Annotated in this window: 47 protein-coding genes, 1 other RNA gene, 1 pseudogene and 1 riboswitch (1 of these 50 running past the window's edge); of the genes and pseudogenes, 23 read left to right on the top strand and 26 right to left on the bottom strand. The window is 72.7% G+C overall.

Annotated features, from left to right (window positions below):
* From M8I34_RS33645 to M8I34_RS33630, 4 genes are all read right to left on the bottom strand, one after another.
* On the bottom strand, positions 1–678 hold the 5' portion of the coding sequence (locus M8I34_RS33645; RefSeq protein ID WP_250056129.1) for a CbiQ family ECF transporter T component. Its footprint begins 507 nt before the window's first position; the window shows 678 of its 1,185 coding nt (coding positions 1–678); its start codon is at positions 676–678; its stop codon lies beyond the left edge, outside the window.
* Positions 675–1,349, bottom strand: coding sequence for an SCO2322 family protein (locus M8I34_RS33640; RefSeq protein ID WP_250056127.1), 675 nt, complete (start codon positions 1,347–1,349; stop codon positions 675–677). Before M8I34_RS33640 ends, M8I34_RS33645 begins: the two co-directional genes overlap by 4 nt.
* Positions 1,349–2,689, bottom strand: a complete 1,341-nt coding sequence (locus M8I34_RS33635) for a prenyltransferase/squalene oxidase repeat-containing protein (protein ID WP_250056125.1) — start codon at positions 2,687–2,689, stop codon at positions 1,349–1,351. Before M8I34_RS33635 ends, M8I34_RS33640 begins: the two co-directional genes overlap by 1 nt.
* Before the next feature lie 189 nt (positions 2,690–2,878).
* Positions 2,879–2,980: riboswitch (cobalamin riboswitch) on the bottom strand.
* A gap of 135 nt (positions 2,981–3,115) precedes the next feature.
* Positions 3,116–4,210 (bottom strand): MBL fold metallo-hydrolase, encoded by a 1,095-nt coding sequence (locus tag M8I34_RS33630; protein ID WP_250056123.1) that lies wholly within the window; start codon positions 4,208–4,210, stop codon positions 3,116–3,118.
* A 275-nt stretch (positions 4,211–4,485) separates the two neighbouring features.
* Between M8I34_RS33630 and M8I34_RS33625 the strand changes: the two genes are divergently transcribed.
* Complete coding sequence (locus M8I34_RS33625) at positions 4,486–5,937, top strand: aldehyde dehydrogenase (RefSeq protein WP_250056121.1); 1,452 nt, start codon at positions 4,486–4,488, stop codon at positions 5,935–5,937.
* Positions 5,937–6,170, top strand: a complete 234-nt coding sequence (locus tag M8I34_RS33620; RefSeq protein WP_244415016.1) for a ferredoxin — start codon at positions 5,937–5,939, stop codon at positions 6,168–6,170. The genes M8I34_RS33625 and M8I34_RS33620 overlap by 1 nt, the downstream gene beginning before the upstream one ends.
* A gap of 234 nt (positions 6,171–6,404) precedes the next feature.
* On the opposite strand, the gene M8I34_RS33615 is transcribed toward M8I34_RS33620, so the two are convergent.
* Positions 6,405–7,079 (bottom strand): TetR family transcriptional regulator, encoded by a 675-nt coding sequence (locus M8I34_RS33615; RefSeq protein ID WP_250056119.1) that lies wholly within the window; start codon positions 7,077–7,079, stop codon positions 6,405–6,407.
* 239 nt (positions 7,080–7,318) lie between these two features.
* On the opposite strand from M8I34_RS33615, the gene M8I34_RS33610 reads away from it, so the two are divergent.
* The 4 genes and pseudogenes from M8I34_RS33610 to M8I34_RS33595 all read left to right on the top strand — a co-directional run bounded on the left by M8I34_RS33610 (position 7,319) and on the right by M8I34_RS33595 (position 11,730).
* On the top strand, positions 7,319–8,731 hold the full coding sequence (locus tag M8I34_RS33610; protein WP_250056116.1) for a glycosyltransferase family 4 protein: 1,413 nt from the start codon (positions 7,319–7,321) through the stop codon (positions 8,729–8,731).
* A gap of 71 nt (positions 8,732–8,802) precedes the next feature.
* Positions 8,803–9,531, top strand: a pseudogene (locus tag M8I34_RS33605) (methyltransferase domain-containing protein); the annotation flags it as partial.
* 248 nt (positions 9,532–9,779) lie between these two features.
* Positions 9,780–10,850 carry a prenyltransferase/squalene oxidase repeat-containing protein gene (locus M8I34_RS33600; protein ID WP_250056114.1) on the top strand — a complete coding sequence of 357 codons (1,071 nt, stop codon included), beginning with the start codon at positions 9,780–9,782 and terminating at the stop codon, positions 10,848–10,850.
* 76 nt (positions 10,851–10,926) lie between these two features.
* On the top strand, positions 10,927–11,730 hold the full coding sequence (locus tag M8I34_RS33595) for a maleylpyruvate isomerase family mycothiol-dependent enzyme (RefSeq protein ID WP_250056111.1): 804 nt from the start codon (positions 10,927–10,929) through the stop codon (positions 11,728–11,730).
* A gap of 18 nt (positions 11,731–11,748) precedes the next feature.
* Here M8I34_RS33595 and M8I34_RS33590 read toward each other — a convergent pair whose 3' ends face one another.
* The 4 genes from M8I34_RS33590 to M8I34_RS33575 all read right to left on the bottom strand — a co-directional run bounded on the left by M8I34_RS33590 (position 11,749) and on the right by M8I34_RS33575 (position 15,746).
* Entirely contained in the window at positions 11,749–12,759 is a 1,011-nt protein-coding gene (locus M8I34_RS33590; RefSeq protein ID WP_250056109.1) for an LLM class F420-dependent oxidoreductase, read from the bottom strand.
* A 263-nt stretch (positions 12,760–13,022) separates the two neighbouring features.
* Positions 13,023–13,895 (bottom strand): DUF5336 domain-containing protein, encoded by an 873-nt coding sequence (locus M8I34_RS33585; protein ID WP_250056108.1) that lies wholly within the window; start codon positions 13,893–13,895, stop codon positions 13,023–13,025.
* Positions 13,896–14,095: 200 nt separating this feature from the next.
* Entirely contained in the window at positions 14,096–15,061 is a 966-nt protein-coding gene (locus tag M8I34_RS33580; protein ID WP_250056106.1) for an N-acetylmuramoyl-L-alanine amidase, read from the bottom strand.
* A gap of 19 nt (positions 15,062–15,080) precedes the next feature.
* A complete protein-coding gene (locus M8I34_RS33575) occupies positions 15,081–15,746 on the bottom strand; it encodes a class I SAM-dependent methyltransferase (protein WP_250056096.1) in 666 nt (221 codons plus the stop codon).
* A 637-nt stretch (positions 15,747–16,383) separates the two neighbouring features.
* Between M8I34_RS33575 and M8I34_RS33570 the strand changes: the two genes are divergently transcribed.
* From M8I34_RS33570 to M8I34_RS33560, 3 genes are all read left to right on the top strand, one after another.
* Positions 16,384–18,570: an acyl-CoA dehydrogenase gene (locus M8I34_RS33570; RefSeq protein ID WP_250056094.1), complete on the top strand. Its 2,187-nt coding sequence runs from the start codon at positions 16,384–16,386 to the stop codon at positions 18,568–18,570.
* 124 nt (positions 18,571–18,694) lie between these two features.
* Entirely contained in the window at positions 18,695–19,888 is a 1,194-nt protein-coding gene (locus M8I34_RS33565) for a lipid-transfer protein (RefSeq protein ID WP_250056092.1), read from the top strand.
* A 434-nt stretch (positions 19,889–20,322) separates the two neighbouring features.
* Positions 20,323–21,768 (top strand): MFS transporter, encoded by a 1,446-nt coding sequence (locus M8I34_RS33560; protein WP_250056090.1) that lies wholly within the window; start codon positions 20,323–20,325, stop codon positions 21,766–21,768.
* Between the two features lie 57 nt (positions 21,769–21,825).
* Here M8I34_RS33560 and M8I34_RS33555 read toward each other — a convergent pair whose 3' ends face one another.
* The 4 genes from M8I34_RS33555 to M8I34_RS33540 all read right to left on the bottom strand — a co-directional run bounded on the left by M8I34_RS33555 (position 21,826) and on the right by M8I34_RS33540 (position 25,672).
* Complete coding sequence (locus tag M8I34_RS33555; protein WP_030991076.1) at positions 21,826–22,431, bottom strand: response regulator transcription factor; 606 nt, start codon at positions 22,429–22,431, stop codon at positions 21,826–21,828.
* Positions 22,428–23,783, bottom strand: coding sequence for a histidine kinase (locus tag M8I34_RS33550; RefSeq protein ID WP_250056152.1), 1,356 nt, complete (start codon positions 23,781–23,783; stop codon positions 22,428–22,430). Before M8I34_RS33550 ends, M8I34_RS33555 begins: the two co-directional genes overlap by 4 nt.
* A 174-nt stretch (positions 23,784–23,957) precedes the next feature.
* Positions 23,958–24,686 carry an ABC transporter permease gene (locus M8I34_RS33545; RefSeq protein WP_244415029.1) on the bottom strand — a complete coding sequence of 243 codons (729 nt, stop codon included), beginning with the start codon at positions 24,684–24,686 and terminating at the stop codon, positions 23,958–23,960.
* Positions 24,686–25,672, bottom strand: coding sequence for an ABC transporter ATP-binding protein (locus tag M8I34_RS33540; protein WP_250056081.1), 987 nt, complete (start codon positions 25,670–25,672; stop codon positions 24,686–24,688). Before M8I34_RS33540 ends, M8I34_RS33545 begins: the two co-directional genes overlap by 1 nt.
* Positions 25,673–26,043: 371 nt before the next feature.
* Here M8I34_RS33540 and M8I34_RS33535 point away from each other — a divergent pair, with 371 nt between their 5' ends.
* The 3 genes from M8I34_RS33535 to M8I34_RS33525 all read left to right on the top strand — a co-directional run bounded on the left by M8I34_RS33535 (position 26,044) and on the right by M8I34_RS33525 (position 29,139).
* Positions 26,044–26,919, top strand: coding sequence for a MaoC/PaaZ C-terminal domain-containing protein (locus M8I34_RS33535; protein ID WP_250056079.1), 876 nt, complete (start codon positions 26,044–26,046; stop codon positions 26,917–26,919).
* Positions 26,920–27,072: 153 nt separating this feature from the next.
* A complete protein-coding gene (locus M8I34_RS33530) occupies positions 27,073–28,149 on the top strand; it encodes a Zn-dependent alcohol dehydrogenase (RefSeq protein WP_244415032.1) in 1,077 nt (358 codons plus the stop codon).
* A gap of 30 nt (positions 28,150–28,179) precedes the next feature.
* Complete coding sequence (locus M8I34_RS33525; RefSeq protein ID WP_250056077.1) at positions 28,180–29,139, top strand: 3-oxoacyl-ACP reductase; 960 nt, start codon at positions 28,180–28,182, stop codon at positions 29,137–29,139.
* 112 nt (positions 29,140–29,251) lie between these two features.
* Here the strand turns inward: M8I34_RS33525 and M8I34_RS33520 are convergent, their stop codons facing one another.
* The gene (locus tag M8I34_RS33520; protein WP_167352554.1) at positions 29,252–29,419 is read right to left on the bottom strand and encodes a hypothetical protein; all 168 of its coding nucleotides are present in this window, start codon (positions 29,417–29,419) and stop codon (positions 29,252–29,254) included.
* Between the two features lie 160 nt (positions 29,420–29,579).
* Positions 29,580–31,043, bottom strand: a complete 1,464-nt coding sequence (locus M8I34_RS33515) for a hypothetical protein (protein ID WP_250056076.1) — start codon at positions 31,041–31,043, stop codon at positions 29,580–29,582.
* Positions 31,044–31,272: 229 nt separating this feature from the next.
* On the opposite strand from M8I34_RS33515, the gene M8I34_RS33510 reads away from it, so the two are divergent.
* Genes M8I34_RS33510 through M8I34_RS33500 form a run of 3 tightly spaced genes read left to right on the top strand, consistent with a single transcriptional unit; the run spans position 31,273 to position 34,082 of the window.
* On the top strand, positions 31,273–32,148 hold the full coding sequence (locus tag M8I34_RS33510; RefSeq protein ID WP_250056074.1) for a Nif3-like dinuclear metal center hexameric protein: 876 nt from the start codon (positions 31,273–31,275) through the stop codon (positions 32,146–32,148).
* Entirely contained in the window at positions 32,145–32,888 is a 744-nt protein-coding gene (locus M8I34_RS33505) for a zinc ribbon domain-containing protein (protein ID WP_250056150.1), read from the top strand. Before M8I34_RS33510 ends, M8I34_RS33505 begins: the two co-directional genes overlap by 4 nt.
* 3 nt (positions 32,889–32,891) lie before the next feature.
* Positions 32,892–34,082: a bifunctional RNase H/acid phosphatase gene (locus M8I34_RS33500; protein WP_250056066.1), complete on the top strand. Its 1,191-nt coding sequence runs from the start codon at positions 32,892–32,894 to the stop codon at positions 34,080–34,082.
* Between the two features lie 180 nt (positions 34,083–34,262).
* Here the strand turns inward: M8I34_RS33500 and eda are convergent, their stop codons facing one another.
* Positions 34,263–35,006 (bottom strand): bifunctional 4-hydroxy-2-oxoglutarate aldolase/2-dehydro-3-deoxy-phosphogluconate aldolase, encoded by a 744-nt coding sequence (gene eda / locus M8I34_RS33495; protein ID WP_284051101.1) that lies wholly within the window; start codon positions 35,004–35,006, stop codon positions 34,263–34,265.
* A 70-nt stretch (positions 35,007–35,076) separates the two neighbouring features.
* Entirely contained in the window at positions 35,077–35,874 is a 798-nt protein-coding gene (gene yaaA, locus M8I34_RS33490; protein WP_250056064.1) for a peroxide stress protein YaaA, read from the bottom strand.
* A 158-nt stretch (positions 35,875–36,032) separates the two neighbouring features.
* Here yaaA and M8I34_RS33485 point away from each other — a divergent pair, with 158 nt between their 5' ends.
* Complete coding sequence (locus tag M8I34_RS33485; protein ID WP_250056062.1) at positions 36,033–37,517, top strand: RNB domain-containing ribonuclease; 1,485 nt, start codon at positions 36,033–36,035, stop codon at positions 37,515–37,517.
* Here M8I34_RS33485 and M8I34_RS33480 read toward each other — a convergent pair.
* Positions 37,504–38,166, bottom strand: a complete 663-nt coding sequence (locus M8I34_RS33480) for a hypothetical protein (RefSeq protein ID WP_250056060.1) — start codon at positions 38,164–38,166, stop codon at positions 37,504–37,506. The genes M8I34_RS33485 and M8I34_RS33480 overlap by 14 nt on opposite strands.
* Positions 38,163–38,975, bottom strand: a complete 813-nt coding sequence (locus M8I34_RS33475; RefSeq protein ID WP_250056058.1) for a MerR family transcriptional regulator — start codon at positions 38,973–38,975, stop codon at positions 38,163–38,165. The genes M8I34_RS33480 and M8I34_RS33475 overlap by 4 nt, the downstream gene beginning before the upstream one ends.
* Before the next feature lie 154 nt (positions 38,976–39,129).
* Here M8I34_RS33475 and rnpB point away from each other — a divergent pair.
* Both rnpB and M8I34_RS33465 read left to right on the top strand, forming a co-directional pair.
* Positions 39,130–39,530: RNase P RNA component class A (gene rnpB / locus M8I34_RS33470), an RNA gene on the top strand.
* 599 nt (positions 39,531–40,129) lie between these two features.
* Positions 40,130–40,861, top strand: coding sequence for a helix-turn-helix transcriptional regulator (locus M8I34_RS33465; RefSeq protein ID WP_250056056.1), 732 nt, complete (start codon positions 40,130–40,132; stop codon positions 40,859–40,861).
* Positions 40,862–40,939: 78 nt separating this feature from the next.
* Here M8I34_RS33465 and M8I34_RS33460 read toward each other — a convergent pair whose 3' ends face one another.
* From M8I34_RS33460 to M8I34_RS33445, 4 genes are all read right to left on the bottom strand, one after another.
* The gene (locus M8I34_RS33460; protein WP_250056054.1) at positions 40,940–41,860 is read right to left on the bottom strand and encodes a squalene/phytoene synthase family protein; all 921 of its coding nucleotides are present in this window, start codon (positions 41,858–41,860) and stop codon (positions 40,940–40,942) included.
* 107 nt (positions 41,861–41,967) lie between these two features.
* Positions 41,968–43,296: a hypothetical protein gene (locus M8I34_RS33455; RefSeq protein WP_250056052.1), complete on the bottom strand. Its 1,329-nt coding sequence runs from the start codon at positions 43,294–43,296 to the stop codon at positions 41,968–41,970.
* A gap of 150 nt (positions 43,297–43,446) precedes the next feature.
* A complete protein-coding gene (locus M8I34_RS33450; protein WP_250056050.1) occupies positions 43,447–44,733 on the bottom strand; it encodes an MAB_1171c family putative transporter in 1,287 nt (428 codons plus the stop codon).
* Positions 44,726–45,343 (bottom strand): hypothetical protein, encoded by a 618-nt coding sequence (locus M8I34_RS33445; protein WP_250056048.1) that lies wholly within the window; start codon positions 45,341–45,343, stop codon positions 44,726–44,728. The genes M8I34_RS33450 and M8I34_RS33445 overlap by 8 nt, the downstream gene beginning before the upstream one ends.
* A 712-nt stretch (positions 45,344–46,055) precedes the next feature.
* Between M8I34_RS33445 and M8I34_RS33440 the strand changes: the two genes are divergently transcribed.
* Positions 46,056–47,780 carry a CocE/NonD family hydrolase gene (locus tag M8I34_RS33440; protein ID WP_250056046.1) on the top strand — a complete coding sequence of 575 codons (1,725 nt, stop codon included), beginning with the start codon at positions 46,056–46,058 and terminating at the stop codon, positions 47,778–47,780.
* 54 nt (positions 47,781–47,834) lie between these two features.
* Here M8I34_RS33440 and M8I34_RS33435 read toward each other — a convergent pair whose 3' ends face one another.
* The 3 genes from M8I34_RS33435 to M8I34_RS33425 form a co-directional block, all read right to left on the bottom strand.
* Positions 47,835–48,875: a peptidase gene (locus M8I34_RS33435; protein WP_250056044.1), complete on the bottom strand. Its 1,041-nt coding sequence runs from the start codon at positions 48,873–48,875 to the stop codon at positions 47,835–47,837.
* Between the two features lie 220 nt (positions 48,876–49,095).
* Positions 49,096–49,986, bottom strand: coding sequence for an SDR family oxidoreductase (locus M8I34_RS33430; protein ID WP_250056146.1), 891 nt, complete (start codon positions 49,984–49,986; stop codon positions 49,096–49,098).
* A 94-nt stretch (positions 49,987–50,080) separates the two neighbouring features.
* Positions 50,081–51,025, bottom strand: a complete 945-nt coding sequence (locus M8I34_RS33425) for a DUF4429 domain-containing protein (protein ID WP_250056043.1) — start codon at positions 51,023–51,025, stop codon at positions 50,081–50,083.
* A 165-nt stretch (positions 51,026–51,190) separates the two neighbouring features.
* Between M8I34_RS33425 and M8I34_RS33420 the strand changes: the two genes are divergently transcribed.
* From M8I34_RS33420 to M8I34_RS33405, 4 genes are all read left to right on the top strand, one after another.
* Positions 51,191–52,822, top strand: a complete 1,632-nt coding sequence (locus tag M8I34_RS33420) for an alkaline phosphatase (RefSeq protein ID WP_250056041.1) — start codon at positions 51,191–51,193, stop codon at positions 52,820–52,822.
* A 193-nt stretch (positions 52,823–53,015) separates the two neighbouring features.
* Positions 53,016–54,350 carry a multidrug effflux MFS transporter gene (locus tag M8I34_RS33415; protein ID WP_250056040.1) on the top strand — a complete coding sequence of 445 codons (1,335 nt, stop codon included), beginning with the start codon at positions 53,016–53,018 and terminating at the stop codon, positions 54,348–54,350.
* A gap of 56 nt (positions 54,351–54,406) precedes the next feature.
* Positions 54,407–55,483 carry a serine hydrolase gene (locus M8I34_RS33410; RefSeq protein ID WP_250056038.1) on the top strand — a complete coding sequence of 359 codons (1,077 nt, stop codon included), beginning with the start codon at positions 54,407–54,409 and terminating at the stop codon, positions 55,481–55,483.
* 40 nt (positions 55,484–55,523) lie between these two features.
* Entirely contained in the window at positions 55,524–56,477 is a 954-nt protein-coding gene (locus M8I34_RS33405; protein WP_250056037.1) for a small ribosomal subunit Rsm22 family protein, read from the top strand.
* The last annotated feature ends 78 nt before the right edge of the window (positions 56,478–56,555 follow it).

Below are 56,555 nucleotides of genomic sequence, written 5' to 3'. Positions count from 1 at the left end.
GCTACGGCCGTAGCCGCGCGCGTCCATGGCCGCGGCCAGCGCCACCGAGCGCTCCAGCGCGCCCTCCAGAACGGGCAGTCCGACCTGGAGGAGCGCCTTGACACCACGGTCGGGGCGGCCGCGCAGCCGCCGGGCGGCGCGCAGCCGCTGGACATCGGCGACCAGGTTCGGTGCGAAGGTCATCGCGACGACGACCGCGACGCCCGCCTCGTAGAGCGCACCCGGCAGGGACTTCAGCAGCCGGGCTGGGTTGGCGAGCGCGTTGGCGGCGCCCACGCAGATGAGGAGGGTGGCCAGTTTCAGCCCGTCGTACAGCGCGAAGACCATGCCCTCCGCGGTGACCCGGCCGCCGATCCGGACGCCCTTCGCCCAGTCCGGCAGCGGTACTTCGGGCAGCGTGACAAGGGTGTGGATACCGGGAATCGGCGAGCCGAGGAAGAAGGCGAAGGCCAGCCGGACGGCGATCACGACCAGGCCGAGCTTGACGAACGCGCCGTACGAACGCGCCCACGGCGCCTCCGTACGGCGGGCCGCGACGACATAACCGGCCACCCCCACCAGCAGCCCCAGCAGCAGCGGATCGGTGGTGCGGGAGGCCGCGGTGGCCAGACCGAGCGCCCACAGCCACCAGGCGCCGGCGTGCAGCGCGGTGGTACGGGTCGCCTGCGGGGCGCTCATCCGCGTCGGCGGCGCGCCTGCCACACCGCCGCCGCGCCCAGTACGACGACGGCCGAAATACCGCCGATCAGCCCGGCGGACGGACCACCATCGCCCCCGCCACTCGCGTCGCCCCCGTCAGCCGCCGCCTCCGAAGACGGCGAAGCGGAGGACGCGGGCTCCTCCGCGCCCTTCACCTGGTCCGCACACCCCGACTTCGGATAGCCGGCGATGGCGCACAGCAGGGCGTTGGAGTCATAGCGCAGCCGATGGGCGACCGCCGCCAGCGCCTCCCCCGCCGAGGCGTCCGCGGCCACCTGGGCGCACTCCGTCCTGGCCTTCGGCGGCCGCTCGCCACCGGGCGCGTCCGCCGCGGTGCCGAAGTCGATGACGATGCCGATCCGCTTGCGGCCGTCCTTGGCGGGGGTGTCGTGGCAGATCGCGTCGAAACCGGCGGCCGCACGGGGCTTGCCGGCCGCGGCGGAGTCGGCGCTGACGGCGAAGCGGAAGCCCGCCACCGCGCCGTCGGCCGGCCGCACCGTGGCGGGCCCTTCGGTGGCGTACGCCCAGGAGATGCCCTTCCCGTCCCAGAAGGACCAGTAGCGGTACTCCTGCGCCTGGGCGGGCCCGGCGGCCAGACCGGTGACCGCACCGGCCAGCAGCACGGCTCCGGCGATCCTGGTGCGCCGCATCAGAGCCGGCTCTTCTTACGGCTGCTGAGCAGGAAGCCGATGCCGGCGCCGATGGCGAGGCCGACGCCGATGACCCACACCACGCCCAGGCCGCCGCCGTCCTTGGCGTCGTCGGCGTCCTTGGTGTCCTGCTTCGCCGCGGCGGCCGGCTCGGGGCCGGTGGCGTTGAGCGCGGCCACCAGGTCGGTGCCGCCGAAGGACCGGGGGTCGGTGCCGGTGGCGTGCGCGACCAGCACCAGCTGGGCGTAGGCGGCGGGGCCGCTCTGCTTCGCCCAGTCCGCCGAGTTCTTCTCCAGCCACTTCAGCGGCTTCGCGGCCGCGGTGCCGTGTGCGCCGGCCGCCAGGGCCACCACGGCGTCGGCGGTGTTGCCGACGTCGGGCTGCGTCTCCGCGCCCGGCATCGCGGAGAGCAGATGCTGTCCGTTCTTGTCGAACTGTGCGACGAGGTAGCCGTCGCCGGCCTCGGCAGCCTGTGCCGGGTCGTCGGCGCCCGCCTTCTTGTCGCCCTTGCCTTCCTTGTCCCCGTCCTTGCAGCTCAGCGGCGTGACCGGGGTGTCCGCGCCCTTGCCGGCCGGCTCGACGACGAAGCCCTTGCCGCGCGCTCCGGTCGCCGCGGCCGCGGTGGCGTCGGCGTTCGGGGCCGCGCCCTTGAGCTGGAAGGCGAACGCGCCGCGCTCGTCCCCCTTCGCCGCACAGCCGAGCTGGAAGGTGAGCAGCCCGTCGAAGGGGGACTTGCCGCCCTTCTTCGACGTCACGGACTGCGGCTTCTCGCCCGCCGCCGCGAGCGCGCCGATGACCACGGAGGTGGAGTTGGCGTCGCTGGCCGAGCCGGCCATCGAGCTCCAGCCGCCGTCCTCGTTCTGCACCGACTTCAGCCAGCCCACGGCCTTCTTCACAGTGTCGCCGTGCCCGCCCAGCGCGGCCAGCGCCTGCACCGCGGCGGCCGTCGGGTTGGTGTCCCGCAGGGTCTTGGCGTCGCAGGGCTTGCCCGGCTCGGCGCGGAAGGCGGTGAACGAGCCGTCGGCGCACTGCTGACCGGCCAGCCAGTTCACGGCGGACGCCGCGGGGCGCACGCCCACGGTGTCCTGGGCCAGCAGCGCGAGCGACTGCCGCCAGACCCCGTCGTACTGCGGGTCCTTGGAGCCGTACAGCCCGTCGGGCAGCTTCTTGGGAGCCATGGGCGGGGAGTCGGCGGCGTCGGCGGAGTCGGCGTATGCGGCGGGGGCAGCGGCCGCGCCCAGCACCAGCACGGCCGCCAGTGCCGTGGCGGCGCGGCGCGCCAGGAAGGCGACGGAATGCGTCAAAGGGGCCTGGTGAGCCATGGAAGCCATGGGGGCCATCGGGTCGGTGCCTCTCGGGTCGGGTCGCGGCGGATGCTACGCAGCCGCGCTCGGCCGGCCACCCGCGCACCGATCCATGGATCGGGCACGGTGGCACCGGGCTCAGCTCCGTATACCTCGACGGTGCCGCGCACCGGCCGTCCGCACGGGCGGCGGGTTCGGTGGCGGGAGCCTTGGTCGTGCCCGGTCGGGTGCTCCGGCTCGTACGGCCGTCCACACCGGGCCGGGGCGCGGTGTGGAGGGGCCGTCCTCACGGTTGCGGGTCAGCGCCGGATTTCCACCGGCTTCCCCCGATCGGGTACGGATGAAGTTGTCCCGCACACCTTAACCGGCGCCCGCCAGGGCACTCGCTCGCACGTACGAGCCGGCACAGCGCGGGGCGGAAACCGGCCGCGCGCCCCGGGTGAGCACCAGCGCTCCCCTCCCTCACACCGCCTGGTACCGCACCGGATCGGACCCGGGCACCCGCTCCGCCTGCCCCTGCTTCACCAGACGGCGCAGATGGGCCTCCGCCTCCGAGACGGCGATATTGCGGGAGGCGTAGGGAATCTGGTCCCAGGGGCGGTTCCACTCCATGGCCATGGCGAGCTGCCAGGCAGTGCGGGGCTCGCGGAGCAGCGCCCGCAGCTGGGAGAGCCGCGCCTCGTGGTGGGCGAGCAGCTCGCGGACACGTCCGCCCGCGTCGGTGAAGGCGTGCTGGTGGGCGGGCAGCACCTCGGCGGGGGCGAGCCGGCCGACGTGTGCGAGGGAGTCGAGGTAGTCGCCCAGGGGGTCGGGGGCGCCCGCCGGGCTCGCCACTTCTCGCCCGGTCCCGGCTTCGCGGGGCAGACTCCCGTCGCCCTCCGGGTCCTCGTACAGGCCGATGTGCGGGGTGATGCCGGGGAGGAGATGGTCGCCGGAGAAGAGCCGGCCGAAGCCGCGGGACCCGCCCGAGGGGTGCTCCTCCTCCAGATGGAGGCACACATGCCCCGGGGTGTGCCCGGGTGTCCAGATGGCACGCACCCGTCGCCCCGGCAGATCGAGCAGTTCGCCGGGGCCGATGTCGCGGTCCGGCAGTGCGGCCCCCTGTCCGGGCAGCTTCCGGCCGCGCCCTTCGGCGCGCGCCTTCCGCAGCGGTGCCAGATGTCCGTCCGGTGCGCCCGCCGCCGCGAGCCGGGCGGTCAGACGGTCGAGCCATTGGCCCGGATCGGCCTCGCGGGTGCGGCGGACCACGGCGGTGTCCGCGGCGTGCATCGCGATCCAGGCGCCGGAGGCCGCCCGCACCTTGGCGGAGAGTCCGTGGTGGTCGGGGTGATGGTGAGTGATCAGGACGCCGTGGAGATCGGCGAGGGCGAAGCCGCAGGCGCCGATGCCGGCGACGAGGGTGTCCCAGGAGTCCGGGTCGTCCCAGCCGGTGTCGATGAGCACCGGCCCGCGGTCGGTCTCCAGGAGGTGGACGAGGGTGTGGCCGAGCGGGTTGTCCGGGATGGGGACGGCGATGCTCCACACCCCGCCCTTGTGGTCGGTCACCTGCGTCGTCATCCCGGTCCCCTCTCGGTGTGGCATACACCTGGTACCCGGCCCTCACTATAACTAGAACGGGTTTCATTGCGGCTCGAAGTGGCCCTTCTTCTCAGGGAAGTTGGGATTCGGCCGGCGCCGTGGACTCCTCCAACTAGAACTGGTATCAGTTCTGATGCAGTGCGTGATCCTGACGCCACGTCAGGAAGCATCCCGGGAGGGACCGACTCGTCCGGGAGCCCCAGGAACCGTCAGGGATCGCCGAACAGGCGGCCAACCCGCAGGAGGCGGCAGCGATGAGCGACCTCGTCGAGCACGGAAAGCTCTACATAGGCGGTGAGTGGGCCGACCCGGCCGGCCGGGACACGATCGAGGTCGTCTCGCCCCACACCGAGCAGGTCATCGGCCGGGTGCCGCACGCCTCGCGCGCCGATGTCGACCGCGCGGTGGCCGCGGCCCGTTCGTCCTTCGACTCCGGGGTGTGGGCGAACGCCCCGTTGGCGGACCGGATCGCGGTGGTGACCCGTATCAAGGACGCCTTCGCCGCCCGCAGCGAGGAGATCGCCAAGGTCATCAGCTCCGAGAACGGCACGCCCTTCACCTCGGGCGTCATGGTGCAGTCGCTGGCCGCGATGCTGGTGTGGGACGCGGCGCTGACGGTGGCCCGTGACTTCCCCTTCGAGGAGCGGCGGAACGGCGTGCTGGGCCCGCTGCTGGTGCGGCGGGAGCCGGCCGGGGTGGTCGCGGCCGTGGTGCCGTGGAACGTCCCGCAGTTCACCGCCGCCGCCAAGCTCGCACCGGCGCTGCTGGCCGGCTGCTCGGTGGTGCTGAAGGTGTCCCCGGAGACCCCGTTGGACGCGTACCTCCTCGCGGAGATCGCGACGGAGGCCGGGCTGCCGGAAGGGGTGCTGTCGATCCTGCCCGCGGACCGCGAGGTGAGCGAGTACCTGGTCGGGCACCCGGGTGTGGACAAGATCTCGTTCACCGGATCGGTGGCGGCGGGCAAGCGGGTCATGGAGGTCGCGGCCCGCAATCTCAGCCGCGTCACGCTGGAGCTGGGCGGGAAGTCCGCGGCGGTGATCCTGCCGGACGCGGATCTGGACGCCGCGGTGGCCGGCATCGTGCCGTTCGCCTGGATGATCAACGGTCAGGCCTGTGTGGCCCAGACGCGGATCCTCGCCCCGCGCAGCCACTACGACGAGATCGCCGAACGGTTCACCGCGGCGGCGTCCGCGCTCACCGTCGGCGACCCGCTGGATCCGGCCACCGAACTCGGCCCGCTGGTCGCCCGCCGCCAGCAGGAGCGCTCACTGGACTACATCGAGCTCGGCCGGAAGGAAGGCGCCAAGCTCCTCACCGGCGGCGGCCGGCCCCAGGGACAGCCGACGGGCTGGTACGTCGAGCCGACCCTCTTCGGCGAGGTCGCCAACTCCATGCGGATCGCCCGCGAGGAGATCTTCGGCCCGGTCATCTGCCTGCTGCCGTACGACGACGAGGCGGAGGCGGTACGGATCGCCAACGACTCCGACTACGGGCTCTCGGGTTCCGTATGGACGGCAGACGTCGACCACGGCGTCGAGATCGCGCGGCAGGTGCGCACGGGTACGTACTCGGTGAACACCTTCAGCATCGACATGCTCGGCCCGTTCGGCGGCTACAAGAACTCCGGCATCGGGCGGGAGTTCGGGCCCGAGGGCTTCGGCGCCTACCTGGAGCACAAGATGATCCATCTGCCGGCGGGTGCCTGATGGGGGACCGCTGGCAGGTGGAGGTGGACCGGGGCGTCTGCATCGGCTCGGGGCTGTGCGCCGCGGCGGCGCCGGAGGGCTTCCGGCTGGACACCGCCCGGCAGTCGCACCCGGCGGCGCCCGAGACGGATGCCGACGAGGGGGTGCTGGCCGCGGCCGAGGGGTGCCCCGTCGAGGCGATCACCCTCACCGTGGCCGGCAGCGGCGAGGCGGTCTTCCCGCCGGAGGAGTGAGCGGCCGGGGGCGCGGGGCGGGGAGCCCCGTAGGGGGTGTGGGTGGTGGTCCCGTAGGGGGTCGGTGGACCCCTTGCGGGCCAACTACCCGTGGCGGGGGCGGGGTTAACGCCCGTGGGCCGGCGAGATACCGCTCGCGGTCCGGCTGGAGCCGGGTGAACGCTCGCGGGGCTCTCGGCGGCCCGTTCCGGCGGGGGGTCGGGGTTGACGCTCGCGGGTCCGGCGGGGTCGGGGTTACCGCTCGCGGTCCGGTGAGGTGAGGTCGATCAGGCGGCAGACCGTCTCGATGTCTATCTTCACCTGGGCGATCGAGGCGCGTCCCGACAGCCAGGTGATCAGCGCCGAGTGCCAGGTGTGCTCGATGACCCGGACCGCGGAGAGCTGTTCGGGGGTGGCCGAGATGGAGGGGCGCGCCAGCTCCTGCGAAGGGTGGTGGTGGGCGACGGGCGGGGCCATCGCGTCGAGGATGATCGCGGTGGTCAGCCGGGAGACGGTGTCGACCTCGGGGCTGACGGAGCGGTCGGCGAAGGTCAGCGCGCGCACCATCGCGTCCGCGAGATGCGGCTCGCGCTGGAGTGCGCGGAACGCCCGCATCAGGGTCTGGGCGACCCGCGCCCCCGGGTCCTGCTCCGACGGCGGACGCTTGCGCAGCGTCTCGTGCATGTGCTGGAGCTGGTCCTGCATGGTGGCGACCAGCAGATGCACCTTGGAGGGGAAGTAGCGGTAGAGGGTGCCCAGCGCGACGCCCGAGGACTCGGCGACCTCGCGCATCTGCACGGCGTCGAAGCCACCACGGGACGCCAGCTTGGCGCTGGTGTGCAGGATGCGGCGGCGCCGGGCCTCCTGACGCTCGGTCAGGGGAGGACTCGCGGGAAGCGTCGGCCTGGCCGCCTTGGATTCCGTAGTCATATTTCCCATTCCGTGGCATTCCGTCCGCGATGCGGCGAGTGCCGGTGGTGTGATCGGCACAGCATGGCAGGGGGGCGGGTGGTGGCGCGAATCACCTGGTGCGGCTCTTTTCGCATCGTTCTCGGCCGGTAGATTCGAAGCTCGGTGAACTGATGAGTAGCCAATCAGTTCTGAAACTTGTTCTAGATTACCGCCAGCGGTTACGCTCCGGCGAAAGTCCAGTGAGAAGGGGGCCGAGCGTGACCGCAGAGGCCGTCCAGGCAGCCGCGCCTCGCCCCGCAGAGGCCCCCTCGGCCTCCGCCCCGTCGAACGGCGAGCGTCCCCTGCGGATCGCGATGCTCACGTACAAGGGGAACCCGTTCTGCGGCGGTCAGGGCGTCTATGTACGCCACCTCTCGCGCGAACTGGCCCGGCTCGGCCACACCGTCGAGGTCATCGGCGCCCAGCCCTACCCCGTCCTCGACGACGGGGTGACCCTGACCGAACTGCCCAGCCTGGACCTCTACCGCCAGCCGGACCCGTTCCGTACGCCGAAGCGCGGCGAGTACCGCGACTGGATCGACGCAATCGAGGTCGGCACGATGTGGACCGGCGGCTTCCCCGAGCCGCTGACCTTCTCCCTGCGGGCCCGGCGCCATCTCGCCGCCCGCCGCGGCCAGTTCGATGTCGTCCACGACAACCAGACCCTCGGCTACGGCCTGCTCGGCGGCCCCGGCGCGCTCGGCGCCCCGCTGGTCACCACCATCCACCACCCCATCACCGTCGACCGCCGGCTCGACCTGGAAGCCGCCGACGGCTGGAAGCGCCGCGCCTCCGTCCGCCGCTGGTACGGCTTCACCCGTATGCAGAAGCGCGTCGCCCGGCGGCTGCCGTCCGTGCTGACCGTCTCCGGCTCCTCCCGCCAGGAGATCGTCGACGACCTCGGGGTGTCCGCCGGCCGGATCCATGTGGTGCATATCGGCGCCGACGCCGACCTGTTCGCGCCAGATGCGTCGGTGCCCGAGGTACCGGGACGGATCGTCACCACCTCCAGCGCGGATGTGCCGCTCAAGGGCCTGATCCACCTGGTCGAGGCGCTCGCCAAGGTGCGCACCGAGAACCCCGACGCGCATCTGGTGGTCGTCGGCAAGCGCGCCGACGACGGGCCGGTCGCCGCCGCCATCGAGCGGCTCGGACTGTCCGGCGCGATCGAATTCGTCAAGGGCATCACCGACGGCGAACTCGTCGATCTGGTCCGCAGCGCCCAGATTGCCTGTGTCCCCTCCCTCTACGAGGGCTTCTCGCTGCCCGCGGCCGAAGCGATGGCCACCGGGACCCCGTTGCTGGCGACCACCGGCGGCGCCATCCCCGAGGTCGCCGGGCCGGACGGCGAGACCTGTCTCGCGGTGCCGCCGGGGGATGCCGACGCACTGGCGGGCGGGCTGCTCCGCCTCCTGGGCGACGAGACGCTGCGCCGCCGGCTCGGCTCGGCCGGCCGGGAACGGGTGCTGTCCCGCTTCACGTGGCGCCAGGCCGCCCTCGGCACCGCCGAGCGCTACCGCGAGGCCATCGCCCTCCAGGGCGGCCGGGCCGCCACCAGAACCTCCCTGCGGGCCGCGTCCGCTGGGGCCGCCGGCGCCGCGCCCGCCCCGAGCCCCGCCGGACGCGTCTAGCCCGTCTGCCCGGCCCGTAGTTCCTTCCGCAGCCACCACCGCCACCCACCGCCGGACGAAAGCAGAACGCCGTGCTGACCGTCGACTTTTCCCGTTTCCCGCTCGCTCCGGGCGATCGTGTACTCGATCTGGGGTGCGGCGCCGGCCGGCATGCCTTCGAGTGCTACCGGCGCGGCGCGCAGGTCGTCGCCCTCGACCAGAACGGCGAGGAGATCCGCGAGGTCGCCAAGTGGTTCGCCGCGATGGAGGAGGCGGGCGAGGCCCCGGCGGGTGCCTCCGCCACCGCCATGGAGGGCGACGCGCTGAACCTGCCGTTCCCCGACGACAGCTTCGACGTCGTGATCATCTCCGAGGTCATGGAGCACATCCCCGACGACAAGGGAGTGCTCGCCGAGATGGTCCGGGTGCTGCGCCCCGGCGGCCGGATCGCCGTCACCGTCCCGCGGTACGGCCCCGAGAAGGTCTGCTGGACGCTCAGCGACGCCTACCACGAGGTCGAGGGCGGCCACATCCGCATCTACCGCGGTGACGAGCTGCTCGGCAAGATACGGGAGGCCGGACTGGAGCCGTACGGCACCCACCATGCACACGGGCTGCACAGCCCCTACTGGTGGCTCAAGTGCGCCTTCGGGGTGGACAACGACAAGGCGCTGCCGGTGCAGGCGTACCACAAGCTGCTGGTCTGGGACATCATGAAGAAGCCGCTGGCCACCCGGCTCGCCGAGCGGGCGCTCAACCCCGTCATCGGCAAGAGCTTCGTCGTCTACGCCACCAAGCCGCATCTGCCCGAGACGGCGGCCGCCACCGATGCGGGCGAGCCGGCCGACGAGGCCACCGCCGGTCCCGCCGACGAGGCCACCGCCGGTCCCGCCACCGGGGCCACGAAGACCACCAAGGCCACGAAGCCGGCGGCCAAGTCCTCCGCACCGCGCCGGAAGTCCGCGCAAGGCGCCACGTCCGGCGCCAAGTCCGGCGCCACGTCGGGCACCAAGGCTCCGGCGAAGCCCGCCTCCAAGTCTTCCGCCAAGCCCTCCGCCGGGGCCGCCAAGTGACAAGTCCCGGGCGTACCGAACGGCTCGTCCTGCCGGGGGTGCTCACCGCCGAACAGGCGGCCCGCACGGTGGCCGGCATCCTCGCGACCCAGCGGTCGGACGGCGCGATCCCCTGGTTCCGCGGCCACCACCTCGACCCGTGGGACCACACCGAGGCCGCCATGGCCCTGGACGCGGCCGGTGAACACGAGCGTGCCGAGGCCGCGTACGACTGGCTGGTACGGCACCAGAACCCGGACGGGTCCTGGTACGCGGCCTACGCCGACGGTGACGCCGAGGCGCCCACCGACCGCGGCCGGGAGACCAACTTCTGCGCCTATATCGCGGTCGGCGTCTGGCACCACTACCTGTCCACCGGCGACGAGACCTTCCTCGACCGCATGTGGCCCGCGGTCCACTCGGCGGTCGAGTACGTGCTGGAGCTCCAGCAGCCCGGCGGCGAGATCGGCTGGAAGCGCGAGGACGACGGCACGCCCGTCAACGAGGCGCTGCTGACCGGCTCGTCGTCGATATACCAGGCGCTGCGCTGTGCGCTCGCCCTCGCCGAACAGCGCGAGGAGCCGCAGCCCGACTGGGAGCTGGCGGTCGGCAGCCTCGGCCATGCGATACGCAGCCACCCCGAGCGGTTCCTCGACAAGGCCCGCTACTCCATGGACTGGTACTACCCGATCCTGGGCGGTGCGGTCCGCGGCGCCGAGGCCAGGGCACGTATCGACGCGGAGTGGGAGCATTTCGTCGTGCCCGGCCTGGGCGTGCGCTGTGTGCTGCCCAACCCCTGGGTCACCGGCGGCGAGAGCGCGGAACTGGCGCTCGCGCTGTGGGCGATGGGGGAGTCCGAACGGGCCGTGCAGATCCTCAAGTGGATGCAGCACCTCCGCGCCGAGGACGGCATGTACTGGACCGGCTATGTCTTCGACGACGACGCGATCTGGCCACGCGAACTCACCTCCTGGACAGCCGGTTCGCTTCTGCTCGCCGTGGCCGCTCTGGGCGGCGACGAGGCCACCACCTCGGTCTTCGGAGGCGAGCGACTGCCGGAGGGACTCGCTCCGGACTGCTGCCGGTAGGAGCCCGGTGGGCGCCCGGCAGGGACGCGCCAAAAGAGGGGGACGAGCCGAGGAGGGGCGCACTACTGTGCGGCGCATGACTCTCCAAGGCTCCCTCACCCACGAGGAATACTGCGCTCAGCTCCTCGCCGAGACCGGCAGGCTCCGGGACATCGTGCGGACGGCCGACCTCTCGGCGACCGTGCCGACCTGCCCCGACTGGACGCTGGCCGACCTCGCCCGGCATGTGGGGGGTGCGCACCGCTGGGTCGGCACGATCGTCGCCACCCGCGCTGCGAAGAGCGTCGACCCCGCGGACGTCCCCGAGGGCGCCGGGCCCGAGGGCGAGGACGCGGCGGCGCTGGACGCCTGGCTGGCGGCGGGCATCGAGCGGACCGTGGCCGCACTGCGGGAGGCCGGCCCCGATACCGAGGTCTGGAGCTGGACGACGGCGCAGAACACGGGGTTCTGGGCCCGCCGGATGACCCATGAGACGGTCGTCCACCGGGCCGATGCGGCGCTCACCGCCGGTGTCCCGTTCGACGTCCCCGCCCCGGTCGCGGCGGACTGCCTGGAGGAGTGGCTCCAGATCGGCGAACTGCCGATGGTGGCGGCCCGCTTCGCCGAGCACGGGGCCGGACTGTGCGGCCCCGGCCGGACGATCCACGTCCACGCCACCGATGCCCCGCCCGGCGTGGCCGCCGAGTGGCTGCTCGATCTCACGGGGGAGACGCCCACCCACCGCCATACCCATGAGAAGGCGGCGGTCGCGCTGCGCGGCCCCCTCACCGATGTGCTCCAGGTCCTCTACCGCCGGCTGCCCGCCGACAGCGACCGGGTCGAGGTGCTGGGCGAGCGCGCCCTGCTCGACCAGTGGCTGACGTACGCGTCCTTCGGGTGAGCGGCACGGCTGCCGCGGTCAGGAGTTGAGCTCGGCCAATACCCGTAGCGTGTGCGGGTCCGGGGCGGTGACCAGCAGATCGGTGATCGGTCCGGTGCGCCACGACTCCAGGCGTTCGGCGATCCGTCGGCGCGGGCCGACCAGGGAGATCTCGTCGGCGAAGGCGTCCGGCACGGCGAGTACGGCCTCTTCCCTGCGGCCTTCGAGGAAGAGCTGCTGCACCCGCCGGGCCTCCTCCTCGAAGCCCATCCGTGCCATCAGATCGGCGTGGAAGTTCTTGGCGGCGTGCCCCATCCCGCCGATGTAGAAGCCGAGCATCGCCTTGACCGGCAGCAGCCCCTCGGCGACGTCGTCGCAGACCACGGCGCGTGCCATGGGGGCGATGAGGAAGCCGTCCGGGGCGTCCGCCAGCGAGGCCCGGTAGACGTCGGTGCGCTGCGGCGACCAGTACAGCGGCAGCCAGCCGTCCGCGATCCGGGTCGTCTGGGCGATGTTCTTGGGGCCCTCGGCGCCCAGGAGGAGCGGAAGGTCCGCCCGCAGCGGGTGGGTGATGGGCTTGAGCGGTTTGCCCAGGCCGGTGCCGTCCGCGCCGCGGTAGGGGTGCGGGTGGAAGAGCCCGTCCGCCTCCACCGGCCCCTCCCGGCGCAGGACTTGGCGGATCACGTCCACGTATTCGCGGGTGGCGGTCAGCGGGCTCTTGGGGAACGGCCGCCCGTACCACCCCTCGACGACCTGCGGTCCGGACAGCCCCAGGCCCAGCAGCAGCCGGCCGCCGGAGAGATGGTCGAGGGTGAGGGCGTGCATCGCGGTGGCGGTGGGGGTGCGGGCCGCCATCTGCGCGATACCGGTGCCCAGTTTGATGCGGGAGGTGTGGGCGGCGATCCAGGTGAGCGCGGTGAAGGCGTCCGAGCCCCAGGCCTCCGCGGTCCACACCGAGTCGTAGCCCAGCCGCTCGGCCTCCCGGGCGAGTTCGAGGTGCCGGGGGTCCGGGCCGCGTCCCCAGTAGCCCAGTGCCAGACCGAGTCGCATACCGATCGCCTCTCTTCGACGGGCGGTGGCCGAGTGGTGCCGCAACGCCGGCGCCGCCGTCCGGGGAGTGATTCTGACGGTGCGTCAGGATTGCTGGGTGCCCGCGCACTGTACGGCCGGGCCGCCGGCAGCGCAACGGCCCCCAGGCGGTGCAACGGCTCCCCGGCAGTGCAACGGCCCTGGCAGTGAGGCGCCCCCGGCAGCGCAACGGCCCCCCGCCCGTGAGGGCGAGGGGCCGCGAAAGGACCGCTGTGCGTCCGGAGTCAGCCGCGCTGGATGCCGGTGGTGTCCTGGAGGACACCGCGACGGCCGTCCTGGGTCTGGGCGATCAGGGCCTGGCCGCGCTGCTCCACCGCGAGGTACCAGGTGCCGGGCGCCAGTTCGGCGATCGGCGCCGGCGAGCCGTCCTCGCCGTACAGCGGGCGCGCGACGGGGACCGCGAACCAGAACGGCGCGAAGTCCGCGGGGGCACCGGCCGCGGGGGCGGCTCCCATGGGGGCGGCTCCCGCCTGGCCGCCGGCCGTGCCGTCGGCCGGTGCCTGCTGACCGTAGGGCTGGCCGGGCTGGGGCTGCTGCTGGCCGCCCGGGTAGCCGTAGCCGTGGCCCGCCTGCTGCTGGGCGCCGGGGTAGCCGTAACCCGGGTTGGGGCCCGCGCCGTAGGGGGCGGCGGCCTGCGGCTTCGGGGCGCCGACCAGGGCGACCTTGAGGGCCGGGACGAGCGGCGTGGCGACGGCGCCACCGGCCAGGATCAGGGCGGCGATCACGCCGATGATCAGGCCGGCGCCGGCGCTGCCGATGGAGATGATGGTCCAGAGCGCCGTCCAGGCCGCGAAGATGGTGAGAGCGACACCGAACTGGGCGAGGTCGAGACCGGCCACCTTGCGCGGCTGCTGCTGCGGCAGCGCACGGCTGACGATGATGATCGCCGCGCCGATCACCCCGGCCAGGTACACGCTCATGAGGGTGTTCAGCGATTCCCAGGCGTTGATGCTGGAGTAGTCCTGGGCTTCGCAGTACTTGGCGAGCGCGCCGGAGCAGTCCGGGCCGCCGGTAAGAGCGAGGAACGAGGCGATGAACAGCAACACCGCTGCTCCGATCACCACGCCGTCACCTCGAGTGAGGGAGCGGATGTTCACGTAAGGGTCCTTTGTCGGTTTCGTGGGTCCGGTCGTCGCTGTCGCGGTGCGCGCAGTGCGAGGCACGGCGGTGGCCACCCATCGTAAAGGGGAACCTGTCGCCGAATCCTGCGGGCCGTCCTGTTCGTTTCCCCGCACTATCGGCACGACGTATCGGGGCCGGTATCGGGTGGGTTTCGGAAGCCGTTGCCGACGGTCCGTCAGTGCGTCAAGAAGTCCGTAATGCCCTCGGTGATCCCGCGGGCCGCTTTTTGCCGCCACCGGGGGTCGGTCAATTGCGCGGCGTCCTTCGGGTCGCGCATATTGCCGCACTCGATGAACACCTTCGGCACCGTCGAGAGGTTGAGGCCGCCGAGATCGGAGCGCACGTCGAGCCCGGTGCCCTGGCCGATGTAATTGGACGGTGCGCTTCCGGTGGCCGCGCGGAACCGGCCGGCCAGCCGTTTCCCCAGTTGCTTCGAGGGCGCGACGATCGCGGCGGTGTCGGCCGGGCCGTCCGTCACGCGGGCGGGAAGGATGACATGGAAGCCGCGGTTGCCGGCGCCCGAGCCATCGGCGTGGAGGGACAGCGCGGCATCGGCATGCGCCTTGTTCCCGATGGCGGCGCGCTCGTCCACGCACGGCCCGTACGGGCGGTCGCCGTTCTGGGTGAACACGACCTCGGCGCCCGCGTCCTGGAGGAGGGTGCGGGCGCGGCGGGCCACGTCCAGGGTGAACGAGGCCTCGGCGTAACCGTCGTTGGTGGAGGTGCCCGTGGTGTCGCACTCCTTGCGGTCGTTGCCTATGTCCACCTGCCGGGCGATCTCCTGGCCGTGATCGCTGTTGTGCGGGTTGTGACCGGGGTCGATCACCACGACCTTGCCCTTGAGGCTGCCGTGCGGACCGCCCTTGCCGGGGTCACCGCTGGAACCATGGCCGTTGGAGCCCCGGCCGCCGTCCTTGCCGGCCGGGTCGTGGCTGCCGCCGCCGGAGCCGCCCGTGCCGTCGGTCCCGTTCCCCGCCGACCGGCCCGGTGCGGGCTGCCCGGCCCCCGGCGGCCCGCCACCGTCGCCCGACGACCGCCAGGCCAGCCAGCCCCCCAGGCCGACGACCGCCACGACGGCCGCTATGACGAGGAGGGTGCCGCGCAGGCGGCGGTGCGGGGGGAGAGTACTGCCGTTCGACACGTCGGCGATCGTAGCCCGCTCAGATGCCGGCCCCGGTGCGCCGCAGTACGCGCAGCGACCGGTGGGCGGATATCTCGGTGAAGGCGCCGGACTCCAGGGCCCTGCGGTAGATGCGGTACGGGGCCTGGCCCGTCCACTCGTCGACCGGGTCAGGGAACACGTCGTGGATCACCAGCAGGCCGCCGGGCGCGAGGTGCGGCGCCCAGCCTTCGTAGTCGGCGGTGGCGTGTTCGTCGGTGTGCCCGCCGTCGATGAAGACCAGGCCCACCGGCGTCCGCCAGATCGCCGCGACCTGCGGTGACCGGCCCACCAGGGCGATCACCTGCTCCTCCAGGCCCGCGGCGTGCAGGGTGCGGCGGAAGGCGGGCAGGGTGTCCATCCGGCCGACCTCGGGGTCCACGACGGTCGGATCGTGGTAGTCCCAGCCGGGCTGCTGCTCCTCGCTGCCCCGGTGGTGGTCGACGGTGACGGCCATGACCCCGGCGGCGCGTGCGGCGTCCGCGAGCAGGATCGTGGACCGGCCGCAGTAGGTGCCGACCTCCACCAGCGGCAGCCCGAGCGTGGCCGCCGCTGCCGCCGCCGCGTACAGCGCGAGGCCCTCGTCCACGGGCATGAAGCCCTTCGCTGCCTCGAACGCGGCGAGGATCTCCGGCTGCGGAGCGGTCGGAGCCGTGGGAGCGGGCATGGGCTTCCTCCTGGTGGTGCGGTCAGGGCCTCATCGTGCCGTACGGGGCGGGGCGCCCGGTGTGCGGGTCACCCCCTTCCGGCATTCGGATATCGGCACGGGGTTCCTTTCTCCGTGCGTCGGGGAACCTGGCTCTTCCTGTCGGTTCCGGCCGGGTTCCCGCCGGTTTCCGGTCCGTTCCCGACGTTTTTATCGTCGGTCGTTTCCCTGCTGCCCGAAAGCGACAATTCGCGGCGGGGGAGTGGGTGGGGAGGGAATGGCGGCGCGCGGTGGTGTGCGGGGACTCGCACCGGAATTCACCGGACCGTTTCCTGTTCGCATCCGAAACGTTCCCTGGGGAATGCCGGATGGTTCCGGGCGGTGCAGGGCGGTGCGGGGCGGGCCGGACGATCCCGGGCGGTCCCGGATGGTCCCCGGGTGGTCCGGACGGCTTCGGGCGGTCCCTGGTGGCGGCGGGTCGTCGCTGCCCGGGGTGTCGGAGGGGCGGAGCGCGCTCCGTGCTTCGCGTCTGCGCTCCGCGCTCCGGGCTCCGGGCTCCGGACTTCGCGCTCCGTGCACCCCGCGCTCCGGGGCCCGGCCGTACCCCGCCCCGGCTCTGACCTTCCGCCAGAATGCAACGTGTTCTAGTCTGCCCCGCATGGGCATCGGAATCACACCGGAGCAACGTGACCTGGCCGAGGCAGTGGGCGGGTGGGCCGCCCGTGCCGTGCCGCCCGACGAGGTGCGCAAGCTGCTCGACACCGCGCACGGGCAGCAGGGACGGCCCCCGTACTGGGACCAGCTCGCCGCGCAGGGCCTGCTCGGGCTGCATCTGCCCGAGGCCGACGGCGGCGGTGGCGGTGAACTGCTCGACCTCGCCGTCGTCCTGGAGGAACTGGGCCGCGCCCCGCTCCCCGGCCCGTATCTGCCGACCACCCTCGCCGCCGAACTGCTGCACCGCGGCGGCGGACACCGGCCCCTCGTGCGGGCCCTGGCAAGCGGGGAGCGCATCGCCGCGGTCGCCCTCGGCCCCGGCTCCCTCACCGCCACCGCGCACGCCGACGGTTACGTCCTGGACGGCACCGCACCCCCGGTCCTGGCCGGCGCCGACGCGGACCTGATCGTGCTGGCCGCGCGGACCTCCACGGACACCGTCTGGCTCGCCGTCGACGCCGGGACACTGTCCGTACGCGCCCAGGAGAGCGCCGATCCGACCCGGCCGACCGCCGAGGTGAGCGCGGACGGGGTGCCGGTGCCCGGCGAGCGGCTGCTGGCCGTCGACAGCGACCTCGTCCGTGACATCGCCGGGGTGCTGTTCGCCGCCGAGAGCTGCGGGACGGCCGCCCGGTCGCTGGACACCGCCGCGGAACACGCCAAGGTGCGCGAGCAGTTCGGCCGTCCGATCGGCCAGTTCCAGGCGGTCAAACACCTCTGCGCCGACATGCTCGTCCGCTGCGAGCAGGCCCGCGCCCTGGTCTGGGACGCGGCCCGCGCGCTGCACGAGCCGCCCGAGGTCCGCGGACTGGTCGCGGCACTGGCCACCGGGACCGCCCTGGACGCCGCCTTCAGCTGTGCCAAGGACTGCATCCAGGTTCTCGGCGGCATCGGCTTCTCCTGGGAACACGACGCCCATCTCCATCTGCGGCGGGCGACCGTGGCCCGTCAGCTGCTCGGCAGCGGTGACACCCACCGGCTGCGCGCCGCCCGTTACGCCGCCGACGGCGCCCGGCGCGCACTGCACCTGGAGCTCCCCGCCGAAGCGGCGGACCACCGGGCCGCCGCCCGCACGGTCATCGACGGGGTCCGCGGCCTCGACCCCGCGGCCGTACGGCGTGAACTCGCCCCCACCGGCTATGCCGCGCCGCACCTCCCCCGGCCCTACGGACTGGGCGCCGGCCCCGTACAGCAGCTCGCGATCCAGCAGGAGTTGGCCGCCGCCGGGGTCCGGATCAGCGATCTGGGCATCGCCACCTGGGTGGTGCCCTCGCTGATCGCCCACGGCACCCAGGAGCAGCAGGAGCGCTATCTGCTGCCGTCGCTGCGCGGCGATCTGCTGTGGTGCCAGCTCTTCTCCGAGCCCGAGGCCGGTTCGGACCTGGCGTCCCTGCGCACCCGCGCCGAGCGGGTGGACGGCGGCGGCTGGCGGATCAACGGCCAGAAGGTGTGGACCTCGGCGGCGCAGTGGTCGAGTCACGGCATCCTGCTCGCCCGCACCGACCCCGACGCGCCCAAGCGCAAGGGCCTGACCTTCTTCCTCGTCGACATGAAGACGCCCGGTATCGACATCCGCCCGCTGAAGGAGATCACCGGCGACGCCCTGTTCAACGAGGTCTACTTCGACGATGTGCTGCTGCCCGCCGACGCGGTGGTCGGCGAGGTCGACGACGGCTGGAAGGTGGCCCGCACCACGCTCGACAACGAACGCGTCCACATGGCCGACCAGTTGACCTTCGACACCGGACTGGAGGCGCTGCTCGGCCGCGCCGCGGCGCTGGACGCATCGGTGCGGGCGAAGGTGGGCGCGCTGGCCGCCGAGGCGCACGCCCTGGGCTGTATCGCCCTGCGCACCACCCTCCAGCAGGTCTCCGGGCTGGAGCCGGGAGCCGGCGCCAGCATCCGCAAGCTGGTGCAGACCCCGCACCAGCAGAAGGTCGCCGAGCTGGCGCTGGAACTGCTTGGCCCCGAGGGGGCGGTGCGCGAAGGGGCCGGTGAACGGGCGCTGCACGGCTTCTTGATGTCGCGCTGTCTGACCATCGCCGGCGGCACCACCCAGGTGCAGCTGAACGTCGTCGCGGAGCGGCTGCTCGGCCTGCCCCGGGACCCGGAGCCCCGCCCCCTGATCTGACTCCCTGATCCGAGTCCCTGGCCTGGGTCCCCGGTCTGAGTCCCCGAACTGACTCCCTGATCCGAGTCCCCGGTCCGGGTCCCCGGATTCGGGTTCTGATTCGGCCACTTCCAGGAGGATGTGTATGGCTGGCAAGGCGTACGTCGTCGGCGTCGGGATGACGAAGTTCGAGAAGCCCGAGACCCGCGAGTGGCAGTACTGGGACATGGCGAAGGAGGCGGGCGGCAAGGCGCTCGCGGACGCCGGGGTCGGCTACGAGGCGGTCGAGCAGCTGCCGGTCGGCTTCTGCTACCAGGCCTCGACGGCCGGTCAGCGCGCCGCGTACGAACTGGGCCTGACCGGCATCCCCGTCTACAACGTCAACAACAACTGCGCGACCGCCTCGACCGCGCTGATGATGGCGCGCCAGTTCGTCGAGTCCGGTATCAACGACTGCGTCCTGGCGCTCGGCTTCGAGAAGATGAAGCGCGGCGCGCTGGGCGGGGGCGCGGACAGCGGCGATTTCCAGACCTCGCCGGTGGCCCGCCACTACGGGGTGATGGCCGCCGCCCATGGCTTCGAGATGACGCCGCCCACCGCCCAGATCTTCGGCAACGCGGCCCGCGAACACATGGAGCGCTACGGCACCACCGCCGAACAGCTCGCCACGGTCGGCGCCAAGAACCACCGGCACTCCGCCCACAACCCGAACGCCCAGTTCCAGGACGTCTACACGGCCGAGGAGATCCTCGCCGCCAAGACCATCCACCGGCCGCTGACCAAGTTGCAGTGTTCACCGACGTCCGACGGCGCGGCCGCGGCCGTGATCGCCTCCGACCGGTTCGTCCGCGAACACGGCCTGGCCGACCGGGCGGTGGAGATCGCCGCCCAGGCCATGACCACCGACACCGAGGAGAGTTTCGCCTCCGGCTCCTGTATCGATGTCGTCGGCAAGCCGATGACGCGGGCGGCGGCCCGGCAGGTGTTCGCGGCGAGCGGCATCGGCATCGAGGACGTGGACGTCATCGAGCTGCACGACTGCTTCTCGGTCAACGAGCTGCTGACGTACGAGGCGCTGGGCATGTGCCCGGACGGGGAGTCGGGGAAGCTGGTCGCCGACGGCGCCACGACCTACGGCGGCCGCTGGGTGGTCAACCCGTCCGGCGGGCTGATCTCCAAGGGGCATCCGCTGGGCGCGACGGGGCTGGCACAGACCGCCGAGCTGGTCTGGCAGCTCCGCGGCACGGCGGGCGAGCGACAGGTCCCCGGCGCCCGGGTGGGCCTGGCACACAACATCGGTCTGGGCGGCGCCGCGGTGGTGACGCTGCTGCGCAGGTGAGGAGCGCCGGGCCGGTGAGGAGCGCTGCCGCAGGGTTGGTGGATCGCCAGGCGGGGGGTGAACGCTGCGCAGGGGACCACAGGCCGGGGGTGGTCGCTGCTCAGGAGGTGGATCGCCAGGCCGGGGGCGGCGGTGCGCAGGCGATGCGGATGCGGACGCGGATGCCGATGCAGATGCGGCTCGCCGGGGTAACCAGCCTGTTTTTGTGGGTAATTGGTCTGCTGGGGGCCCTCTCACCCCCTACGGGCCCGCCGCCCCCACCCCGTACGGGCCCCGCCCCGAAGCCCGGCCCCTGGCCCCCTCCGCCCGCCCCTCTGCCTCTCCCGCCGGCCCGTCTCCCTCCCCCCCGCCCCCTACGTCTTACGACCTAGGTCTCCTGTCAGGTGGCATGTGCACCGATATACCGATGCGGGATTCAAGCGGCGAATGCGAGCATGGGCGGCATGCCGCCGATAGCCGCCTCCGCCACGTTGCCCGAAACCACGCGGCGGACGGCCGCACCGGCCTGGCTGGTGATGCTGTTGGTGTGCGCCGGGCAGTTCCTGGTCGTCCTGGACGTCTCCGTCGTGAATGTGGCGCTGCCCGCCATGCGGACCGGCCTGGGCCTGAGCGAACTGGGCCTCCAGTGGATCGTCAACGCGTATGTGATCACCTTCGCCGGGTTCATGCTGCTCGGCGGCCGGGCCGCGGACATCTTCGGCCGTAAGCGGATCTTCGTCCTCGGGCTGGCGCTGTTCACCGTCGCGAGCCTGGGCGGTGCGCTGGCCCAGCAGCCCTGGCAGCTGATCGCGGCCCGGACGGTCCAGGGCGTGGGCGCCGCCGTGCTCTCACCGGCCACGCTCACCATCCTGACCACGTCGTTTCCGACCGGCCCGGCCCGTACACACGCCATCGCCACCTGGACGGCGGTCGGTGCCGGCGGTGGCGCGGTGGGCGGTCTGGTCGGCGGGGTGCTCACCGAGTATCTGTCCTGGCGCTGGGTGCTGTTGATCAATGTGCCGGTCGGGGCGCTGGTGCTGGCCGGCGCGGCGCTGTGGCTCACCGAGAGCCGGCAGGGCGCCGCGCGGCGGCTCGATGTGCCCGGCGCGGTGCTGGTGACCGGCGGGCTCGCACTGGTGGCTTACGGGATCGTGCAGACCGAGACGGACGGCTGGCGGTCGGCGTCCGCGCTGCTGCCGCTGGCGGCCGGGCTGGTCGTGATCGCGGCCTTCCTCGTCGTCGAGGCGCGCGCCAAGGCCCCGCTGATGCCGCTGGGTCTCTTCCGGCTGCGCTCGGTCCACTCGGCGAACGGGGCGATGGTGCTGGCCGGCGCCGCGATGTTCTCCATGTGGTACTTCCTGTCGCTCTACGTGCAGAACGTGCTGGGCTACCGGCCCCTTGAGGCCGGGCTCTCCTTCATCCCGCACTCGCTCTCCATCGTCCTCGGCTCCAAGATCGCACCGCGGCTGATGAACCGGCTGGGCGCCAAGACCCTGGCCATCGCCGGTGCGGTGATCTCCGCGTCCGGTATGGCGTGGCAGGGCACGATGGACGTCGACGGCACCTACCTCGGCACCATCCTCGGGCCGGGCATCCTGATGGCGCTGGGCGCGGGCCTGACCGCGACCCCGATCGCGGCGATCGCCACCTCCGGTGCCGCCCCCGCCGACCAGGGGCTGGTCTCCGGCCTGATCAACACCTCCCGTCAAATGGGCGGCGCGCTGGGCCTGTCGGTCCTGTCGACCGTCGCCGCATCCCGTATCGAGGCAGGCCACGGCCCGAAGGCCCTGGCGGACGGCTACGGTCTGGCCTTCCAGGTCGGTTCGATGATCCTGCTGGGCAGCATCCTGCTGATGATCATCGCGCTGCCGCGACGACGGGCGGACGCCGCCCCCGGCTGAGGCGGCAACAGGCCGTGCGGGCCCGCTCCCTCCCGGGTGCGGGCCCCCTCCCTCCCGCTACAGCCAGCCGTTGCGCCGCGCCGCCCGCACCGCCTCCATGCGGTTGCGGGTACCGGTCTTGCCGATCGCTGCGGAGAGGTAGTTGCGGACGGTGGCCTGGGAGAGGTGGAGTCTGCCGGCGATGTCGGCGACCGTGGCGCCGTCCACGGCGGCGGTGAGGACGTCGCGCTCGCGCTGGGTCAGGGGGTTGGGGCCGGCGCTCAGCGCGGCCGCGGCGAGGCCGGGGTCGATGACCCGCTCGCCGGCGAGCACCCGGCGGATCGCCGCCGCGAGCTCCTCCACCGGGCCGTCCTTCACCAGGAAGCCGGACGCCCCGGCCTCCATGGCGCGGCGCAGATAGCCGGGGCGGCCGAAGGTCGTCACGATGAGCACCTTGCACGACGGCAGCTGTTCGCGCAGATCGGCCGCGGCGTCCAGGCCGCTGCGGCCGGGGAGTTCGATGTCCAGGAGGGCGATGTCGGGGCGGGCGTCCAGGGCGGCGGCGACGATCTGATCGCCCGCCGCGACCTGGGCCACGACCTGCATGTCCTCTTCCAGGTCGAGCAGCAGCGCCAGCGCGCCCCGCATCATTCCCTGGTCCTCCGCCAGCAGGACCTTGATCACCTGGTCAACTCCTCCACGTCCGTCATATCGCCCGTGCCGACCGGAAGTTCGGCCGTGACACGGAAGCCGCGCCGGCCGTCCGGACCGCTGCGCAGGGTGCCGCCCGCCGCGGCCAGCCGCTCGGCGAGCCCCTTCAGCCCGGTGCCGCCCACCGGCCCCGAACCGCCGGACGGCCCCGAACCGCCGGACGGTGCCGAAGCGTCCGCAGCGCCGACGCCGACGCCGACGCCGACGCCGACGCCGAACGGACGGTCCGGTCCGCTCGCGCCCTCCGGTCCGCTCGTGCCGGCCGTTCCGTTCACCTTGTCCGGGCCGCTCACGCTCGCCGTATCGCGCGCGCCCTCCCTCGCCAGGCGGCCGTCGCCGGGGTCACCGCCGCGTCCGGGAGCGCGGTCGCGAAGCCAGGGCAGGCCCGGTGCCGCGGCGGCACCGGAGCTTATGGGACCACGGCCGTCGTCCGTGATCGTCAGCCGTACCCGTTCGTCGTCGGCGTGGACGTCGATCTCGCAGCGGGTGGCGCCGCTGTGCCGTACGGCGTTGGTGACGCCCTCACGGACCACCCAGCCCAGCAGTGCGCCGGCCTGCGGGGGCAGCGGCGGCCCGGCCTGCCGTACGACGGGCTCGATGCCGGCCGCCTCCAGCACCGAACGGGCCCGGTCCAGCTCGGTGGTCAGGCTGCCCTCGCGATAGCCCGTGACCGCCTCGCGGATCTCGGTCAGCGCCTGCCGGCCGACCGCCTCGATATCGGCGGCCTGGGCGAGCGCCGCGTCCAGATTGCGCGGGGCCAGCCGGCGGACCGCCTCGGCCTTGACCACCACCACGGACAGGGTGTGCCCCAGCAGATCGTGCAGATCGCGGGAGAAGCGCAGCCGCTCCTTCTCGACGGCGCTGCGGGCCAGCTCCTGGCGGGTGGTGTTCAGCTCCTGGATGGTGTCGAACAGGCTCAGGACCGTGGCGGTCACCATGCCGGACAGGAACGTGCCGTACCCGATGCCGAACGAGCCCCAGGGGCGGTCGTCGTGCACGCCGGCCAGATACCCGGCCGTACCGCTGAGCGTGATCAGCCAGAGGGCGAGCTTCTTGCCGCGCAGGGCACGCACCGTGCCCGAGGCCAGTGACAGCAGCGGGAAGAACAGGAACCAGTTGCCGCCGAACCCGAGCGCGATGGTGAAGGTGACGGCGGTGAGCAGCCCCAGTGCGTACAGCGGATGGCGGGAGTCGCGCAGCCGGGGGTTGAAGGAGGACCAGACGACCGTGATGTAGAGGGAGTTGAAGGCGAGCAGCCCCAGGCCGGCCAGCCAGGGGTTGCCGGTCTTGCCCTGGATAATGTTGGAGAAGGCACCCAGGCCCATCAGCAGCCAGGGCAGGAAGGCGTATTTGCCCGGCCCCTGGTCGCTCTTCCTGCCCGGCCACCTCGGCCGGCACGCGCTGTCGTCGGCGCCCTCCGCGCCGCCGGGACCGTCTTCGCCGGCGGCCCGCTGCTTCCTGTGCTGCACTGTCGCTTCCCTGGTCTGCGCCATCGTCGATCACACCGTGCGTGCGGCCCGACGGTACGCGTACACCGCGTAACCGCCGAAGAGTGCCAGCCAGGCGGCCAGTATCGCTACTGCGCCCAGCCCCGGCGCGCCGCCCTGGGTGACGCTCTGGCCGAGCTCGGCGAAGCGGTTGCCGGGCGTCCATGTGGACAGCGAGCGCAGCCAGCCGGGGAACAGCTCGGCCGGGAACCACAGACCGCCGATGATCGACAGCAGCAGCATGCAGCCCGTGTTGACCACGCCCGTGGACTGGGCGGAGAGACGGTAGCCGTTGCCGAGACCGAGCAGGGTGAAGGGCGCGGTGCCGATCCACAGCAGCCCGGCCAGCGCGGCCCACTGCCAGGCCGGCATCCGGACGTCGTTGACCAGCGCGCCCACCAGCAGCACCGAGGCGATGGCCGGCAGCACCGTCACCGAGCCGGTCAGCCCGCGGCCGACCACCACCCGCACGGGGCTCAGCGGGGTGATGCGCAGCTGCCGCAGCCAGCCCAGCTGCTTGTCCTCGGCGACGCCCGTGCCGGTGCCGATCGCCGCGCCCAGCGCGCCGTAGGCGGCCATCCCGACCATCGAGGCGATCTTCCACTCCCTGCCGGCACCGCCGGGGCCCGCACCGATATTGGTCATCAGCACATACATCAGCACCGGCATCCCGATACCGAAGATGACAAAGCCCCTGTCGCGCAGCGTGCGGCGCACTTCGAGGCGGATGTAGTCGAGCATCACGCGAGCTCCTTCGCGGACCGGGGGGCGGTGGCGGCATACGCCGGGGGACGGGGGGCGGCTTCGCCGGAGGTGAGCGCGAGGAAGGCGTCCTCCAGGCTGGCGGGGGTGACCTGGAGGGCCCGGACGAGACCGAGCCCGGCCAGTGCCACGACCGTGGCGTCGGAGTCCGCCGTCCGCAGCAGCGCGCGGTCGCCGCGCACCTCCACGGCGCTCACGCCGGGCAGGCCGGGCAGTGGCTCGGTCGCCGCGCCCGCGAGGTCGAAGGAGACCAGCGAACCGCCGCCCCGCCGCTTGATCGCCTCGCCGCTGCCGTCGGCGACCACGCGGCCGCCGTCTATGACCACGATCCGGTCGGCGTGGTCGTCCGCCTCCTCCAGATAGTGGGTGGAGAACACGATGGTGTTGCCGCGGCGGGCATAGGCCCGCATCGAGCGCCAGAAGGCGCGGCGCGCCTCGACGTCGAGCGCCGCGGTCGGTTCGTCGAGCACCAGCAGCTCGGGGTTGCCGGCCAGCGCCACCGCGAAGCGGACCCGCTGGGCCTGCCCGCCGGACAGCCGGTCCACCCGCCGCCCGCCGAACTCGCCGAGGCCCGCCAGCTCCAGGGCCTCGGTGACCTCCATGGGGTGGGGGTACGTGGCGGCGACGAAGGTGATCAGTTCGCGGACGGTGACCCGCGGAATGGCCTTGCCGTCCTGGAGCATGGCGCCCACCCTGCCCGCCCGCACCGCCGTCTCCGGCGTCCCGCCGAACAGTCGCACCGTCCCCGCATCGGGCGGCAGCAGGCCCAGCAGCATGTTGAGCGTGGTGGACTTCCCCGCGCCGTTGCGCCCGAGCAGCGCCACCGTCTCACCCGCCGCGATCTCCAGCTCCAGCCCGTCCACGGCCCGCACCGCGCCGTAACTCCGCGTCACCCCGGAGAACCCCACCGCCGCGGTCCCACCCGCCGTGTGTGCCGTGTCGCCCGGCTTTGTCGCCCGTGCCATGCCCACCCCGCCTCTCGTCCGATGTCTATGACATTACGGAGAGTTGCCGACCGGCGGCAGAGGCGAATGTGTGTGATCTGACCTGACAAATGTCATGGGTGGGCACGAGGAATGTCATGAGTGGCCGGCGCCCTCCCCGAAAACCTCCCCGGAACCCCCATCGAGACGCGTATCTGACAAAGCGTCAGAGGTCTTCCGGGCGCCGGACGGATCAGCTATACATGAGAGCCATCGGCTAGAACGCGTTCTAGAAGTGCGACATGCGCGCTGTCGGAGCGCGGCGCCGCCGACCAGATACGACCCCGGCACGGTCGACGGTGCGGACGGCCGGGCCGGGGTCTTCACATCGTGGTGAAGGAGCAAGCAGCCCCATGCCCATCGACGCCGCCAAGGCCACCTCCGCCGAGCCGCGGAGCACCGAACTCGCCTGGGACCACAAGGACGTCCAGCTCTACCACCTCGGCATCGGCGCCGGCGCGGCCACCCCGGAGAAACCCCACCCCGCCACCGACCCGGACGAACTGCGCTACACCCTGGAGAGCGCCCTGCACGTCCTGCCCGGCTTCGCCACCGTCGCGGGCGGCGGAATGGCCCTCGCCGGCGGGCTCTCCGCCCCGGGCATCGACGTCGACCTCGCCGCGGTCCTGCACGGCGGCCAGACCGTCACCGTGCACCGCCCCCTCCCGGTGAGCGGCCGCGCCACCCAGACCTCGTCGGTCCCCGCCGTGTACGACAAGGGCAAGGCCGCCGTCATCGTGCTGCGCTCCGAAGTCGCCGACGACGACGGGCCCCTGTGGACCTGCGACACCCAGATCTTCGTCCGTGGCGAGGGCGGCTTCGGCGGCGACCGCGGCCCCTCCGCCCGCCTCGAACTCCCCGACCGCGCCCCCGACCTGAGCACCGAGCGCCATATCCGCGAGGACCAGGCCCTGCTCTACCGCCTCTCCGGCGACTGGAACCCGCTGCACGCCGACCCCGAGTTCGCCAAGCTCGCCGGGTTCGACCGGCCGATTCTGCACGGGCTGTGCACCTACGGGGTCACGCTCAAGGCCGTCGTCGACACGCTGCTCGGCGGCGATGTCGCCCGCGTGCGGTCGTACACGACCCGCTTCGCCGGGGTGGTCTTCCCGGGGGAGACCCTGCGGATCCGTCTGTGGCGGGAGCCCGGCCGGATCCAGGCGTCGGTCACCGCCGCCGACCGGGACGAGGCCCCGGTGCTGGCGGACACCGTCGTGGAGCACAGCTAGGGGTGTCTCCCCTAGGTGCCTGTCTTCAAAGTCCCGCCTGCCTCTACGGGCGAACGACGGGACTTCGAAGACAGGCCCCAGGGCCGATCCCCCAGACAGCCTTGCCGGTCCGGGCCGGGGCCGGCGTGTCGTCCGTACGAGAGGAGCCGTGACATGCGCGCAGCCGTACAGCACGAGACAGGGCAGGACAAGCTCGAAGTCGTCGACGACATCGAGGCGGTGGGGTTTGGGCCCGGCAAGGTCAGGATCCGGATCCGGGCGACCGGACTGTGCCACTCCGATCTCTCGGCGATGAACGGGGTGCTCCCGCAGCCCGCCCCCTTCGTCCCCGGGCACGAGGGCGCCGGGGAGATCCTCGACGTCGGCGACGGCGTCACCGGACTCGCCCAGGGCGACCGCGTCCTGATGTGCTGGCTGCCCGCCTGCGGCAGCTGCCCGTCCTGCAAGCGCGGCCAGACCCATCTGTGTCTGGCCGGCTTCATGAACGCCGGCACGCCCAACTTCCGGCGCCCCGGCGGGGACGTCTTCGGCTTCGCCGGCACCGGCACCTTCACCGAGGAGGTCGTGGTCGCCGCCAACTGCGCGGTCCCGATCCCGGACGACGTCCCCTACGAGATCGCCGCGCTCATCGGCTGCGGAGTCACCACCGGGCTGGGCGCGGCGCTCAACACGGCCAAGGTGGAGGCGGCGTCCTCGGTCGCGGTGATCGGCTGCGGCGGCGTCGGCATCTCCACGATCCAGGGGGCGAAGGCCTGCGGCGCGGCCCAGATCATCGCCGTCGACCCGGTACCCGCCCGGCGGGAGGCCGCGCTGCGCTTCGGCGCGACCGAAGCCGTCGCCCCGGAGGAGTTCGCCGACGCCAAGACCCGGATCACCGCGGGGGAGGGCTTCGACTACGTCTTCGAGGTGGTCGGCAAGTCCGCCACCGCCCGTACCGCCTACGAGATGACCCGGCGCGGCGGCACATTGTGCGTGGTCGGCGCGGGCGCCATGGACGACACCTTCCAGGTCAATATGTTCGAGTTGTTCTTCGACGAGAAGCGGATCCTGCCGTCCCTGTACGGCGGCGCGGACGTGCTGCGCTCCTACGAGCGGGCCATCGCCCTGTGGCGGGCCGGCCGGATCGATCTCGAAGGCCTGATCACCCATCGCGTCCAGCTCGCCGAGATCAATGACGCGCTCGACCAGATGCGCTCCGGCACCTCGCTGCGCACCTGCATAGAGATCTGACGTGCTCCCGGACGACTGGAGAGGACAGGAATGGCACAGCCACTGGAGGGCCTGACCGCGATCGTCACCGGTGCCGGGCGCGGCCTGGGCCGCGCCGAAGCCCTGGAACTCGCCCGCCTCGGCGCATCCGTCGTGGTCAACGACTACGGGCAGCCGGGCCGCGACGGTTCGGGCGAGGCCTCGGCGGCACCCGCCGAGGAGGTCGCCGCCGAGATCCGCGCGGCGGGCGGCCGGGCCGTCGCCCACCTCGGCGACGTCGCCGACCACGAACACGCCCGCGCACTGGTGCAACTGGCGGTCGAGACGTACGGAAGGCTCGACATCCTGGTCAACAACGCGGGCATCCTGCGCGACCGGATGGTGTTCTCGATGACCGAGGACGAATGGGACTCGGTGATCCGTGTGCACCTCAAGGGTCACTTCAACACCACCCACTTCGCCGCGGCCCACTGGCGCGAGCGCTCCAAGGCGGCCGGCGGTCCCGTCCATGGCCGCATCGTCAACACCTCCTCCGAGGCGTTCCTCGCGGGCTCGGCGGGCCAGCCCAACTACGCCGCGGCCAAAGGCGGCATCGTCGGCCTGACCACCTCCACGGCGCTGGCGCTGGGCAAATACGGCGTGACCGCCAATGCGATCTGCCCGCGCGCCCGCACCCGTATGACCGAGGACGTCTTCGCCGGCCTTCCCGCCCGTCAGGAGGGCCAGGAGGCCGGGGACGGCGGGCTGGACGTGCTCGCGCCCGAACATGTCGCCCCGCTCGTCGGCTATCTCGCCTCGCCGGCCGCGGCCCGGGTCAACGGCCAGCTGCTGGTCGTGCACGGCGGCATGGTCGCCATCGCCGAACGCCCGCGGATCGCCGCCAAGTTCGACACCACGAAGGACCTCTTCAGCTTCGCGGAGCTGGACGAGCTGCTCACGCCGTACTACGCGCAGCGCCCGCCGGACGAGACCTTCGCGGCGGCCGAGGTGCTGGCCCTCAAGCACGACTGACGGTTCCCCGGGCCCACCCTGCACACACGGCCGTGGCCGCCGCCCGCGAACGATGCGGTGCGGTGGCCACGGCCGTGCGTGCGGCCGGCGGTCAGGATCCGCCGGACCGGCCTTACGCGTCCTGGCGCTGCTTCTCCCGGCGGTGCCGGCCATGGGCGGCGGAGTCGGACTCCTCGGCGGCGGCCGGGCCACGGTGCTTGCCGGAGCGTGCCGCCTCGGCGGCCTGGGCGGATGCCTCCTGGGGGCGCGCCTGGGTCGTGTCGGTTCGGGCTTCGGACATGGAAAGAGTCACTCCGTCAGATTGCTTACAGCTGTACGCGTCGGGACCTCGCCCGACGACCGCCAAGGCTGACCCGAGCGGCACTGTCGGTGGCCGGTCGACCGGCTGCGTAGCCCCCGCCCGAAATTCTAACGGGGCCGGAAATCACGCTTCACCGGGTCTACCGGGCCGCCTGAGGCGCCTGTTGCAGGGGTACTGGCCTGCACATTCGGAGATGCGCGGGAAGGTGCCGCGGTTCCGCGCCCGTGGGCTGTGGTTGTGCAGATGCTGTGGAGCGGTTGTCAGCATCACCTGCATCCAGGACAATCCCCCCGCCGCTCCCGGCAACCGCCCCGGAAGGCGGCCCCTGCACCGGCTGCACCGGCACGTCCGGCAGCCGTACGGGCACGTCCGCCGGCCGCACCGGCCTCACGGGCTCCACCGACCCCAGAGGCTGCCCTCGCCCCACCGGCCCGGACGCCTCCTCCGGCCCCGGCGTCTCCATCAACCCCGGCGTCTCCGTCAACCCCGGCGTCTCCGTCAACCCCGGCATCTCCACCGGCCCCGCCGTCTCCACCAACCGCACCCGCCGCACCGACCGCACCGACCGCACCGCCTCAACAGGCTCAACCGGCCCCAGCGGCACAGCCATCCGCGCCACCCCGCACGGCTCGGCCTCCGTCGCGTACGGCAGCAGCAGTTCGCCGCCGGCCGTCCACAGCCCGGCTCCCGCCAGCCACCCCTCCGGCGCCGGGAAGTGCCGCAACTGCCGCTCCGAGGGCCGCCAGACACCCAGCCACGTACCGTTCGCCGCCTCCCTGCGGAACGCCACCGCGCAGCTCTCGGGAGCCAGCATCTGCCCCGGCTGCATCGCGAACGGTGTGAGAGTGCCCTCCGCGGGCCGCAGGCACTCCGGGAAGCGCACCGGGCGGCTGCTGCCCAATACGCCCCAGCCCAGCCGGTCGTGCCCCGGTGCGTCGGACCGTACGAGCAGCAGCCCGCTGTCCGGATCGGCGAGCAGCAGCCGGTCGTTGCTCTCGTCGGTGATCTGTAGCAGCAGGCCGGTCTCGCCGCCCCGCTCCAGGTCGACCACCACGGTCTTCGTCCGGCCGTCCAGCTCCCGGTCCAGCGCCAGCAGCCGGCCGCTCCGGTCCAGCCAGACGCCGCCCGTGCAGCGTCCCGGGATCCGGATGACCCGCTCGGGGCCGTCCGCACCGCCGTGCAGCAGCCACAGCGTGGTCGTCCGCGCCTCGGGCGCCAGGGCGTAGCCGAGTGTCCCGCCCGGGGCGGGCGGCAGCAGGGTCAGTGCGGGGGCCGGGACGGCGCCCAGCAGGAGTTCGCCGGTGCCGGGGCCCGCCGGGTAGAGCAGGGAGACGGCGAAGCGGTCGGCGACCCGGCGCAGGATCAGCACCCGTCCGTCCGTGAGCGGCAGCAGCGCGCTGTCCGGCTCCTCGGGCTGGGTGCCCTGTAGCGGCACGGCGTACGGCTCGGGGCCGCTCAGGGTCCAGCGCTCCGGAAACCAGCTCCCGGCGGCGTCGTCGTGACGGGCGAGCCGGGCGGCGTACGAGCCGTCGGCGGCGATCGTCAGCGCCGCGCGGTGCGGGCGGGCCGGCGCCGTGGCGTCCTCGGTGGCACAGATCGTCATCGGGTGGTCACCTCCAGTCGGCAACCGAAGGTAGTTTTCGCACGTCCGGCCGGTCGCCGGGAGGCGCTGCACTTCACGCATAAGGGTGGCAGTTGTCCGGTTCGCCGGTGCTCGACGAGGCGCTTGTGCTTCAGAATTCAAGGAAGGGTTCGGCAGGGGAGAGGGCGGGGCGGGGGAGCGGACCCGAGGGCCCGGCGCCGAGTCACCGCCGGCAGGTAACCTTCCACCCGTGCCCGTACTGTCTGAAGTCCTCACCGCGCTCGACGCCCTCTGGCCCCCCGAGCGGGCCGAAGGGTGGGACGCCGTCGGCACGGTCTGCGGAGATCCCGGCGCCGAGGTCCGCCGTGTGCTGTTCGCCGTCGACCCGGTCCAGGAGATCGTCGACGAGGCGGTCCAGCTCGGCGCCGACCTCCTCGTCACCCACCACCCGCTCTATCTGCGGGGTACGACGACGGTCGCGGCCTCGACCTTCAAGGGCAAGGCCGTCCACACCCTCATCAAGCACGACATCGCCCTGCACGTCGCGCACACCAACGCCGACACCGCCGACCCCGGTGTCTCCGACGCCCTGGCCGGCGCCCTGGACCTGCGCATCGTCGGTCCGCTGGTCCCGGACCCGAGCGATCCGGCAGGCCGCCGCGGCCTGGGCCGGATCTGCGAGCTGACGCATCCGATGACGCTCGCCGACCTCGCGTCGTACGTCGCCGGCCGGCTGCCCGCCACCGCGCAGGGCATCCGGGCGGCCGGTGACCCGGACCGCGAGATCCGGACCATCGCCGTCTCCGGCGGCTCCGGCGACAGCCTCTTCGACGACGTACGGGCGGCCGGTGTGGATGCCTTCCTCACTGCCGACCTGCGCCACCACCCGGCCTCCGAGGCCACACAGGACGCACGGAACAGCCCTCCGGCGCTGCTCGACGCCGCCCACTGGGCCACCGAATGGCCGTGGTGCGAGCAGGCCGCGGCCCAGCTCGACGCGGTCTCCGACCGGCACGACTGGGGACTGCGCACGCATGTCTCCCGTACGGTCACCGACCCCTGGACCGCCCACGCGGCGTCCACCCCCGTCTTCGCCCCGACCCACACCACAGGAGCCCCACGCTGAACGCCGCGCCCGCCGACCAGATCCGCCTTCTGGACATCCAGGCCCTGGATGTCCGGCTCACCCAGCTCGCCCACCGGCGCAACAACCTGCCCGAGCTGGCCGAGTTGCAGACCCTGGAGGCCGACCTCATCCAGCAGCGCGACCTGCTCGTCGCCGCGCAGACCGAGGAGAGCGACACCAGCCGCGAGCAGACCAAGGCCGAGCAGGACGTGGACCAGGTGCGCCAGCGCGCCGCCCGCGACCAGAAGCGCCTGGACTCCGGCGCCGTCACCTCCCCCAAGGACCTGGAGAGCCTCCAGCGCGAACTGACCTCGCTGGCCAAGCGCCAGGGCGACCTGGAGGACGTCGTCCTGGAGGTCATGGAGCGCCGCGAGAGCGCCCAGGAGCGGGTCACCGAGCTCACCGGCCGGGTCGAGGCCATCCAGGCCAAGGTCGACGACGCCGCCACGCGCCGGGACGCCGCCTACGCCGAGATCGACGCCGAGCGCGGCACGGTCACCAAGGAGCGTGAGCTGACCGTCGCCGACATCCCGGCCGATCTGCTCAAGCTCTACGACAAGATCCGCGCGAAGGAGGGCGGCGTCGGCGCGGCCCGTCTCTTCCAGCGCCGCTGCGAGGGCTGCCGGCTGGAGCTGAACATCACCGAGGTCAACGATGTGCGGGCGGCCGCCGCCGACGCCGTGCTGCGCTGCGAGAATTGCAGCCGCATCCTGGTCCGTACGCCCGAATCGGGCCTGTAGGCCGTGTCGCGCACGCTGATCGTCGAGGCGGACGGCGGGTCCCGGGGCAACCCGGGGCCGGCCGGCTACGGCGCGGTCGTCCTCGACCCGGAGACGGGCGAGGCGCTGGCCGAGGCCGCCGAGTTCATCGGTACCGCCACCAACAACGTCGCCGAGTACAAGGGCCTGGTGGCCGGTCTGCGGGCGGCGCACGCGCTCGATCCGCAGGCCCGTATCCGGGTGCGGATGGACTCCAAGCTTGTCGTCGAGCAGATGTCGGGCCGCTGGAAGATCAAGCACCCGGACATGAAGCCGCTGGCCGCCGAGGCCGCCTCGGTCTTCCCGCCCGGCCAGGTCACCTACGAGTGGATCCCGCGCGCGCAGAACAAGCACGCCGACCGGCTCGCCAACGAGGCGATGGATGCCGGGAAGATCGGCCGGCAGTGGGAGCCGCGCGACTCCAGGGCGGCGCTCGCCACCGCCGCGGCGCCCGCCCGCAGCGCCGCCGCACAGGCCGCCGACGAGGCCGCGGACACAGCGGAGGAGGCTGTCTCCGCGAGCGCCCCGTCGGTCGGCTGGGGCCCCGATGTCGGCCCGCCCTCGACCTTCGTCCTGCTGCGGCACGGCGAGACCCCCCTGACGCCCGAGAAGCGCTTCTCCGGCAGCGGCGGCACCGACCCCGCGCTCTCCGCCGCCGGGCGCCGGCAGGCCGAGGCCACCGCCGCCGGGCTCGCCGCCCGCGGCACGATCCAGGCCATCGTCAGCTCACCGCTGCGGCGCTGCCAGGAGACCGCGGGGGCGGTCGCGGACCGGCTCGGTCTGGAGGTCCGTATCGAGGAGGGCCTGCGCGAGACCGACTTCGGGGCGTGGGAGGGACTGACCTTCGCCGAGGTGCAGGAGCGTTACCCCGACGACCTCGACGCCTGGCTCGGCTCGGCCAAGGTGGCGCCCACCGGAGGCGGCGAGTCCTTCGCGACGGTCTCCCGCCGCGTCGCCGTCGCCCGCGACAAGCTCCTCGCCCGGTACGCGGGCAAGACCGTCCTGCTGGTCACGCACGTCACCCCGGTCAAGACGCTGGTCCGGCTGGCACTGGGCGCCCCGCCGGAGTCGCTGTTCCGGATGGAGCTGTCCGCGGCGTCGCTCTCCGTCGTCGCGTACTACTCCGACGGCAACGCCTCGCTGCGGCTGCTGAACGACACCTCGCATCTGCGATAGCGCCCCTCGTCGCGGTGGCACGAGCGGCCGCGGCTCCGGGGCGCAGTACGCCAGGCAGGTACGCGAAAGGGCCCGGCACATCGGTGGTCGATGTGCCGGGCCCTTTCACGTGCGCGCGAGCGGCCCTCAGGCTCCTGTGCGCGCGACCGGTCCTGAGGTCCCCGTGCGCGCGAGCGGTCCTCAGGCCGCCAACGCCGCCGCCTCCTGGGCGAGCCGGCGCACCCGGTCCCAGTCCTTCGTGGCCAGCGCCTCGTCCGGCAGCATCCAGGTGCCGCCGACGCAACCCACGTTCGGCAGCGCCAGGTAGGACGGCGCCGAGGCCAGGCCGATGCCGCCGGTCGGGCAGAAGCGGGCCTGCGGCAGTGGCGCGGCCAGCGACTTGAGGTAGGCGGTGCCGCCGGCCGCCTCGGCCGGGAAGAACTTCATCTCGGTGATCCCCTCCTCCAGCAGGGTCACCACCTCCGAAGCCGTCGAGACGCCCGGCAGGAACGGCACACCGGAGTCCTTCATCGCGCCCAGCAGCCGCGGTGACCAGCCCGGACTCACCAGGAAACGGGAGCCGGCCGTCAGGGCCGCCTCGACCTGGCCGGGGGTGAGCACGGTGCCCGCGCCGATCACCGCCTCGGGGACCTCGTCGGTGACGGCCCGGATCGCGTCCAGCGCGGCGGGCGTCCGCAGGGTCACCTCGATCGCGGGCAGCCCGCCCGCGACGAGCGCACGGGCGAGCGGTACGGCGTCGGCCGCATCATGCAGCACGACGACGGGAATGACGGGGGCGAGCCCGAGGACCGAGGAAGTGGGAGACGCCGAGGGCTTGGACGGGGCTCCCGTCCGCTCACGGGGGTCCCCCCGCCCGAGCGATGCCGGGAGCGGGGGAGGAGTGGAGGGACCGGGGGAGGAGGCGGCGCGAGTCACGCCGCCCATAGTGCGCCCACTCGCCCACCCTCCGCAACGAACGTTGCGCATGCCGCAACAGCACCCCTGCGGGTGCGCCCTACAGCTCCGTCACGATCACATCGACGGCCCACGCCTTGCCGCCCTTCGCAGGGGGCTCCGCCTCCACCGCATAGCCCAGCCCCCGCAGCGCCTCCATCAGCTCCGCCGGGCCGGCCGGCTCCAGACCCGCCGTCAGCAGATCCCGCACCAGCCGCCCCTTGGTCGCCTTGTTGAAGTGGCTGACCACCGTCCGCTTCTCCACCCCGGCCACGGTCTTCGACTGGAGCACCCGCACCGTCGCGGTACGCCCGGCCACCTCGCCCTTGGGCTTCCAGGCCGTCGCATATGCCGCCGAGCGCAGATCCAGCACCAGCCCCTCCCCGGCGACCGCGGGCAGCACCTCCGCCATCGGCGCCCGCCAGTACGCGCCCAGCGCGCCGAGCCCCGGCAGCTTCACGCCCATCGAGCAGCGGTAGGAGGGAATGCGGTCGCCGATGCGTACGGCGCCCCACAGGCCCGAGAACACCAGCAGCGACCGCTCGGCCCGCTTCCGCGCCGCAGCGTCCAGGGACGCCAGGCCGAGCGCGTCATAGAGCACCCCGGTGTAGATCTCCCCGGCCGGCCGCGTCCCGGCCGTCCGCAGCCCCGCGTTCTTGGCGATCTCCCCCTTGAGGCCCTCGCTGAGCCCGAGCACCTCCTGGGCCTTGGTCTCGTCCGCCGCGCACAGCTCGACCAGCTCCTCCAGCACCGCCGCACGCGAGGCGGCCAGCCCCGGCAGCGACAGCGCACCGGCGTCCAGCGGCGCCCCGGCCGCTCCCGTGGCCTTCCCTTCGGACGGCGGCAACAGCACGAGCACGGTGTTTCTCCTTCACGGCGGTACGGGCGGGGATGCGGCCCCGGGAAAGCGTATGGCCTGCGACGGGCGGACGGAGAACCCGCGAGCCGCCCCGGGCGGCCCGGGGCCGCCGCCCGCACGCCGCGCCGGGAGCGGCCGCCCGCCATACGCTCGACTTCATGCCCCGTCTCCATATGCATGTGACCGACGCAGCCGAGGCCCCGCTGCGTGTCGCGCTGCGTGAGCTGCGCGGGAAGCTGGAGATCCCGGACCACTTCCCGCCCACGGCACAGGCCGAGGCGGACAGCGCCGCCCGCGCCCCGCGGATCCTGGCAGCCGACGGCGCGGTGGCGACCGAGCACACCCTGGAGGACGCCACCGAGCTCCCCCTCTTCACCCTCGACCCGCCCGGCTCCCTCGATCTCGACCAGGCCATGTTCCTGTCCCGGCGCCCCGGCGGGGGCTACCGCGTCCACTACGCGATCGCCGATGTCGCTTCCTTCGTGACACCCGGCGGCGCCCTGGACGCCGAGGCGCACCACCGCGTGACGACCCTCTACTTCCCCGACGAGCGGGTGCCGCTGCACCCGCAGGTGCTGAGCGAGGGCGCCGCCAGCCTGCTGCCCGACCGGGACCGCCCGGCCGTCCTGTGGCAGCTCGACCTGGACGCGGACGGGGCCCTGACCGCCGCCTCCGTACGCCGTGCCCTGGTCCGCTCCCGCGCCCGGCTGGACTACGCGGGCGTCCAGCGGATCCTCGACGACGGGACGGCCGAGGAACCGCTCGCCCTGCTCCGCGAGATCGGGCTGCTGCGGGAGAAGCGGGAGGTCGACCGGGGCGCGATCTCCCTGAACGTCCCCGAGCAGGAGATCGTCGAGCGGGACGGCTGCTACACCCTCGAATACCGCGCCCCGCTCCCGGCCTACGGCTGGAACGCGCAGATCTCCCTGCTCACCGGCATGGCCGCGGCCGAGCTGATGCTCGCCTCCGGCACCGGCATCCTCCGTACGCTGCCGACCGCCCCCGACGGTTCGGTCGCCCGGCTCCGGCTGACCGCCCGCGCGCTCGGCGTCGACTGGCCCCACCACACCTCGTACGCGGCGCTGATCCGCACGCTCGACCCGCGGCGCCCCGCCCACGCCGCGTTCCTCCAGGAGTGCACCGCCCTGCTGCGCGGCGCCGGCTACACCGTCTTCGACGGCACCGCGCCCCCGGCCTCCGAGGCGACGCACGCCGCGGTGGCCGCCCCGTACGCGCATGCCACCGCGCCGCTGCGGCGGCTGGCCGACCGCTACACCTCCGAGCTGTGCCTGGCCGCCTCGGCCGGCGTCGAACCGGCCGAGTGGGTGCGCAGCGCGCTGCCCGCCCTGCCCCGTGAGATGGAGACCGGCACCCGGCGCGCCAACCAGGTGGAGCGGTCCTGTGTCGACCTCGTCGAGGCGGCGCTGCTGCGGGACCGGGTCGGCGAGGTCTTCGAGGCGCTGGTCGTCGAGATCGAGGAGAAGGACCCCACCCACGGCATCGTCCACCTCTACGACCCGGCCGTCATCGGGACCGTCGAAGCCGCCCCGGAAGGCCCCGCGCTGCCCCTCGGCCGCCGCATCCCGGTCCGCCTCGCCGAAGCCGAACCGGGCCGCCGCCCGGTCCGCTTCACCCCTGCCTGAGCGTGCCCCCGCCCGTCTCCGGCGCCGTGGCCCGGCGCGTCTCCGGTGCCGCGCCGCCGCCCGCCTCCGTCAGCCGCGCCCGCAGTGCCGCCACCGCCGCCCGCGCGTCGTCGGCATGGAACCGCACCGTCCGCACCGTCTCCCGCCGCCCCAACAGCCGGACGGCCACGACCGGTTCGGACAGCTCGACGGTGACCGAGGTCTGGCCGCCCACCCTCAGCTCCACCACCCCGTCACCGTCCTTCTCCGTCGCCGCGACGAACCGGAGGTCGTAGCGGACGGCAGCGATCCGCTCCAGCGGTATCCGGATCTCCCGGCGCGCACCGTCCCGCAGCCACAACGTGTCCGCCGTCAGCACATGCGGCCGGGTGACCGCCGCGGCCTGGAACCCCAGGATCGTCAGCACCGTGTAGACGTCGACGACCAGCATCACCGCGTGCACCCCCGGAAGACCGGCGAGCAGCACGCTGACCCCGACCGTCTCCACCACACACACGAACGTCAGCCCGTACACGAGCGCCGCCGCATACCCCAGGGCCAGGTCGCCCGGCGCCACGCCGATCCGCTGCCGCGCCACCCAGCGGGCCAGGCTGATCTGCCACCGCGCCTCGTGGGCGGCCAGCCGGCGCAGCGCCGTCCGCCGGCTCACCCCGCACGCTCCGTGAGCAGCTGGATCGCCCTGCGGACGGCCTGGGCCTGCGCGGGCGTGAACTGGGCGTAGTAGGCCGTCATGAAGCCGCCGTCCGCCTCCGCGCCCGCCCCGGCCGCCCGCTCCCAGTGCTCCCGGCCGAGCGCGGCGATCACCGCGTCCGGAATGCAGTCGGCGAGCGCCTGCCCGGCCTGTTCCACCCCCGGATCATCCGTCCCCGCCTCCGCCAGCGCATCGAGCAGCCCGTACACCTCGTACGTCCGGTCCATCGCCCCCGGTGCCGCGGTCATCTCCGCGAGCAGCTCCACCATCCGCTTGTTCCCTCCCTCGCCGCCCGTCGATTCGAGCAGCGCCAGCACCTCCCGCTCCTTCGCCGCCATCGCGGGCTCCGGACCGGGGCGCGCGGCCGAGGTGCGGGCCATCTGCGCGAAGAGCGCCGCGAGTTCGTCCGACACGGGGCCCTCCGCGGGCAGCCCGCCGTGCTCCTCCGCCTGCCGCCGCACCGCCGCCAGCCGGCCCCGCCGGGCCCGGATCTCCTCCTCCTGGCGGGCCAGATCCGCGTCCAGTTCGGCCAGCACCTCGTGCAACTCGCGCCCGGCGTCATCGGCGAGGACGTCCCGCACCTCGTCCAGCCCGAGCCCCAGCTCCGTCAGCCGGCGCACCCGCGCGAGCGCGACCGCGTCCCGCAGCCCGTACTCCCGGTAGCCGTTGGCACGGCGTTCCGGCTCGGGCAGCAGTCCGAGGTGGTGGTAGTGGCGTACGGCACGGGTGCTGACACCGATCAGACCTGCGAGCTCACCGATTCTCATGTGCCCAGTACAAACGTTGCCGCTGCGACAAGGTCAAGGGCGGACAAGGTCAAGAGCGAATCCGGGGGAGCGCCGGAAACAGCCCCGGCCGGGAACCGGGGAGAGCCCGGCGAGGGGAGGTGCCCCCTACGGGTAGCATGGTCGGCACGGCGGACGAGCCGGCCGGGCGGCCGCGTGGGGATCTACGATCCTCCCGAGGAACGTCCGGGCTCCACAGGGCAAGGTGGTGGGTAACGCCCACCCGGGGTGACCCGCGGGACAGTGCCACAGAAAACAGACCGCCCGGACCGCAAGGACCGGGTAAGGGTGAAACGGTGGTGTAAGAGACCACCAGCCTCCGAGGTGACTCGGAGGGCTAGGTAAACCCCACCTGGAGCAAGGTCAAGAGGAGACATCGGCTGATGTCTCTGCGCGGACGACTGAGGGCTGCCCGCCCGAGTCCGCGGGTAGACCGCACGAGGCTGCCGGCAACGGCAGCCCTAGATGGATGGCCGTCTCCCCCCGGCCCGCAAGGACCGGGGGCGACAGAACCCGGCGTACAGGCCGACTCGTCCGCCGCCCAGCTCCTCTGAGCTGGGCTCTCTCTTTTCCCGGCCCTTTCGGACAAGAGTCCCGGGACGGCCGGGCTCGGTCGGCCTGCGCAGCAGAGGCTGAGGTGCGTCGCCTCGTGGGCGAGGCCGTATCGCGTGGGCGCGTACGTCCCGAAGAAGAATGTGGTGCCGGGCTCTCCCCTGTGGAGCCCGGCACCACCGCTGTGAGGGACGGCAGTTGCGGAGCCGTCGACCGGGTGCGGTGACGTATGCGGTGTCAGCGTGCCGTGGCGGGCCACGACATGAAGGCACTCCTGTGACGCATGAACGACTCGTGCTCGGGTGCGGTCGGCACGTGACCGGTGCGTTCGGCCGGTTCCGCGCAGACGTGAACGCCCCTCCGCACGGTGCCACCGTCCCGGCGAGCATCCTTCAACCCAACCACCGTTGTCAACAATCGTTTAATCCAGGAGTGCCAACGGCCGTTTCCCGGGGCGCCGGTAGACTGCTCTGACACAATTGTTGTGACACTCATGGCGTACCGTACGTGCGACCGTTAACCTCGGAGCGGCGGCGAGTGCGCGGCCGACCGCCCGTCTACCGACCAGGAGTCCACCCATCGCCATGGATGCCTCAGACGCGCACCCGGCGGATGGTCTCCAAGCCGTCGTGGCATCGATCGACGAGCTGCTGAGGGACCTGGAGCTCGGGCGCGACGTCATCGACATGGACCACATCTCGCACCGGACGGGCATCGCGGTCCCTCGCGTACAGGCGTTGCTCGATCACGACGGCAACGAGTCCGAGAGCGTGCAGGACTCCTTCCAGGAGCGTCTGGTCTTCCTGCGGGAGACCAGACGCAAGCCCGACGGGAAGATGTACACCCTCGACGAGATCGGCGCGGGGGCCGGTATCTCCCACGGCCAGGTCGGCTACCTCCTGAACGGAAAGCGGAAGAGCCCCGGGCTGGACGTCACCCGGAAGCTGGAGAAGTTCTTCGACGTGGAGCCCGGCTTCTTCACCGCCACCGAACGGCAGGCGCTCTACCGGGCGTTGCAGTCGACGCACGAGCAGCTGACCCATCTCGCGCTGCTCAGGGGCAAGGGCATCAACCGGCTGGCGATGCGCAGCGGCACCAGCGGCGACAGCAAGATCGACCGGGAACTCCGGGAGGCGCTTTCCGAGGCGCTGAGCCAGCCGGAGAGCGAGGATCCCGAGGTGCGGGAGCTCACGGACAGAATGCGCTCCCTGCCGTCCAAGAGCAGAAGACGGGTCTTTCCGCTGATCCAGGGGCTGCTGGGCCTGGCGCGGCCCGAGAGCGACGACCGTACGCCCCCGGGCCGGCGCGGCAACTGAACGGGCCGGCCGGGGAATCCTGCCGCCGGCCCAGCTCGCCTTTCCCGCCCGTTCCCGGCGAGGTGCCCGCTACTGCCGCTACTGCTTCGCGCCCCGCTGCCGACGCGCTGCCACGTACTCCCGGACCAGAATCCGCAGCGCCGCGTCCACACTCGGCCGGGCGGACCCCTGGAGCAGCGCGGTGCCCTTCCTTGCCGCTGCTCGCAGCGTGAGGCCCTGAATGCCGATCAGAGCACGGACGAACGGCCGGCTGTGCGGCTGGACCAGGTCCACCAGCCCGTACGACGCCGCCAGCCCTGAACGGGCCTGCCGGGCCTGGTCACGGAGCAGCGCCCGGAACCCGTCGGGGGCGCCGTCCTCGGTGCTCAAGTCGGTGCGGGTCAGGCCGCGCCGGGCGAGGTGCTCTTCCGCGATGCCGAGGCGCCCGTTGCTCAGGTCTTCGGCGATGTCGTTCAGGAAGTCGAGGCGCTGACTCGCCTCGATGAAGGTGCGGCAGCCGGCCACGTACTTCTCCGCGGGTGCTCCGCCGAGCAGGCAGGCGATGAGCAGGAACGCGGGCAGCGAATAGCCGTCGACGTAGTGCTGGAAGTCGCTCTCCGACGCAAAACCCTCCGTCCGCACCTCCAGGGGCGCGCCGGCGAGGAAGTCCTCGACGTGCTGCCGGAGTTGCGGCTGCCGGGCGATGGTGTCGACAAGCGTCCGCAGAACGGGCTGGCCGGAGGTGCCGCTCTCCAGGGCGGCGTGCACCTGGCGTTCCCAGTCGCCGAGCGCCGCGATCCGCGTATCGACCGGCCCTTGGTCGATGAGGTTGTCGCTGTGGTGCATGAACGCGGTCGCGGCGATGATGTCGGGCACGAGCTTTGCGGGGAGCAGCAGGCGCACGGCCGTGTACTCGGGGCGGGCGTACCGTGCCACCAGCCGGCGCTGCTCGTCGTAGTCGCGACGCAGTGCGGGGTCCGTGATCTCTGCCTGGTCGAGAGCCTTCGGCCATGTGGCCATCGTGGTGCTCCCCTCCTTCTTGACGGTCCGGGCTTACCTTAGGTGATCGCGAAGGAGGGGCCTGATCCGTTGCGGCATCGCCGCACGGGCCGTGCGCGGCGGGGGCTTCAGCGAGTGGACAGCACCCGTGCCGCTCTGGCCAGCAGACGAGGGCGGGTCAGCGTGTTCGGGTGCCGGCGCATATGGACGACGTCCATGAAGGCCTGGTTGACGCGGGAGTCGATGACGGAGGCTGCCATGATCTTGTCACCGGCCCAGCGGACGAGCCGGTAGCCACGGGGGTAGGGGCCCTTCACATGCGGCTGGGCGAGGTCCGCGGTCGCCGACACCTGCCAGGCCGCGTCGACCACCACACCGGCTCGGCGGAAGTAGTCCCAGGCCGGATCGTGCGGAGCGGCCCCGGCGCGCAGGGCGGCGGCGAGGCACGAGGCCTGGAGGGCGGCAAGTGTCAGGCCCTGCCCGTAGACCGGGTTCACCGAGGCGACGGAGTCTCCCACCGCCACCAGTCCCCCCGGGAACCGGCGCAGCCGCGTGAAGTCGCGTCGTCGGCTCTCCTGGAAGTGGAAGGTCCGGATGTCGCCGTCCATGGCGCAGCGGTCCGCTATCTCGCGCAACGGGCCGACACAGCGCCGCATCCGGGCCAGGAACTCGCCCGGATCGCGCCCCGGGCGGTGGCCGGTGTAGCCGGCCAGTACCACCATCCAGCGGTTGTCCTCCACCGCGACCATCGCCCCTGGTTCGCTGAGCGTGGGCTGGTATCCGCTGGCGGGCCCCGGGGACGCGTGGGCGACGACCGTGCCGGGGAGTTCGTCCCCGCGCCGGAAGACGGCGGTGGCGTAGCCGAGGTCGATCCGCATCCGGTCCAGCGGAGCATGGTCCCACCCGCCGCGCAGCAGCCAGCTGCCCAGGCGGCTGGAGCGCCCCATGGCGTCGACCACCAGGTCCGCGTCCAGTTCGCTCTCGTGACCGGGCGCGGCCGAGGTGTCCTCGGCGGCCGAGTACCGCACGCCCCGGACCCGGCCGGCGCCGAACAGGAGGCCGCGGGCCTGCCCCTGGAGGACGCGGACGTTCGGCAGGGCCGCCACCCGCCGGCGGACGCGGCTTTCGATGAACGGCCGGGTGGCGCCCAGCATCCGGATGTCGGCCACGGGAGCCTTGAGCGCTCCGTCCACGTAGAACTGCACCTCGGGGCCGGTCCCCAGGCGTGCCCCGCCGGCGACGAGTTCGCCGGTGATGCCGGGGAACCAGCGCTCGAGTTGGGTGTGTCCCATGGACAGCAGTGCATGCAGTTGGTGTCGCTGCGGAGCGCCGCGGCCCGTGCCGTCTTCCCCCGTGTCCTCCGCGTCGAGAATGACGACGTCGTCGGCGTGGTCGCTCAGAGCGCGAGCGGCGTACAGCCCCGCGATGCTCCCGCCCAGGACAACAGCGCGTTTCACAAGATCCCCCAGTTGACTGACGTTCCCCGCGCTCCAGGGCGCCGGGCCTGGTCCGGGCACCGACGCCGGCACGGGGCGGGCCAATTCTGCCGTAGCCGTCCGGCGGGACAGACGGCACCGGGGTCCGTCCGAACCCCGCGCTCCGGTCGGCTACTTCCGCTCGGCCACCTCGGTCCGGGAACGCCGTTCCTGCACGTCCTCAAGTGCTGCGGTGACCAGCGGGGCCGTGAGCGCCTGGGCGACGCGCAGCAGCCGTTGGCGTTCGCCGGAGGCCGGGGTGTCCTCGCCGGGAAGGGCCACCTGCGGGCCCGCGGGCGCCTGGGGGTGACCGGTACCGTGCAGCGCCGCCGCACGCCGGGCGGCTTGCAGGCGCTGTGCCGCGTCCCGCAGGGCAGCGGCCGTGGCGGCCGCCTGGAGTTCCTGATCCGTCAGGCGCCGGGCGTCACCGGCGCCCTGGGACGTCTCCTGCTCGTGCCCGGCGTATACCGCGGCTGCGGGCAGCGGCGACAGCCAGGGCCGCAGCGCTCGCATCCCGTCGAGAATCTCGATCACGCGGCGGTGCAGGTTGAATCCCACGTTCCATGCCAGGCGATGGCTCCGTGCGCTGTCCACGCTGAACGCGAGGTCCTCGTCGACTCCTTCGACGACGAGATCCCACAAGGGCTGCAAGGCCTTGATGTCACGACGTTCGCGCAGCCATGCGCCCACCGCGGCACCGGAGAGGCCGTAGCTGGTGATCAGGGCGCCGATCGAGCCGAAGGTGGAGCCGAGCACCCCCACCGTGTCCAGGGCGTGGTTGCCGAAGGCGGCCAGAACGATGGCCGGGACCCAGCACACCACATAGCCGAAGACGAACAGCATGGCGGTGCCGAAGGACCGCAGGGCACGCTGGAATCGGGGGCCCTCCAGCTTCAGCTTGCGGCACTGCCGGTAGGTGCTCAGGGTTCCGCAGGTCAGCGTGGTGAGGAAGACCCCCAGGAACACCTGGATCAGCGGGTCACCCGCGAAGTTCGTGTTGAATTCGAGGGGGTTCGTCGGCCCCGACAGGTCGGCGGAGCAGAACGTGACGACCATGACGGCCGGTGCCGCCAGGTACGCCGCGGACCACACCGTGACCTTGCGGCGCAGCACCGCCGGGCGCTGCCGCAACCGCGGGTCCCACAGCATCGTGAGCAGGTGGAGCAGCGAGAAGCAGCTCAGGATGCCGATGTATACGGGAAGGGTGGCGAAGCTCGGGCTGCCGGTGAGCTCCCCCAGCATCCGGTACCCCGCCGGCGCGGCCATCGCGAACACCAGGCCGGACGCCACGAAGTTCACGGTGATCAAGGACAGGGTGGGCGTGCGGTCGCGCAGAAGTGCCAGGCACTTCCAGCCGGCGATCACGAAGTCGATGATCGCGATGGCCAGGTAGACGACGTTCGAGGTGCTCTCAGACACCCGACCTCCTGTGGGAGAGAGCCGATGAGAGAAACCCGGTGGTGCTCTGGTCGCGCCGCAGCTCCAGGTGGCGTTGGAGCATCACGGTGGCGAAGGCCTCGGCCCGTCGCTCATGAGCGCTGTCGTAGTGCGACCGGTTCAGGATCTGGAGCACCGGCCCCGCCTTGAGCCCGGGAAGGAGCTGCCGCACGGTCTCCTCGGTCATGGGCTGGTCGGAGGAGCCGCTGTCGGCCGGGTGCTCCTCCCACAGGTGGAACAGCTCGTGAAGGCTGGCGTGGAGGCGGGTCAGCTCGTTCGCGGTGGAGTCCACCACGATGAAGTCACGGTCCTTGCCCCGCGCACAGAAACCGGACACTTGCTGAGGAAGCGGCACCTCGGTGATCGTGATCGGCTTGTTGCGCCGCACGGCCACCGCGTCGACGAGGCCCTGCATGTCCCGTACGCCGGAGAGCCCGAGATCGCGATGGACGAGACGGGTGACGGACCAGGTGGCGAAGAAGACCGCCAACTGCTCGCGGAGGGAGGTCCACGGGGAGCTGGGGGCCCGGCGAGGAGCGGGCTGCGGCAGCTCTGCTTGCTGCGATGAACCATTGCGGCGGGGCCACCACATGAACGGGTACTCCTACGGCTGTTGCTGCGCGCGGGGCGAGGACAAGACGGTACGGGGCCCGGATTGACGTCGAGCTCGGCGGGTGTCGGGTTGTCGGTATGTCATGGCACGGCCGGCCTCCCCGGCCGGTACTGCCGCCGGCCTGCCGCCTCGCCGGCGACGAGGGCCGGTGACGAGAGCTGGGCGCGCCACGGCCCCTCCTCCGGTCGGGCGTCGTGCAGGTGCGTACCGGCTCAGCCACCTCAGCCGGAGTGACGGCAAGGCTACAGAGGGATACCGTGCGGAATGTTCCTCAGCGGGACGGGAAAGCGGAAGCCCCTCGCAAGCCAAAGATGGCGCCGGCTCGCACCCGGCCCTTCCTCCTCGCCGAGGCCTGGGGGACGTCCGTTGCCCGCCGGAACGTCCGGATCACCCCGCAATTCGCTGCATGTCAGACGCATTTCGCCTCGCGAGAGTGTAGTGCAGCCCTCCGGTTCCTCCGTGAGGGAGAAGTTACCCGGCGGTCGGGTGGGTTTGCCGTGGTCAGAGCGGTGCGCCGGACGAGCGGGTACCGGCCGGCCCGTCCGCCGTCGCCGCCGTTCCCGCTCCGCGCCGGCACGCCGTGGCGCCGCCACGGATACCCGCGGACAATGGAAGGAGGGAACGGCGGCCGACCGTCGGCGGACGGCTGCTGCTGCGGTAGTGCCCGGGGGATTGCTCCGAGGGCGGTGTGATGCTCGTCGACTGGGATGCGCCGATCACAATGGGCGACGGGGTCGAGCTCCGCGCCGATGTCTTCCTGCCGGACGACGGCGAGACCCATCCCGTGATCATGAGCCTGGGGCCGTACGCCAAGGGGCTTGCCTTTCAGGAGGGGTTCGCCCCCATGTGGCGCACGCTGGAGGCCGAACACCCGGACGCGGTCGCGGGGTCCTCGAACCGCTACCAGAACTGGGAAACGGCCGATCCGGAGAAGTGGGTGCCCGACGGCTACGTCGTGATCCGGGTGGACTCGCGCGGCGCCGGACGGTCGCCCGGATACCTGGACATCCTTTCGCCGCGCGAGACGCAGGACTACTACGACTGCATCGAGTGGGCGGCGGCCCAGCCCTGGAGCAACGGCAGGGTGGGGCTGCTCGGCATCTCGTACTACGCGGTCAACCAGTGGCAGGTCGCGGCGCTGCGGCCGCCGCACCTCGCCGCCATCTGCCCCTGGGAGGGGGCCACCGACTTCTACCGTGAACTCACCCATCACGGCGGGATCCTGCACGTCTTCCTCCCGCACTGGTATCCGGTCCAGGTCGCCTCGATGCAGCACGGTGCCCCCGACAGTCCGCGGCACCGGGTCACGGGGGTTCCGGTCACCGGCCCCGGGGTCCTGAGCGAGGAGGAGCGGGCCAAGAACGCCGCCGACACGGTGGCCGCGTTGCACGACCATGCGCTGCTCGACGCGTACTACCGGGAGCGGAGCGCGGACCTGGCGCGGATCACCGTCCCCGTGCTGTCCGCGGCCAACTGGGCGCATCACCTGCACACCCGGGGCGGGTTCGAGGGGTATGCGGGCGTCGCGAGCGAGCAGAAGTGGCTGGAAGTGCACGGGCTCCAGCACTGGGTGGAGTTCTACACGGACTACGGGGTCGGCCTCCAGAAGCGCTTCTTCGGGCACTTCCTCCAGGGGCAGGACACCGGCTGGGACAAGCAGCCGCCGGTCTTCCTCAATGTGCGGCGGGCCGACGGCAGCTTCGAGCAACGCGCCGAGGAGGAGTGGCCGTTGGCGCGGACCCGGTGGACGGCGTTCCACCTCGACCTCGTCCGTGGCGCTCTCGCGCCGGCGGCGGACCCCGGTGAGCGCAGCGCCGAGTTCGAGGCGCTCGGGGACGGCCTGACCTTCTGGACCGAGCCGCTGGCCGAGGAGCTGGAGCTGACCGGGCCCGGGTCCGCGTCGCTGCGGGTGGCCTCGTCGACCACGGACGCCGACCTCTTCCTCACCCTCCGGGTGCAGGACCCCGACGGCCGCGATGTCACCTTCGTCAGCGCGATGGACCCGCACGGCGCGATCGGGCTGGGCTGGCTGCGGGCCTCGTTCCGCAAGCTCGACGCCGCGCGCAGCAAGCCGTACCGGCCCTGGCACACCTTCGACGAGCGGCAGCCGCTCACCCCCGGCGAACCCGTCGATCTGGAGATCGAGATCTGGCCGACGTCGGTGGTCGTCCCGGCGGGCCACCGCCTCGGCGTATCGGTGCTGGGCCGGGACTTCGCGTTCCCGGGCGCCGGGCCGTGGCCGACGGCGTTCGGGGTCGCCATGCGGGGCAACGGCACCTTCGTCCACACCGACCCCGAGGACCGGGGCTCGGACGTCTACGCGGGCCGGACGACGCTCCTCAGCGGCGGGAAGCACCCGTCCTTCCTGCTGCTGCCGGTCGTGCCGGCCGGCGCGGGGAAGGCGGGTTCCGGCTGAGGGGCTTGCCCGAGGGGCCGCACGGATGGCGCCGTACGGCCCCCGAGGAGCGGGTCAGGACGACTGGGCCGTGGTGTAGAGGTTCTTGGCGTCGTCGCCGAAGTACGGGCCGAACATGGTGTTGGGCCAGAACTGGTAGCCGAAGCTGTTCACCGAGGACTGGAGGCCGGTGCCGGTCTTCTCGTCGAACGTGGTGAACCAGGGACCGCCGCTGGAGCCGCCGGTCATGTTGCAGGCCAGACCGTGGTCGGTGGAGAACAGCGGGTCCTTGATGGTGGTGCCGCTGCAATAGATCAGCTTGCTGCCGTCGTACGGGGCGGCCGCGGGGAAGCCGAAGGCGTACATCGCCTTGCTGTAGCCGGAGTTGAAGGACAGGCCCTGGCCGCCGACGGCATCGGTGAGCTTCTTGCCGTCGAGCGGGGCGACCACCGCCGCGCCGACGTCGTAGTTGATGTCCTCACTCGCCGTCCACTGGGGAGTCGAGAGCGTCTTGGCCGCCGGCCACTTGCCGTACGGGGCCTCGCCGTCGTGATAGCCGGGGACGAAGACCCAGTTGGTGTGCCAGGCGCCGCCCAGCTTCACACAGTGCCCCGCGGTGATCACGGTGCTCTTGTTGCTGCTGGTCACCGCGTCGCCGGAGCAGGAGGCGGTGCGGCCCTGGTAGGTGAAGAACACCCGTCCGGTGGTCTTGGTGACCGCGCCTCCGCCGGTCCAGGGCCCGCCGGCCTGGGGGAGCGTCTGGGGGAGCAACGAGGCGGCGGGCACCTTCGGGAGCTCCGGGAGGGTGGGGGCCACCTTGAGCGGGGCGCTGCGCGGGACCGCGGCGGGGGTCGCCTTCTTCGCGGGTGTGGCGAGGTCCAGGGGAGCGGCGGCGCGCATCCGGTCCGCGGTCCAGAAGGCGCCGGAGGTGGTCTGCGGGCCGGGGGAGCGGTGGGAGTGCTGCGGGGTGGCGGCGCCGGCCGAGCCGGTGGGAAGCAGCAGGGCGAGCAGCGTACCGGCGGCCGTCAGAGCGCCGAGGGCGGCCCGGGACCTGTGCGCGGGGTGCGGCGCGGCTATGCCGTGAACTGCCGGTATGCCACGAACGGTTCGTCTCACGCGTGACTCCTTCTGCGGGGGCCGCGCACGGCAGGGCGCACGCGGTCGCGGGGGAACGGGGCCGCGCGCGGGCGGCCCCGGCAGACGAGTGGTGCGGATCCGAGGTAAGGGTGCCACCGGAAGCGGCAGGAGGGCAGGGGTCGTACGGGGATTCGATGTCCGGGCCGGGCGCCGGGCTCGCCCTCGTCCGGTCAGTGCCGCAGTCCGGCCCGGTGCGGTCTCAACCCCGGCCGATGTAGGGCATGTTGGTCGCCATCACCGTCGCGAACTGCACATTGGCGGCCGGCGGCAGCCCCGCCATGTGCACCACCGTGCGGGCGACGTCCGCCGCGTCCATCACCGGCTCCACCGCCAGTTGCCCGTTCGCCTGGAGAATGCCGGTCTGCATCCGGCCGGTCATCTCGGTCGCCGCGTTGCCGATGTCGATCTGGCCGCAGGCGATGCCGTACGGACGGCCGTCCAGGGAGAGCGACTTGGTCAGTCCGGTCATCGCGTGCTTGGTGGCGGTGTACGCGACGGAGTGCGGGCGCGGGGCGTGCGCGGAGACCGAGCCGTTGTTGATGATGCGTCCGCCCCGGGGGTCCTGGTGCTGCATGGCGCGGAACGCGGCCTGGGCGCAGAGGAAGGAGCCGGTGAGGTTGACGTCGACGACCGCGCGCCAGTCGTCGTACGTCAGCTCCTCCAGCGGCGCCGCCCGGCCGAACGTGCCCGCGTTGTTGAAGAGCAGATCGACCCGGCCGAACCGTTCGCGGACGGTGGCGAAGAGGGCGTCGACCTCGTCGGGGCGGGTGACATCGGTCGGCACCGTCAAGATCGCGGGGCCGTCGGTGTCCACCGGGCCCGCCAGCCGGGAGGTCTCCGTCAGGGCCTCGGCGCGCCGCCCGGCAAGGGCCACCGTCCAGCCGTCGGCGACCAGCGCATGGGCGACCGCCCGCCCGATGCCGGAGCCCGCGCCGGTGACCACGGCCACCTTCCGGGGCGCCGCACCGCCCTGCCGTGCCTCCTGTGCCGCCGGCGCCGTCTGCGCGCTCTGCCCGCCCCGGGAGGTGGGCGCCGGCAGGGTGGGCCGCGCCGCGGTCGCCGTGCCGCCCACCTGCCCGGCCCGTGCCATCGGTGTCGTCCGCGCTGCCGGTCCCGCTGTGTTCTCTGCCATGGCGGCAGCGTAAACGGCGTACGGGGAGCGGACCGGCCGCGGCCGCCGCGACTCAGCCCGTGGTGTGGAAGCGCTGGAGGACCGCCGCCTTCGTGGCGGTGAACTCCTCCTCGGTGAGGATGCCCTCGCGGCGCAGCTCGCCCAGTTCGCGCAGCCGGCGCAGCAGCGCGTCATGGTCGTCGTCGGCGGCGGCGGTGCTTCCCCCGCCCGCCGGCCGCGCGGACGCCTCGGGCGCGGGCGGGGCGAGCGCCGCCGCGGCCGGGGTGCCCGGCGTGAGGGATTTGTCCGGGCCGGCCGAGGGGTGCGGCAGCCGTGCCGCGACGGCGGCCGCCAGCAGCGCGGTCGTGCCGCTCTCCTTCTTGAAGCCCCACAGCTCGATGGAGTTGGGGTCGTTCTCCGGTGCGAACCGCTCGGTCCTGCCGCGCGTCCGGAAGCGGAGATAGCCGGACTCCAGCCCGGCGGCGGCCCGCCACTCCACCGCTTCCAGGTCGGCCAGCGCAAAGTCCCTGGGGCCCCAGTGGCGCTTGGTCTCGCTGGTGTTCCAGCGCCATTCGAGCTGCACCCGCTCGCCGTCGAAGGAGGCGATCCCGTCCACTCCGGCGGCCGACAGCGGGACGGACGGGCCGGGCAGCAGATAGCGGTCGACGGGCCCGTCCGGTATCTGCTCCAGCATCAGGGCCTGCCGCACCGCGTCCACGAAGTACTCGGCGACATCGACCCGGGCCGCGTCCACGGCCACCTGGTACGGGCTCGCCTCGTCCGGCAGGCCGCCGCCGGTGACCTGGAGCAGCGGATCCGCGCCGTCCCGCAGCCGGAGCCGCAGCCGGCCGCCCTTGCGGGCCGGTTCGTAGGCGATCCCGGCCATCGCGGCCAGCGGCACCGTGAACTCCCCCAGATCCTGGCGCAGTTTGTGCACCCCGCGTTCACGCCCCGGCACGATGCGTACGACCTCGTCGTCGAAGGTCCAGGTGCCGTCGCGCACCATCAGTTCAGCCATGCCCCGAATCCTACGGAGGCACCTGGGGTGCCGCGATTGTCCGACGGCGTCCGGTGCGGGCCCAGTCCTCATCCACCTGTCATGCATGCGTCGTGCATGGGACAGCGTCACGCCGTCCCGCGCCCCTCCAATCACTGGGGACAACCACCGCCAGGGGAGGGCCAGATGACGCACCACGCACCGCACGAGCAGGAGATCCGGGCCGCTGCCGCGCACTTCGGCCGCCGCCGCTTTCTCACCGCCACCGGAGCCGCCGCCGCGCTCGCCTTCGCGACCAACCTTCCGGGCACGGGCGCCGCATACGCCGCCGAGGCCGATGCACGGAAGATCACCGAGAACCCCTTCACGCTCGGTGTCGCCTCCGGTGACCCGCAGCCCGGCTCCGTCGTGCTGTGGACCCGGCTCGCCCCGCGTCCGTACGAGCCCGGCAACGGGATGCCGGACGCCCGCGTCACCGTCCGCTGGGAAGTCGCCTACGACGAGCACTTCAAGCGGCTGGCCGGCCAGGGCCGCGCCGACGCGCACGCGGAGTTCAACCACTCCGTGCACATCGAGCCCACCGGCCTCGCGCCCGACCGCGTCTACTACTACCGCTTCCGCGCCGGCAGCTGGATCAGCCCGGTCGGCCGCACCCGCACCGCGCCCGCCCGCAGCGCCCGGATCTCCGCCCTGAAGCTCGCCGCGGTCTCCTGCCAGGCCTACCACGACGGCTACTTCACGGCCTACAAGCACCTGGCCGAGGAGGACCTCGACGTGGTCTTCCACCTCGGCGACTACCTCTACGAGTACCCCGTCAGCGCGGCCGGCGGCGTGCGCAACTACACCGACCGCGAGCTGCCCGCGGTCTTCAACCGTGAGACGGTCACCCTGGAGGACTACCGGCTGCGCTACGCCCTCTACAAGTCCGACCCGGACCTCCAGGCCGCGCACGCCGCGCACCCCTTCATCGTCACCTGGGACGACCACGAGGTGGAGAACAACTACGCCTCCGACATCAGCGAGGACCACCTCCCGCCCGCCGAGTTCCTCGTCCGCCGCGCCGCCGCCTACCGGGCGTACTGGGAGAACCAGCCGCTGCGCCGCCCGCAGCGGCCCCAGGGCGCCGACGCCCGGCTCTACCGCCGCATCCAGTACGGGCAGCTCGCCCAGTTCGACATCCTCGACACCCGCCAGTACCGCTCCGACCAGGCCTACGGCGACGGCTGGCACGCCCCGGGCCCGGAGTCCCTGGACCCCGGGCGCACCCTGACCGGCGCCGCGCAGGAGCGCTGGCTGATCGACGGCTGGCGGCAGTCCTCCGCGCGCTGGAACGTGCTGCCGCAGCAGGTCACCTTCTCCGAGCGGCGCAATGCCACCGGCGCCGGCTACCAGCTCAGCATGGACGCCTGGGACGGCTACGCGGCCTCCCGTGACCGGGTCCTGGCGGGCGCGGAGTCGGCGGGCGTGGACAACCTCGTCGTCCTCACCGGCGATGTGCACGTCCACTACGCCTTCGACATCAAGAAGGACTTCAAGAACCCCGGTTCGCGCACCGCGGGCGTCGAGTTCGTCACCACCTCGATCGCCAGCGGCAAGGACGGCGCCGACAAGCCCGCCAACTGGGACACCTACCTGGCCGCCAACCCGCACCTGAAGTTCTACAACGGCCGGCGCGGCTACCTCACCGTCACCCTCGACCAGGACACCGCCCGCGCCGACTACCGCACGGTGACCGCCGTCACCACCCCCGGTGCGCCGGTCCGCACCGCCGCCTCCTTCGTCACCGAGGCGGGCGATCCGGGGCTCAAGCCCGCTTGATCCGGGCGTCCGCACCCGGGGGCCCGGGACGCCCGTCCCCGGTCTCCGGGACGTCCGTCCCAGGCCCCCTTGGACCTCCGCCCTAGGCCTCCGGGACGCCCGTCCTAGGTCCAAGGGACCGGGCCGGAAACGGCCGGGAGGCGTCCCGTGCATGACACCATGGTGCAGCCCTCGATGACCCATGGAGACACCTATGACGGAGCCCGGCGCGGCCGATCCCAAGGACCTTCCCGCAATAGCCGAGCGGGGCGCAGCAGCAGAGCCGGCCGCACCGGCCGCACGTGCCGCGTCCCGCCGCACCGGACTCCTCGTCACCCTCGTCCTCGGCGGCCTCACGGCGGTCCCGCCGCTCTCCATGGACATGTATCTGCCGGCCCTGCCGCAGGTCACCGCCGCCCTGCACAGCCCGGCCGCCACCGTCCAGCTCACCCTCACCACCTGCCTGGCGGGCATGGCGCTGGGCCAGATGATCGTCGGCCCGATGAGCGACAAGTGGGGACGCCGCCGCCCGCTGCTTGCCGGCATGGTGATCTACATCCTGGCGACCGCCCTGTGCGCCATCGCCCCCACCGCCGAACTCCTCATCGCCTTCCGCCTGTTGCAGGGCCTGGCGGGCGCGGCCGGCATCGTCATCGCGCGGGCGGTGGTGCGCGATCTGTACGACGGCGTGGCGATGGCCCGGTTCTTCTCCACCCTGATGCTGATATCCGGGGTGGCGCCGGTCGTCGCCCCGCTCATCGGCGGCCAGATCCTCCAGATCACCGACTGGCGCGGGGTGTTCGTCGTGCTGACCGCCGTCGGGGTGGCGCTCACCCTCCTGGTGTGGCGCCGGCTCGACGAGACCCTGCCGCCCGAGGGCCGGCATTCCGGCGGCCTCGGCCAGACCCTGCGCACCATGCGCGATCTGCTCGCCGACCGGGCCTTCTCCGGCTACCTCCTCGTCGGCGCCTTCGCCTTCGCCGCCCTCTTCGCCTATATCTCCGCCTCGCCGTTCGTGGTGCAGGAGATCTACGGTGCCTCCCCGCAGACCTTCAGCCTGCTCTTCGGCATCAACTCGGTCGGCCTGGTGTGTGTCGGCCAGTTCAACGGCAAGGTCCTGGTCGGCCGGGTCGGCCTCGACAAGGTGCTCGGCACCGGACTGGCCGTGATCGCGCTCGCCGCGGCCGCTCTGCTCCTGATGTCCTCCGGCGTCTTCGGCCGGGTCGGCCTGGTCCCGGTGGCCGCCGGCCTCTTCGTCCTCATGGCCGCGATGGGCCTGGTCATGCCGAGCACCAACACCCTGGCGCTGCTGCGCACCCGGCACGCGGCCGGCTCCGCCTCCGCGCTGCTGGGCACCTCGACCTTCCTGCTCGGCTCGGTGGCCTCCCCGCTGGTGGGCATCGCGGGCGAGCGGACGGCCCTGCCGATGGCCCTGGTGCAACTCTCCTGCGCCATATTGGCGCTCGTGAGCTTCCTGGGGATGTGCCGCCCGTGGCAGCGTAGGGAGGAGGACAACGGGAGCACGGCGGGCGAGAGGACCAGGCTCTGAACGCACCGAGACTCACCTATGGCACGCCGTCCCGGGCGGGACTGGATCCCGCATGCATGGAACGGCTGGTCCGCGGCGTGCGGGCGCTGCCCGAGGGCCGGCCGCCCTGGGCGCCCGGAGTCGTCGTCCTGGCCGGCCGGGGCCCGGTCGTCGCCGCCGAGGCCGCCGCGGGCTGGGCGCTGCGCTTCCGGGCCTACGACCCCGACCGGGACCGCGGCCTCGACCTGCCCCGCGATCTGTGGGAGCCGATGCGGGTCGGCACCGTCTTCGACCTCGCCTCGCTCAGCAAGCTCTTCACGGCCATCGCCGCCGTCCAGCAGATCGAACGCGGCCGGCTGGCCCTCGACGACGAGGTCCGGGCCGACCTGCCCGCCTTCGCCCGCGGCATCACCGTACGGCAGCTGCTCACCCACACCTCCGGGCTCGCCCCCGAGCTGCCGTTCCACGACCACCGGGACCGCGGCGACCAACTGGCCCTCCTGTGGGCGGAGGCGGCGGCCCCGTCCGGCAGGCCCGGCGCCGGGCACCTCTACTCCGACCTCAACCTCATCGCCCTCCAGCTGATCCTGGAGCGGCGCACCGGGGAGCGGCTGGACGCCTTGATCCGGGACGGCATCACCGGCCCGCTGGGCATGTCCAGCACCTCCTACGGCCCGCTGGCGCCGCAGGGCGTGGCGGCGACGGAGGACCAGCGGCGGCCCTGGGCCAAGGCGGACCGCGGCATGGTCCGCGGTGAGGTGCACGACGAGAACGCCTGGGCGCTGGGCGGGGTGGCCGGTCATGCGGGGCTCTTCTCCACCGCCCAGGACCTCGCCGTGCTGTGCCGCACGCTGCTCAACGGGGGCGCGTACGGCCGTGCCCGGATCCTCGGCCCCGACGCCGTGGCCGCCCTCCTGGACCCGCCCGGCCTCGGCTTCGGTGTCGACCAGCCCTACTTCATGGGCGAGTTGGCGGGCCGGGGCGCGGCCGGGCACACCGGCTTCACCGGCACCAGCCTGGTCCTCGACCGTGCCACCGACACCTTCCTCGTCCTCCTCGCCAACACCGTCCACCCCCGTCGCCGCAACAGCGGCAGCGCTCCCCGGGCCGCGGCCGCCACCCGGCTGGCCCGTGCGGCGTCCCGCGCCACCTGACCAGGCAGGGCACACCGCGGGGCCCCGTAGAATTTCGGTCATGCATGAGGAACTGCGCGCCGCGCTGGCGGGCCTGCTCGACGGTCTGCCGCCCAAACAGGCCGCGCAGGCCGTGGAACGGCTGATCGCCAACTACCGGGGCCGTACGCCCACCGACGCCCCGGTGCTGCGGGACCGCGCCGATGTCGCCGCGTACGCCGCCTACCGGATGCCCGCCACCTTCGAGGCGGTGCGGGCCGCGCTGACCGCGTTCGCCGCCCGGGTCCCGGACTGGTCCCCGGCCACCCATGTGGACATCGGCGGCGGCACCGGCGCCGCCACCTGGGCCACCGCCGCCACCTGGGAAGGCCACCACAGCACCGTCCTGGACTGGGCGCAGCCCGCCCTCGACCTCGGCCGGGAACTGGCCGCCAAGAACCTGCCCGACACCGCATGGCGGCGGCAGACCATCGGCGAGGGCCTGACGGTCCCCGCCGGCACGGACCTGGTCACCGTCTCCTACGTGCTGGGGGAACTCCGTCCCGAGGACCGCCGTGCCGTCGTCGCCGCGGCGGCCACCGCGGCCCAGGCCGTCGTCCTGATCGAACCCGGCACCCCCGACGGCTACCTCCGCATCCGCGAGGCCCGCACCCAGCTCACCGAAGCCGGTCTGCGCATCGTCGCCCCCTGCCCGCACAGCGACACCTGCCCCATCGTCCCGGGCCAGGACTGGTGCCACTTCGCCGCCCGGGTCAACCGCTCCTCCCTCCACCGCCAGGTCAAGGGCGGCTCCCTCCCGTACGAGGACGAAAAGTTCAGCTACGTCGCCGCCACCACGTTCGACGCCGCCCCCGCCCCCGCCCGCATCATCCGCAAACCCCAACTCCGCAAGGGCCAGGTCCTCCTGGACCTGTGCACGACACAGGACGGCCTCCAGCGCACCACGGTGACCAAGCGGCACGGCACCCACTACCGCCAGGCCCGCGACGCCTCCTGGGGCGACGACTGGTCCTGACCTTCCTCACGGGCCCTGACCTCGCCCTCACCCTCACCCTGGTTCTGACATCACCCCCACCGGGCTGCGGCCCCACCA

It is taken from the genome of Streptomyces sp. MCA2 (genome assembly GCF_023544705.1).
Classification (GTDB): Bacteria; Actinomycetota; Actinomycetes; order Streptomycetales; family Streptomycetaceae; genus Streptomyces; species Streptomyces decoyicus.
This window is presented reverse-complemented; position numbering and strand designations above follow the sequence as displayed.

Bases quoted from the DNA above. Each gene is read 5' to 3' on its own strand.
- M8I34_RS33640 (WP_250056127.1), bottom strand. From the start codon at position 1,349: ATGCGGCGCACCAGGATCGCCGGAGCCGTGCTGCTGGCCGGTGCGGTC.
- M8I34_RS33635 (WP_250056125.1), bottom strand. From the start codon at position 2,689: ATGGCCCCCATGGCTTCCATGGCTCACCAGGCCCCTTTGACGCATTCC.
- M8I34_RS33630 (WP_250056123.1), bottom strand. From the start codon at position 4,210: ATGACGACGCAGGTGACCGACCACAAGGGCGGGGTGTGGAGCATCGCC.
- M8I34_RS33625 (WP_250056121.1), top strand. From the start codon at position 4,486: ATGAGCGACCTCGTCGAGCACGGAAAGCTCTACATAGGCGGTGAGTGG.
- M8I34_RS33620 (WP_244415016.1), top strand. From the start codon at position 5,937: ATGGGGGACCGCTGGCAGGTGGAGGTGGACCGGGGCGTCTGCATCGGC.
- M8I34_RS33615 (WP_250056119.1), bottom strand. From the start codon at position 7,079: ATGACTACGGAATCCAAGGCGGCCAGGCCGACGCTTCCCGCGAGTCCT.
- M8I34_RS33595 (WP_250056111.1), top strand. From the start codon at position 10,927: ATGACTCTCCAAGGCTCCCTCACCCACGAGGAATACTGCGCTCAGCTC.
- M8I34_RS33590 (WP_250056109.1), bottom strand. From the start codon at position 12,759: ATGCGACTCGGTCTGGCACTGGGCTACTGGGGACGCGGCCCGGACCCC.
- M8I34_RS33575 (WP_250056096.1), bottom strand. From the start codon at position 15,746: ATGCCCGCTCCCACGGCTCCGACCGCTCCGCAGCCGGAGATCCTCGCC.
- M8I34_RS33570 (WP_250056094.1), top strand. From the start codon at position 16,384: ATGGGCATCGGAATCACACCGGAGCAACGTGACCTGGCCGAGGCAGTG.
- M8I34_RS33565 (WP_250056092.1), top strand. From the start codon at position 18,695: ATGGCTGGCAAGGCGTACGTCGTCGGCGTCGGGATGACGAAGTTCGAG.
- M8I34_RS33560 (WP_250056090.1), top strand. From the start codon at position 20,323: ATGGGCGGCATGCCGCCGATAGCCGCCTCCGCCACGTTGCCCGAAACC.
- M8I34_RS33550 (WP_250056152.1), bottom strand. From the start codon at position 23,783: ATGGGCCTGGGTGCCTTCTCCAACATTATCCAGGGCAAGACCGGCAAC.
- M8I34_RS33545 (WP_244415029.1), bottom strand. From the start codon at position 24,686: ATGCTCGACTACATCCGCCTCGAAGTGCGCCGCACGCTGCGCGACAGG.
- M8I34_RS33540 (WP_250056081.1), bottom strand. From the start codon at position 25,672: ATGGCACGGGCGACAAAGCCGGGCGACACGGCACACACGGCGGGTGGG.
- M8I34_RS33535 (WP_250056079.1), top strand. From the start codon at position 26,044: ATGCCCATCGACGCCGCCAAGGCCACCTCCGCCGAGCCGCGGAGCACC.
- M8I34_RS33530 (WP_244415032.1), top strand. From the start codon at position 27,073: ATGCGCGCAGCCGTACAGCACGAGACAGGGCAGGACAAGCTCGAAGTC.
- M8I34_RS33525 (WP_250056077.1), top strand. From the start codon at position 28,180: ATGGCACAGCCACTGGAGGGCCTGACCGCGATCGTCACCGGTGCCGGG.
- M8I34_RS33520 (WP_167352554.1), bottom strand. From the start codon at position 29,419: ATGTCCGAAGCCCGAACCGACACGACCCAGGCGCGCCCCCAGGAGGCA.
- M8I34_RS33515 (WP_250056076.1), bottom strand. From the start codon at position 31,043: ATGACGATCTGTGCCACCGAGGACGCCACGGCGCCGGCCCGCCCGCAC.
- eda (WP_284051101.1), bottom strand. From the start codon at position 35,006: ATGGGCGGCGTGACTCGCGCCGCCTCCTCCCCCGGTCCCTCCACTCCT.
- M8I34_RS33485 (WP_250056062.1), top strand. From the start codon at position 36,033: ATGCCCCGTCTCCATATGCATGTGACCGACGCAGCCGAGGCCCCGCTG.
- M8I34_RS33475 (WP_250056058.1), bottom strand. From the start codon at position 38,975: ATGAGAATCGGTGAGCTCGCAGGTCTGATCGGTGTCAGCACCCGTGCC.
- M8I34_RS33465 (WP_250056056.1), top strand. From the start codon at position 40,130: ATGGATGCCTCAGACGCGCACCCGGCGGATGGTCTCCAAGCCGTCGTG.
- M8I34_RS33460 (WP_250056054.1), bottom strand. From the start codon at position 41,860: ATGGCCACATGGCCGAAGGCTCTCGACCAGGCAGAGATCACGGACCCC.
- M8I34_RS33445 (WP_250056048.1), bottom strand. From the start codon at position 45,343: ATGTGGTGGCCCCGCCGCAATGGTTCATCGCAGCAAGCAGAGCTGCCG.
- M8I34_RS33440 (WP_250056046.1), top strand. From the start codon at position 46,056: ATGCTCGTCGACTGGGATGCGCCGATCACAATGGGCGACGGGGTCGAG.
- M8I34_RS33430 (WP_250056146.1), bottom strand. From the start codon at position 49,986: ATGGCACGGGCCGGGCAGGTGGGCGGCACGGCGACCGCGGCGCGGCCC.
- M8I34_RS33425 (WP_250056043.1), bottom strand. From the start codon at position 51,025: ATGGCTGAACTGATGGTGCGCGACGGCACCTGGACCTTCGACGACGAG.
- M8I34_RS33420 (WP_250056041.1), top strand. From the start codon at position 51,191: ATGACGCACCACGCACCGCACGAGCAGGAGATCCGGGCCGCTGCCGCG.
- M8I34_RS33415 (WP_250056040.1), top strand. From the start codon at position 53,016: ATGACGGAGCCCGGCGCGGCCGATCCCAAGGACCTTCCCGCAATAGCC.
- M8I34_RS33410 (WP_250056038.1), top strand. From the start codon at position 54,407: ATGGAACGGCTGGTCCGCGGCGTGCGGGCGCTGCCCGAGGGCCGGCCG.
- M8I34_RS33405 (WP_250056037.1), top strand. From the start codon at position 55,524: ATGCATGAGGAACTGCGCGCCGCGCTGGCGGGCCTGCTCGACGGTCTG.